Origin of the sequence: Janthinobacterium sp. CG_23.3 (assembly GCF_046115965.1) — a bacterium.
Taxonomy (GTDB): Bacteria; Pseudomonadota; Gammaproteobacteria; order Burkholderiales; family Burkholderiaceae_D; genus Janthinobacterium.
Map to the genome: position 1 here is coordinate 1 of NZ_JBJXIB010000005.1, position 57,671 is coordinate 57,671.

Annotated in this window: 42 protein-coding genes (1 of these 42 running past the window's edge); 21 read left to right on the forward strand and 21 right to left on the reverse strand. The window is 65.7% G+C overall.

What is annotated here, in order from left to right; all coding sequences use genetic code 11:
• Positions 1-35: 35 nt before the first annotated feature.
• The 3 genes from ACFDR9_RS02930 to ACFDR9_RS02940 form a co-directional block, all read right to left on the reverse strand.
• A complete protein-coding gene (locus ACFDR9_RS02930; protein WP_409030009.1) occupies positions 36-1,277 on the reverse strand; it encodes a PAS domain S-box protein in 1,242 nt (413 codons plus the stop codon).
• A gap of 333 nt (positions 1,278-1,610) precedes the next feature.
• On the reverse strand, positions 1,611-2,552 hold the full coding sequence (locus ACFDR9_RS02935; protein WP_409030010.1) for a RimK family alpha-L-glutamate ligase: 942 nt from the start codon (positions 2,550-2,552) through the stop codon (positions 1,611-1,613).
• A gap of 84 nt (positions 2,553-2,636) precedes the next feature.
• Positions 2,637-2,825: a hypothetical protein gene (locus tag ACFDR9_RS02940; protein ID WP_017875384.1), complete on the reverse strand. Its 189-nt coding sequence runs from the start codon at positions 2,823-2,825 to the stop codon at positions 2,637-2,639.
• A 391-nt stretch (positions 2,826-3,216) separates the two neighbouring features.
• Here ACFDR9_RS02940 and ACFDR9_RS02945 point away from each other — a divergent pair, with 391 nt between their 5' ends.
• From ACFDR9_RS02945 to ACFDR9_RS02955, 3 genes are all read left to right on the forward strand, one after another.
• Positions 3,217-5,913 carry a polysaccharide deacetylase family protein gene (locus tag ACFDR9_RS02945; protein WP_409030011.1) on the forward strand — a complete coding sequence of 899 codons (2,697 nt, stop codon included), beginning with the start codon at positions 3,217-3,219 and terminating at the stop codon, positions 5,911-5,913.
• Positions 5,914-6,162: 249 nt separating this feature from the next.
• The gene (locus ACFDR9_RS02950) at positions 6,163-7,752 is read left to right on the forward strand and encodes a diguanylate cyclase (protein WP_409030012.1); all 1,590 of its coding nucleotides are present in this window, start codon (positions 6,163-6,165) and stop codon (positions 7,750-7,752) included.
• A gap of 63 nt (positions 7,753-7,815) precedes the next feature.
• Entirely contained in the window at positions 7,816-8,607 is a 792-nt protein-coding gene (locus tag ACFDR9_RS02955) for a hypothetical protein (protein WP_409030013.1), read from the forward strand.
• A 391-nt stretch (positions 8,608-8,998) separates the two neighbouring features.
• On the opposite strand, the gene ACFDR9_RS02960 is transcribed toward ACFDR9_RS02955, so the two are convergent.
• The 8 genes from ACFDR9_RS02960 to ACFDR9_RS02995 all read right to left on the reverse strand — a co-directional run bounded on the left by ACFDR9_RS02960 (position 8,999) and on the right by ACFDR9_RS02995 (position 16,054).
• On the reverse strand, positions 8,999-9,439 hold the full coding sequence (locus ACFDR9_RS02960) for a cytochrome c-type biogenesis protein (protein WP_409030014.1): 441 nt from the start codon (positions 9,437-9,439) through the stop codon (positions 8,999-9,001).
• Positions 9,436-9,978 carry a DsbE family thiol:disulfide interchange protein gene (locus ACFDR9_RS02965; protein ID WP_409030065.1) on the reverse strand — a complete coding sequence of 181 codons (543 nt, stop codon included), beginning with the start codon at positions 9,976-9,978 and terminating at the stop codon, positions 9,436-9,438. Before ACFDR9_RS02965 ends, ACFDR9_RS02960 begins: the two co-directional genes overlap by 4 nt.
• Positions 9,978-12,002: a heme lyase CcmF/NrfE family subunit gene (locus ACFDR9_RS02970; protein WP_409030015.1), complete on the reverse strand. Its 2,025-nt coding sequence runs from the start codon at positions 12,000-12,002 to the stop codon at positions 9,978-9,980. The genes ACFDR9_RS02965 and ACFDR9_RS02970 overlap by 1 nt, the downstream gene beginning before the upstream one ends.
• On the reverse strand, positions 11,999-12,400 hold the full coding sequence (gene ccmE / locus ACFDR9_RS02975; protein ID WP_026132570.1) for a cytochrome c maturation protein CcmE: 402 nt from the start codon (positions 12,398-12,400) through the stop codon (positions 11,999-12,001). The genes ACFDR9_RS02970 and ccmE overlap by 4 nt, the downstream gene beginning before the upstream one ends.
• Positions 12,401-12,429: 29 nt before the next feature.
• Positions 12,430-12,558 (reverse strand): heme exporter protein CcmD, encoded by a 129-nt coding sequence (locus tag ACFDR9_RS02980; RefSeq protein ID WP_017875392.1) that lies wholly within the window; start codon positions 12,556-12,558, stop codon positions 12,430-12,432.
• Positions 12,555-13,292, reverse strand: coding sequence for a heme ABC transporter permease CcmC (ccmC, locus tag ACFDR9_RS02985; RefSeq protein WP_017875393.1), 738 nt, complete (start codon positions 13,290-13,292; stop codon positions 12,555-12,557). The genes ACFDR9_RS02980 and ccmC overlap by 4 nt, the downstream gene beginning before the upstream one ends.
• Before the next feature lie 159 nt (positions 13,293-13,451).
• Positions 13,452-14,852, reverse strand: coding sequence for a heme ABC exporter ATP-binding protein CcmA (gene ccmA, locus ACFDR9_RS02990; RefSeq protein ID WP_409030016.1), 1,401 nt, complete (start codon positions 14,850-14,852; stop codon positions 13,452-13,454).
• Positions 14,849-16,054, reverse strand: a complete 1,206-nt coding sequence (locus ACFDR9_RS02995) for a tetratricopeptide repeat protein (protein ID WP_409030017.1) — start codon at positions 16,052-16,054, stop codon at positions 14,849-14,851. Before ACFDR9_RS02995 ends, ccmA begins: the two co-directional genes overlap by 4 nt.
• Before the next feature lie 338 nt (positions 16,055-16,392).
• Between ACFDR9_RS02995 and ACFDR9_RS03000 the strand changes: the two genes are divergently transcribed.
• Genes ACFDR9_RS03000 through ACFDR9_RS03030 form a run of 7 tightly spaced genes read left to right on the forward strand, consistent with a single transcriptional unit; the run spans position 16,393 to position 30,461 of the window.
• Entirely contained in the window at positions 16,393-17,151 is a 759-nt protein-coding gene (locus ACFDR9_RS03000; RefSeq protein ID WP_409030018.1) for a hypothetical protein, read from the forward strand.
• 6 nt (positions 17,152-17,157) lie between these two features.
• A complete protein-coding gene (locus tag ACFDR9_RS03005; RefSeq protein ID WP_409030019.1) occupies positions 17,158-18,711 on the forward strand; it encodes a cytochrome c3 family protein in 1,554 nt (517 codons plus the stop codon).
• Complete coding sequence (locus tag ACFDR9_RS03010; RefSeq protein ID WP_409030020.1) at positions 18,708-20,720, forward strand: heme-binding protein; 2,013 nt, start codon at positions 18,708-18,710, stop codon at positions 20,718-20,720. Before ACFDR9_RS03005 ends, ACFDR9_RS03010 begins: the two co-directional genes overlap by 4 nt.
• 1 nt (position 20,721) lies before the next feature.
• Positions 20,722-22,770 (forward strand): SH3 domain-containing protein, encoded by a 2,049-nt coding sequence (locus ACFDR9_RS03015; RefSeq protein WP_409030021.1) that lies wholly within the window; start codon positions 20,722-20,724, stop codon positions 22,768-22,770.
• 6 nt (positions 22,771-22,776) lie between these two features.
• A complete protein-coding gene (locus tag ACFDR9_RS03020) occupies positions 22,777-26,616 on the forward strand; it encodes a hypothetical protein (protein ID WP_409030022.1) in 3,840 nt (1,279 codons plus the stop codon).
• Complete coding sequence (locus ACFDR9_RS03025; RefSeq protein WP_409030023.1) at positions 26,613-27,980, forward strand: multiheme c-type cytochrome; 1,368 nt, start codon at positions 26,613-26,615, stop codon at positions 27,978-27,980. Before ACFDR9_RS03020 ends, ACFDR9_RS03025 begins: the two co-directional genes overlap by 4 nt.
• Before the next feature lie 9 nt (positions 27,981-27,989).
• Complete coding sequence (locus ACFDR9_RS03030) at positions 27,990-30,461, forward strand: cyclic nucleotide-binding domain-containing protein (protein ID WP_409030024.1); 2,472 nt, start codon at positions 27,990-27,992, stop codon at positions 30,459-30,461.
• A gap of 97 nt (positions 30,462-30,558) precedes the next feature.
• On the opposite strand, the gene phnE (ACFDR9_RS03035) is transcribed toward ACFDR9_RS03030, so the two are convergent.
• The 4 genes from phnE (ACFDR9_RS03035) to phnD form a co-directional block, all read right to left on the reverse strand.
• Positions 30,559-31,395: a phosphonate ABC transporter, permease protein PhnE gene (gene phnE, locus ACFDR9_RS03035; protein ID WP_017875403.1), complete on the reverse strand. Its 837-nt coding sequence runs from the start codon at positions 31,393-31,395 to the stop codon at positions 30,559-30,561.
• On the reverse strand, positions 31,388-32,194 hold the full coding sequence (gene phnE / locus ACFDR9_RS03040) for a phosphonate ABC transporter, permease protein PhnE (protein ID WP_409030025.1): 807 nt from the start codon (positions 32,192-32,194) through the stop codon (positions 31,388-31,390). Before phnE (ACFDR9_RS03040) ends, phnE (ACFDR9_RS03035) begins: the two co-directional genes overlap by 8 nt.
• On the reverse strand, positions 32,191-32,958 hold the full coding sequence (gene phnC / locus ACFDR9_RS03045) for a phosphonate ABC transporter ATP-binding protein (protein ID WP_409030026.1): 768 nt from the start codon (positions 32,956-32,958) through the stop codon (positions 32,191-32,193). The genes phnE (ACFDR9_RS03040) and phnC overlap by 4 nt, the downstream gene beginning before the upstream one ends.
• A gap of 82 nt (positions 32,959-33,040) precedes the next feature.
• Positions 33,041-34,021 carry a phosphate/phosphite/phosphonate ABC transporter substrate-binding protein gene (phnD, locus tag ACFDR9_RS03050; RefSeq protein WP_026132577.1) on the reverse strand — a complete coding sequence of 327 codons (981 nt, stop codon included), beginning with the start codon at positions 34,019-34,021 and terminating at the stop codon, positions 33,041-33,043.
• 291 nt (positions 34,022-34,312) lie between these two features.
• On the opposite strand from phnD, the gene ACFDR9_RS03055 reads away from it, so the two are divergent.
• The 3 genes from ACFDR9_RS03055 (at position 34,313) to ACFDR9_RS03065 (ending at position 38,016) form a co-directional block, all read left to right on the forward strand.
• Complete coding sequence (locus ACFDR9_RS03055) at positions 34,313-34,996, forward strand: response regulator transcription factor (RefSeq protein ID WP_017875407.1); 684 nt, start codon at positions 34,313-34,315, stop codon at positions 34,994-34,996.
• Positions 34,993-36,405 carry a sensor histidine kinase gene (locus ACFDR9_RS03060; RefSeq protein WP_409030027.1) on the forward strand — a complete coding sequence of 471 codons (1,413 nt, stop codon included), beginning with the start codon at positions 34,993-34,995 and terminating at the stop codon, positions 36,403-36,405. Before ACFDR9_RS03055 ends, ACFDR9_RS03060 begins: the two co-directional genes overlap by 4 nt.
• A gap of 285 nt (positions 36,406-36,690) precedes the next feature.
• The gene (locus ACFDR9_RS03065) at positions 36,691-38,016 is read left to right on the forward strand and encodes a diguanylate cyclase (RefSeq protein WP_409030028.1); all 1,326 of its coding nucleotides are present in this window, start codon (positions 36,691-36,693) and stop codon (positions 38,014-38,016) included.
• A gap of 86 nt (positions 38,017-38,102) precedes the next feature.
• Here the strand turns inward: ACFDR9_RS03065 and ACFDR9_RS03070 are convergent, their stop codons facing one another.
• The 3 genes from ACFDR9_RS03070 to ACFDR9_RS03080 form a co-directional block, all read right to left on the reverse strand.
• Complete coding sequence (locus ACFDR9_RS03070; protein ID WP_409030029.1) at positions 38,103-39,761, reverse strand: methyl-accepting chemotaxis protein; 1,659 nt, start codon at positions 39,759-39,761, stop codon at positions 38,103-38,105.
• Between the two features lie 193 nt (positions 39,762-39,954).
• Entirely contained in the window at positions 39,955-41,826 is a 1,872-nt protein-coding gene (locus ACFDR9_RS03075; RefSeq protein ID WP_409030030.1) for a phytase, read from the reverse strand.
• 24 nt (positions 41,827-41,850) lie between these two features.
• Positions 41,851-44,406 (reverse strand): TonB-dependent receptor, encoded by a 2,556-nt coding sequence (locus ACFDR9_RS03080; protein WP_409030031.1) that lies wholly within the window; start codon positions 44,404-44,406, stop codon positions 41,851-41,853.
• A 279-nt stretch (positions 44,407-44,685) separates the two neighbouring features.
• Between ACFDR9_RS03080 and ACFDR9_RS03085 the strand changes: the two genes are divergently transcribed.
• The 7 genes from ACFDR9_RS03085 (at position 44,686) to ACFDR9_RS03115 (ending at position 51,974) form a co-directional block, all read left to right on the forward strand.
• The gene (locus ACFDR9_RS03085; RefSeq protein ID WP_409030032.1) at positions 44,686-45,579 is read left to right on the forward strand and encodes a GGDEF domain-containing protein; all 894 of its coding nucleotides are present in this window, start codon (positions 44,686-44,688) and stop codon (positions 45,577-45,579) included.
• Positions 45,576-46,613, forward strand: coding sequence for an AraC family transcriptional regulator ligand-binding domain-containing protein (locus tag ACFDR9_RS03090; RefSeq protein WP_409030033.1), 1,038 nt, complete (start codon positions 45,576-45,578; stop codon positions 46,611-46,613). Before ACFDR9_RS03085 ends, ACFDR9_RS03090 begins: the two co-directional genes overlap by 4 nt.
• A gap of 286 nt (positions 46,614-46,899) precedes the next feature.
• Positions 46,900-48,300: a class I SAM-dependent methyltransferase gene (locus tag ACFDR9_RS03095; RefSeq protein ID WP_409030034.1), complete on the forward strand. Its 1,401-nt coding sequence runs from the start codon at positions 46,900-46,902 to the stop codon at positions 48,298-48,300.
• Positions 48,294-49,706 (forward strand): sensor histidine kinase, encoded by a 1,413-nt coding sequence (locus ACFDR9_RS03100; protein ID WP_017875416.1) that lies wholly within the window; start codon positions 48,294-48,296, stop codon positions 49,704-49,706. Before ACFDR9_RS03095 ends, ACFDR9_RS03100 begins: the two co-directional genes overlap by 7 nt.
• Positions 49,699-50,679 carry a response regulator gene (locus tag ACFDR9_RS03105; protein ID WP_017875417.1) on the forward strand — a complete coding sequence of 327 codons (981 nt, stop codon included), beginning with the start codon at positions 49,699-49,701 and terminating at the stop codon, positions 50,677-50,679. Before ACFDR9_RS03100 ends, ACFDR9_RS03105 begins: the two co-directional genes overlap by 8 nt.
• A 207-nt stretch (positions 50,680-50,886) precedes the next feature.
• The gene (locus tag ACFDR9_RS03110) at positions 50,887-51,663 is read left to right on the forward strand and encodes a DNA/RNA non-specific endonuclease (RefSeq protein ID WP_409030035.1); all 777 of its coding nucleotides are present in this window, start codon (positions 50,887-50,889) and stop codon (positions 51,661-51,663) included.
• Positions 51,664-51,719: 56 nt separating this feature from the next.
• Positions 51,720-51,974, forward strand: a complete 255-nt coding sequence (locus ACFDR9_RS03115; protein ID WP_409030036.1) for a hypothetical protein — start codon at positions 51,720-51,722, stop codon at positions 51,972-51,974.
• Between the two features lie 90 nt (positions 51,975-52,064).
• On the opposite strand, the gene ACFDR9_RS03120 is transcribed toward ACFDR9_RS03115, so the two are convergent.
• On the reverse strand, positions 52,065-54,908 hold the full coding sequence (locus tag ACFDR9_RS03120) for a M16 family metallopeptidase (RefSeq protein WP_409030037.1): 2,844 nt from the start codon (positions 54,906-54,908) through the stop codon (positions 52,065-52,067).
• 114 nt (positions 54,909-55,022) lie between these two features.
• Between ACFDR9_RS03120 and ACFDR9_RS03125 the strand changes: the two genes are divergently transcribed.
• On the forward strand, positions 55,023-55,667 hold the full coding sequence (locus ACFDR9_RS03125; protein WP_409030038.1) for a VOC family protein: 645 nt from the start codon (positions 55,023-55,025) through the stop codon (positions 55,665-55,667).
• Between the two features lie 28 nt (positions 55,668-55,695).
• On the opposite strand, the gene ACFDR9_RS03130 is transcribed toward ACFDR9_RS03125, so the two are convergent.
• Positions 55,696-56,691, reverse strand: coding sequence for a diguanylate cyclase (locus ACFDR9_RS03130; RefSeq protein ID WP_017875422.1), 996 nt, complete (start codon positions 56,689-56,691; stop codon positions 55,696-55,698).
• Positions 56,692-56,917: 226 nt separating this feature from the next.
• Positions 56,918-57,671 carry the 3' portion of a sensor histidine kinase gene (locus tag ACFDR9_RS03135; RefSeq protein ID WP_409030039.1) on the reverse strand. It continues 149 nt past the right edge of the window, so only the last 754 of its 903 coding nucleotides appear in the window; the start codon falls outside the window, past its right edge; the stop codon is at positions 56,918-56,920.

Sequence of the window (57,671 nt, forward strand, 5' to 3'; positions counted from 1 at the left end):
TGCATCCGCGCAAGTGGCGGTGTGGAGTTTTGGGTTTATGCAAGGTGGGTCAGCGGGGTGAGGAGTGTCGTGTAGCCGGTGTGGGCAGTGGTTTCGCCGTCGCGCAGCGCCGACTTCAGCCGCTGCGCGACGGCGATCAGCAGTTCGTCGCCGACCTCGTGGCCGTGCTGGTCGTTGACCGCCTTGAAGCCGTCAAGGTCGAGGTAGACCACCGCCAGCGACTGGTTGTGGCGCTCGCTGTGGGCGATCGCCTGTTGCAGGCGGTCGGCCAGCAGCGCCCGGTTGGGCAGGCCGGTGAGGGCGTCGAAGTGGCTGATGCGGTCGAGCTGTTGCAACTGCCGTTTGCTCTGCGTGACGTCGGTGAACAGGGCCACGTAGTGTTGGGTGGCGCCGTCGGCGTCGCGCACCGCGCTCACCGTGATCATCTCGGCGTAGACCGCGCCGTCCTTGTGCCGGTTCCAGGCCTCACCGTGCCAGTGGCCCTGGTCGACCAGCGCGCGCCACATCTGCGCGTAGAACTCGGCCGACTGGCGGCCCGACTTGAGCATGCGCGGATTGCGTCCCAGCGCCTCGGCGCGGCTGTAACCGGTGATGCGGGTGAAGGCGTCGTTGACCTCGACGATGGTGCCGGCCGGGTCGGTGACCATGATGCCCTCGCGGGCCCCGGTAAAGACGCTGGCGGCCAGGCGCAGGCGCGTTTCGGCTTGCTTGCGCTCGGTGATGTCCTGGCGCGCGATGACGACGTTGCCGCTGTCGCCGTGGAAGCGGGTGACGTTGACGCCGAGCCAGCGCGGCGCGCCGGCGGCGTGGCACGGGTACTCGGCCGAGAAGCTGTCGCTCTGGCGCCCGAGTACGGCGCGGATGCCGTCGGCCAGTTGCGGCGACTCGAGCGCGTCGGGCGCGGCGCTGTCGCACAGGTGCAGGTAGTTGGCGCCGACGTCGAGGCGCGCCTGCTCGGCGCGGAACGCGCGCCAGGCCTGGTTGGTGGTGAGGACGACGCCGCCGCGGTCGAGCACGCAAATGTGCGTCGCCACCGCGTCGATGGTGGCCCTGGCGAACGATTCGGCGGCCTGCAGCGCCTGCTTCGCCTGCATGCGCTCGGTGAAGTCGAACACGTGGGCGTGGGCGCGCCGCAGTTCGTCGTTTTGCGCCTCCAGTTCCAGCTGGAAGATCAGCAGTTCGTCGAGCTGGCGGCGGGCCTCGTGCTCGCCGGCGGCACTGGGCAGCCGGGCTGGCGGTGTCGCCGCGCCGGGCGAGGAGCGTTGGTCCTGTGTCATGTGCGGTTCCCGCATCGGTTGCGCGCGCGGTGGTGGAAGGCGCGCCGCGGCGAAACGGATGGGTTGATTTTACTGATGGCCATGGTGCTGTTGTGGGTAAATGGCGCCGTGCGACGCCCGTAGCTTTACTTTAACGCATGAGGCGGTTAACAGAAAGTGTATCTTGCGAGATAAATATGCGAAAAATGCATTTCGCCACCGCTCATCGGCAAAATATTTCCGGTATTGGCGGGCAGGGGGAAGTCGCGGGCGGGCCGGGCACCGCGCCAGGTAGCCGCGACGCCTTGCTCCGGCCCCTAAAAACGCCCGTGTGCGGAAGCCTTTATCGAGGCCTCAGGCGGCGTGTTTCCATCGCGATTCGCTGTTGACCATCGCCTCGATGAGCGTATCGGTCAGCGGGTAACCGGTGGCGTTCTCGATACCGAGAAACATCGGGCTGGGATTGGCTTCGAGAAAGAAGTAGTTGCCGTCCTTGTCGCGACGCCAGTCGATCGCGGTCCAGTTCAGCGACAGCAAGGCCATAATCGTCGGCACCTGCTGGCGTATCGCCGCCGGCAGGTCGATATTCTTGATGCTCAGCGCCGCGTCGGTGCGGAAATCGACGTCGTCGCTTTCCAGCTCCAGCGAAAACATGTGCCGGCCGATCGCATAGGTGCGGATATTGGTGCCGTCCACATATTGTTGCAGCGTGATCGGGGCGCGGCTCAGGGCGCCGGCCAAATGCTCGCCGGCCAGATGCCGTTCGGTGATGCGCTCGGTATGGGCGCCGCCATATACCGGCTTGAAAATAGCCTGCGGTTCGGCTTTGCAGAACGCCAGCACTTGTTGCGCGTTGTTGCCGATATACGTGCGCGGGATGCTGACGCCGGCCTGCGCCACCAATTGCAACTGGTGCGGCTTTTCCTGGTGCGACTGGTATGCCTGCCAGCTATTGAGCCAATGCGTCTGGTTGCGGCACTGGAACCACGAACGCAGGCTGGCCATGCTGTCGTAAAACGCGATGTCCTCGACCGAGCCGCGGGTCGCCTTGGTCGACTCCGGGGTGACGCCGCAGAAATTGCGCCAGTAGACCGAGCCGATTTCGGCGAAACGCATGGCGCTGCCGTCGGGCAGCGTCAGCTCGCCGCCGCCGTCGGCCGGCGTCAGGCTTATTTGTATAGTCGAGGGGAATTTATGGGTTTCAAGCAGGTGCGCTTCGTGGCCGCGCCGCGCCAGTTGCGCCAGCATGTGCTGGGCGTGCTGGTCGCCGGCGTGCGCCAAAATAAGATGTTTCATGAATTTTCCACTACCGTTGCAACGATATGGGGCCGGTCGCCGTACGGCGCGCCGTCCGGCGACCGGCTGCTTACGCTCAGTCGATTACTTCAGGTCTACCGGTGGCAGGCCGCCTTCTTCGCCCAGGGCCAGCGTGGTTTGCTGACCTGTGCCGCCGGTCAGATTGCCAGGATCGCCGCCTTCTTCGCCAATGGCCATCGTCGTCATGATCGGGTCCGAAACGCCGCCGCTAACTTGTTTGATTTGTTCTTCGTTCAGTGAAAATGGATGCATGATAGTGTCCTAATTTCTAAATAAACTTCGATTGATTGCGAGCAAGGGCAGCGCTTGCGTTGGACGCAGGCAGTTGTCCCACGATCACACCTGGCGCATGCAAGATTCCGTATCGTCGGCGGCTTGCAATGCCCGGCTATCTTAGCAATTATTTCCTTTATGTCAAACTGTTTAAAGTGTAAAACTTTATGATCTTGCAACATCAAAACTTTGTTGCCGATATGGTCATCGCGCCACCCCGCCTGCGCTTCGCGCGACGCGGCCGGCGCAAACACCGCGCCGCGCGGCCGGTCCCGTTACGCCGCGCTGGCACAGATGCAAGGCCTACCTTACAATCACGCCAGCCAATATTTACTATTTAATACATGACCTTTTACCGGACCTATTTACCGTGACCTCCAAGCCGCTCAAGATCGCCGTTTCGCTCGCCGTTGTCGTGGCCGCCGGGGCCGGCGCCTACTTCGCCACGCGTCCGGCGTCCGCGCCCGTTGCCGCCGCGGCGGCGGCCAGCGGCGACGTTGCCGCGATCGGCGCGCAATTGCGCGACGTGCTGGCGGCGCACCGCAAGATCATCGTGCTGCTGGCCGACGAGCAGGCGCTGGCGGCCCCGGCCCGCGCGGAGAGCCGGCGCGTCGGCCAGGCGCTGTTCCACGAGAACCAGGCCCGCACCGGCAAGCTCGAGGAGGCTTTCGGGGTGTTGACGGCGCCGGGCAATCCGGCCCGCTTCGAGGCGCTCGAGCGCTTGCTGACCTATGTCGAGTCGGACCCCGACCTGTACGACGCCGACCGCCTGGCCTTCCGCGAGCTGCTGCAGTCGCTGCTGGCCGACGTGGCCAAGGATTCGTCGCTGCCGGCGATTAAGCTGCACAAGCGCGTGTCGGAAGACCTCGACGCGCTGGCCGAGATCGAGCGCAATTATGAGAAGGAAATCCGGCAAATCTTCGGCCGCTTCGAGTCGCGCGCCATCGAACTCAAGCGCGAACGCTGGGAGGACTACGTCGCGCACTTGAAAAAACGTTACACGCGCGAGCAGATCCTGAAGGAATACGGCGTGGTGCTGCCGTATCCGCCGCCGCCGCCGGGCGCCGCCGGCGTCGAGGAGGGCAAGCCGGACGGGGCGGAAATCTTCGGCACCGCGCTGCCCAAGAAAACCGTGGTGCTGACCTTCGACGACGGCCCGCACAAACGCTACAGCGAGGAAATCGCGGCGATCCTGAAGCAGTACGGCGTGCCGGCGGTGTTTTTCAGCGTCGGGCGCAACCTGGGCAGCCTGGACGCCGCCGGCAAGGCCAAGTTGTCGGCCGGCGCCGAGGTCAGCCGCAAGTTGATGGCGGCCGGCTACGCGCTGGGCAACCACAGCTTCAGCCACGCGCAGCTGTCGAAGCAGACCGGCGACAGCCTGAAGGGCGAGATCTTGCACACCGACGTGCTGCTCAAGGCCATCAGCAGCGAGCGCGCGCCGCTGTTCCGCTTTCCCTACGGCGCCCGCAACAGCGAGGGCATGGCGGCGCTGGCCAACGCGCATCTGACATCGGTGATGTGGAACATCGACTCGCTCGACTGGGCCGATCCGGTGCCCAGCTCGATCGCCGACCGGGTCCTGCGCTCGGTCGACAAGGAGGGCCGCGGCATCATTCTGTTCCACGACATCCACGAGCGTACCGTCAAGGCCCTGCCGGCCGTGCTGGAGCGGCTGGTGGCGGACGGCTACCAGTTCGCCGGCTGGGACGGCGCCGCCTTCAAGGTCGCCAAGGGCGCCGCGCCGGCGGCCGAGAAGAGCCCCGTGACCACCGGCTACGGCAACTCCTGGGCGGTGGTGATCGGCATCGACGACTACGCCAAATGGCCCAAGCTGCAGTACGCGGTGCGCGACGCGCAGGGCGTGCGCCAGAGCCTGGTCGAGAAGTTCGGCTTCGCGCCGGAGCGGGTGGTGTCGCTGAAGAACGCCGAGGCGACCCGCACCAACATCCTGGCCGCCTTCCACGACAAGCTGGCGCACGGCGGGGTGCAGAAGAACGACCGCATCTTCGTCTTTTTCGCCGGCCACGGCGCAACCCGCAAGCTCAGCTCCGGGCGCGACCTCGGCTACATCGTGCCGGTCGACTCGGACCCGAACCAGTTCGCCACCGACGCCATTCCGATGACGGAAATCCAGAACATCGCCGAAAGCCTGACCGCCAAGCATGCGCTGTTCGTCATGGACGCCTGTTACAGCGGCCTGGGGCTGACGCGCGGCGTTGGCTCCAGCTCCTTCCTGCGCGACAACGCCAAGCGTATCGGCCGGCAAATGCTCACGGCCGGCGGCGGCGACCAGTTGGTCGCCGACGGCGGGCCGAACGGCCATTCGGTGTTTACCTGGACGCTGCTGCAGGGGCTGGCCGGCAAGGCCGACCTGAACGGCGACGGCCTGATCACCGCCACCGAACTGGCCGCCTACGTCGCGCCGGCGGTGGCCAGCGTGTCGAACCAGACGCCGGCCTTTGGCAGCCTGCCCGGCTCGGAGGGCGGCGACTTCGTCTTTGAACTGCCGGCCGAGACCGAGTTCCTCAGCCCCACCACGGCGCAACTGTCGAGCGCGGCGATCGCGCTGAACTCGAAGCTGGACGCGTCGCGCCCGGCCGGCGCGGACGAGCGCAAGGTGGCCGGCGCCCCCCCCGCCACGGTGACGGTGAAGGATTTGCAGGGCGTCGAGCAAAAGATCGCCACGCCGCCGACGGTGCCGACCTCGGCGCGCCAGCTGGCGCAGCGGGCCAACGACCGCGGCCTGCAACTGTACAAGGAAAAACAATACGCGGCGGCCGAGGCGCAGTTCACCGAGGCGCTGAAACTGCGCGCCGACTTCGCGCTGGCCGCCAACAACCTCGGCTTCGTCTTCTACAAGCAGGAAAGGTACGCCGAGGCGGCACGCTGGTTTGAAAACACCGTCAAAATGGACCCGTCGCGGGCGATTGCCTACCTGAACCTGGGTGACGCCCACGCCCGCGCGGGCGACGGCGTCAAGGCCAAAGGCGCGTACAAGACTTACCTGGAGCTGGCGCCAAACGCCTCGGCGGCCGGCTACGCCAGGCAGCAGCTGGACAAGCTCTAGGGCGCGCCCAGGGCGCCGCGAACGCCGGCAAAAACCACAGGCGACGAGCCGGGGTCAGCCCCCCAGGGTCCGGCCCCGGGGGCGCGCCTGTGGTGTTAATACGGTTGCGCCGCAAGCACGATGGTTGCGGTACGACAGTATTGCTCGTGTAAAAACTGCATAGACTGGCAACACAATCCTATGGCGCGGTCAGCGGCGCGCGCTTGCTACGCCCGTCGTTTCCGCAGCGACGCAACGGAGGTGTGCCCAATGGCCAGTCTGCGCAGTTTTGTCGTCCGTCTTGCCAACAAGGAGGACGATTTCTCGCCGATCAAGTGGCGCGCGACGTCGTTCGTGGTGTTGGTGTGTGTCTCGCTGGTCGTGCTGCAAAGCTGGATCAGCTGGCGCGGCCGTGAAAGCCAGCTGAAGGCCGGCACCGTGGTCGCGGCCAACCTGGCGCGCGCGGTGGCCCAGCACGCCTACGACACCGTCAAGGAGGCCGACACGGTGCTGGTCGGCCTGGTCGAGCGGCTGGAAACCGATCCGCCGACCGCGGCGCAATTGGCGCGCGTGCAGCAACTGCTGGTCAAGCGGGTCGCCGAACTGCCCCAGTTGCACGGCGTCTTCGTCTACCGAAGCGACGGCGGCTGGCTGGTCAACTCGCTGGGCCGCACGCCGAAGAACGCCAGCAACGCCGAGCGTGAATACTTCATTTATCACCGCACGCACCTGGACCGCGGGCCGCACATCGGGCCGCTGATCCGCAGCAAATCAACCGGCGACCTGGTCATCACCGTGTCGCGCCGCCTCAACCGGCCCGACAGCAGCTTTGGCGGCGTGGCGCTGGCGACGATCCGCATGGAATATTTCCAATCCTTTTACGAGCGCTTCGAGATTGGCCGCTCCGGCGCGATTTTCGTCGCGCTCGACAACGGCACGCTGCTGGTGCGACGCCCGTTCGAACGGAAAAGCCTGGGCCGCAACATTGCGGGCTTGCCGCTGTTCGGCCAGTATTTACCGCGCGCGCCGGTCGGCACGGCCATCATCACCTCGGGCCAGGACGGCATCACCCGCATCAACAGCTACCGCCGGCTGGAGCAATATCCGCTGGTGGTCTCGGCCGCGCTGGCGCAGGACGAGGTGCTGGGCGAATGGCGCGCCGACGCGCATGTGTATGGCGTCGGCGTCGGCGTTCTGGTGCTGGTGCTGGGTTTGCTGGGTGTGCGCCTGGTGCGGCAGATCGAGCTACGCGGCCGGACCGAGGCCGAGCTGGTGCTGGCGCGCAACTCGCTGGAATCCTTGAACGTCACCTTGCAGCGCTTGGCCATGCAGGACGGCCTGACCGGGCTGGCCAACCGGCGCCAGTTCGACGTTTCCTTGCAGGATGAGTTCAGCCGGGCGATGCGCAACGCCAGTTCTTTGGCCCTGATCATGATCGACGTCGATTGCTTCAAGCAATACAACGACCTCTTCGGCCACCCGGCCGGCGACGAGTGCCTGCGGGCGATCGGCCAGGTGATCAACGCCGGCAAGCGCCGCGCCGGCGACGTGGTGGCGCGCTACGGCGGCGAGGAGATCGCGGTGTTGTTGCCGGCAACGGAGATGGCGGGGGCGATGCAGGTCGCCGAGAGTATCCGCAAGGCCATCCACGCGCTGCAGTTGCGCCACCCGGGCAACGGCAGCGGCGTCGTCACCGTCAGCGCCGGGGTGCAGGCGCTGGTGCCGGTGCGCAACGACAGCCGGCCGCTCGATCTGGTCGAGGCGGCCGATCGCGCCATGTACCGGGCCAAACAGAGCGGACGCAACCAGGTGTGCGGACAAGCCTCGCGGCTCTGCCCGGCGCTGGCGGCGGGCGGCTAGCGCCGTCAACCCCTTACGCTTATACTTGCTGGAGCGCTAACGCCCTACAATCAGAAAGAATAGATGAGCAAGTTGACACAAGGTTCGCCAAGATTGAAGCAAGCCGTACAAATTCGCCATGCATTGCCCATCCGAGCCAGACTTGTCCTAAGCGCCGCGCTGTTTGCCGTGCCACTGGCGCCTGTGTGGGCCCAGGCAACGGAGGAGGAGGCGCCGCTGCAGATCGTCCAAGTGACCGGCGTGAGGGACCCGGCGATATTGCCCTATAAAATAGCCTACGAGATGCTGAGCAAGATCGCCGGCGCCAGCAACGACCGGGTGCGGCTATTAATCAAGGTGGTGTCCAGCGAGACTGGCAAGCCGATTCCCGACCTGGAGATCATCCTGCGCGGCGACAAGACGTTTGAAAAAGTGCGCATGTCGCCCGCCGGCTTCCTGACGATTCCGCTCAGCCAGGAAGCCTATGACGAGAACGCCGAGTTCTTAAGCAACAAGAAAAAGGGGGCGCTGCGGGTCCAGTTCTATCTGGAGCCGAAGCTGCCCGCCGAAAATTTCAGCTATGGTGACATCGCCGACGGCATCGACGCGGCGCGCGCCGCGCTCACCCATATTGTCCCCTGGTATTGGCGCATGTTGATGCCTTCGCTCAAAGGCATCGGCATCTGCTATCCCGATAACAAGCAGAGCGTACTTATTTCAAACAGCGCGGAGACGGCGCGTCCGGCGGCCAGCGAAGAGAGCCATAACGTGACGGAGGCCAAGGTCTATTGCGCGAATTTCTCATCGAAGGAGCGCGGCATCGCCAGGGACAGCGTGATTTCGCCGGCAAGCGGTTGGGACCCCATCTTCCGCTAGTCTTACTGTGTCATAGAAAAATTATATGCGCACGGTGTGGGCGCCGGGCACGCATCTCAAGGACCCAGGAGTTAAAAAACACCTCGGAATCAGATACGCTGGCTTACCCGGCGATTACGTCGCTCGAGGTAGCCGGGCGAGCGCAGCGTCATGTGTCTGACTCTATTACAACGCCGCGCGCGCACATGCCGGCGCCATCGCAGCGCAATTACAGCGCTGTCCTTGCTGTCGTCGCATCCCAAGAAACGACGACCACGACACGCCCTGGAAAGATGTGCTGAACCGGTATTTTCCGGGTTTCATGGCGTTCTATTTCCCGCGGGCCCAAGCCGAGATCGAGTGTCGACGCCGCCACGTTGGACGAGGTTTTTCAATCCATTGAGAAATAGTGCTAGGCGTCCTTGCGGTAGCGCTCCTCCAGCGCCGCCGCCGTGGCCGCGTCTATTGTTCTCTCGGCCGTTGCGGTCGATGCCGTCGCGCTGCTGCGCATCGCCCGCCACGCCATGGCCACGCCGATCAGCAGCAGCAAGAAGGGGCCGATCCACAGCGCCGCGTTGGCGGCGGTGAACGGCGGGTTGTACAGCACGAACTGGCCGTAGCGCTCCGCCATGTACTCCTTGATGGCGAGGTCGCTCTTGCCGGCGCGGATCTGCTCGGTAATCTGACCGCGCAGATCGATGGCCAATCCCGAATTGGAATCGGCGATGGTCTGGTTTTGGCACACCAGGCAGCGCAGCTCGGCGGCCAGGTGTTGCATGCGCTCGTACTCGGCCTGCGATGGCGATGCCGCTTCGGACGGTATGGCCGCCAGTTTTTCAGCTACTTTGCTCACGGTTTTTTCGCCATGGTGGAGGTTTCGGAAAGCAGCGGGGCGACATGGACGGCGAAGAAATCGTCGCCGATCGGGCCGACCTGGCGGTAGCGGACCACGCCGGCGGCGTCAATGACATAGGTTTCCGGCACGCCATAGACGCCGTAGTCGATGCCGACCCGGCCGTCCAAATCCAGCGCGACCCGGCTGAACGGGTTGCCGTTTTGCTGTAGCCAGCGCCGGGTGTCTTCGGCCCGGTCCTTGTAGGCCAGTCCGACCAGCGGCACCTGGTGGGCGGCCGCCAGTTGCAGCAGGCGCGGGTGCTCGACCACGCAGGCCGAGCACCACGAGGCGAACACGTTCATGACCCATACCTTGCCGCGCATGCCGGCGGGCGAAAACGGCGCGCCGACCTCCAGCGAGGCGACCGTGAAGGCCGGCGCCGGCTTGCCCACCTGGACCGAGGGCAGGTGGCGCGGGTCCAGTTGCAGGCCGCGCGCCAGCAGCGCCGCCAGTAGCAGCAACACGGCCAGCGGCAGCCCCAGGCGCAGCCAGCGCATCACGCCGTCACTCCGACGCCGTTCTTGGCGGCGTTCCTGGCGGCGACGCGCCGGTAGCGGCGGTCGAACAGCGTGAAGATACCGCCCAGCGCCATCAGCGCGCAGCCCCACCAGATCCAGCTGATAAACGGTTTTACGTACATGCGCACCGTCCACGCCTGCTCGGCCGGCTTGGCGGCGGTGTCGCCGCTGGCGTTCGGCTCGCCGAGCGAGACGTAGACGTCGCCGAAGAAGCCGTAGTCGATGGCGGCCTGGGTGATCACCTGGCCGCCGACGGTAAAGCGGCGCTTCTCCGGTTCCATCAAATGGATGACCTTGCCTTCGCCGCGGGTCAGTTCGAACACGCCGTGGGCCGCCACGTAGTTCGGCCCCGGCACGTCGTCGACGCCGATAAAGGTCAGGCGCCAGACGCCGACGCTTTCGGTCTGCCCCGGCAGCATCACCAGGTCGCGTTCGACTTCATAGGTTTTTACCATGGTGACGCCGGCAACGAAGACGGCGACGCCGATATGCGCGACGATCATGCCCCAGTACGACATGCCAAGCAGGCGGGCGCGGTCGAACAGCGCGCGCGAGGCGCCGTTTTCCTTGAGGCGGCGCAACTGGCGCCGCGCCTGCCCGGCCGTGGCGGTGGCCAGCGTGACGGCGGCGGCCAGGCCCAGCACCATCATCAGGCTGGCTTTGCCGAGCAGGTAGATGGTGGCGGAGGTGACCACGACCGACGCCAGCAGTGGCAATAGCATCGGCTTCAGCGCGTCGCTCAGCTTCATCGACTTCCACTGGCTGTACGGCGCCAGCGCCATCAGCCAAACCGCCGGCAGCAACAAGGGCGCGAACACGGCGTTGAAGTACGGCGGGCCGACCGACATTTTCTGGCCGGTGAAGACTTCGACGATCAAGGGATACAGGGTGCCCAGCAGCACGGCGGCCAGCGCCGACACCATCAACAGGTTATTGATCAGCAGCATGGACTCGCGCGAAACCAGGCTGAATTGCCCGCCCAGGCCCACCTTGCGGGTGCGCGCGCCGTACAGCACGAAGGAAAAGCCGATCACCAGGATCAGCAGGCCGAGGATCAGGATGCCGCGGCGCGGGTCGGTGGCGAAGGCGTGCACCGAGGTCAGCACGCCGGAGCGCACCAGGAAGGTGCCCAGCAGCGACAGCGCGAAGGCCACCATCGCCAGCAGCACGGTCCAGCTTTTCAGCGCGTCGCGCTTGTCCGTTACCGCCAGCGAGTGGATCAACGCGGTGCCGGCCAGCCACGGCAGCAGCGACGCGTTTTCGACCGGGTCCCAGAACCACCAGCCGCCCCAGCCAAGCACGGTGTACGCCCACCAGCTGCCGAGCAGGATGCCGACCGTGAGGAAGGCCCAGGCCGCGTTGGCCCACGGCCGCGACCAGCGCGCCCAGGTCGGGTCGAGCCGGCCTTCCATCAGCGCGGCGATGGCGAAGGCGAAGCTGACCGAGAAGCCGACGTAACCCATGTACAGCAGCGGCGGGTGGCTGACCATGACCGGGTCTTGCAGCAGCGGGTTCAGGTCGCGCCCGTTGAGCGCCGCCGGCAGGATGCGCAGGAAGGGGTTCGAACTCGACAGCAGGAAGGCGATGAAGGTCACTTGCAGGATCAGCAGCACGCCCAGCACGCGCACGCGGAAGCCCGGCGCCAACCGGCTCGAGCACAACGCGACGGCGGCGGTCCAGCCCGACAGCATGAGTATCCACAGCAGCATCGACCCCTCGTGCGAGCCCCAGGTGGCGGCGATCTTGTATTGCACCGGCAGCAGGATATTGGAATTTTCGGCGACGTTGCGCACCGAGAAGTCGCTCGACAGGAAGCTGGCCATCAGCGCCGCGAACGACGCCAGCACCAGCGCGAAGATCAGCACCGACGAGCCGGCCAACGCCTGCGACAAATATTGCTCGGGCTGGCTGCGGCGGCTTACGTGCCACAGGCCGTAGCCGCCGGTGAGCAGGGCCAGCGCCAGCGCCAGCGATAATGCGAGTTGTCCGAGTTCAGGTATCATTTCTTCAATGCCGGTGGGGCGTAGTTTTCATCGTGCTTGGCCAGGATTTCGGTCGATATAAAGGTGCCGTCCTTCATGCTGCCTTCGGCGATCACGCCTTTGCCTTCCTTGAACAGGTCGGGCGTGATGCCGCTGAAGCGCACCGGCACGACGTGCGCCAGGTCGGTGACGCGAAAGCTGATGTTGGTGGTGCCCGGCTCGCGCCGCAGGCTGCCTTGCTCGACCATGCCGCCCAGGCGGTAGCTGCGCCCGGCCGGGGTTTCACCCTTTAGCAGCTGGGTCGGGGTGTAGAAGAACACCAGGTTGTCGTTGAACACGCGCAGCACGCCGTAGACGGTGGCGCCGACGGCCAGCAGCACGGCCAGCAGCCACAGCAGGCGCACCGTGCGCGGTTTCATCGGCGTCTTCGTTGTCGATTCGATCGGCATTATTTCTCGTCTTCCCATTCAAGTTTTTTAAGCGCGGCGCGTTTGGCGCGGATCACGCTGACGCTGTCGAGCGCGAACACCAACGCCGCCAGCGCCACGCACAGCCAAATGGACGTCTGCGCGTTCATGGCAGCGCCTTGCGGACCCAGGCCGCGGCGCTTTCGCGCCCCAGCAATTGCCAGCGCGCGCGCGTCATCGCCAGCGCCGCGCAGGCGCACCACATCGCCAGCGTGCACAGGATTAAGGTCATTTTCATGTCGGACGCCATGCGCGGGGCGCCGGACGCGCCAATCGACGCGCCCTGGTGCAGGGTGTTCCAGTAGACCACGGAAAAATAGATCAACGGAATGTTGAACAGGCCGACCAGCGTGAACCAGGCAAGCAGGCGGTCGGTCTTGCTGTCGTCCTCGACCAGCGAGGCGATCGCCATCAGGCCGAAATAGATGAATAGCAGCAGCAGTTCCGAGGTGAGCCGCGCGTCCCAGATCCAGTAGGTGCCCCAGGTCGGCTTGCCCCACAGCGAGCCGGTGGCCAGGGCCAGCGCCGTCATCCAGGCGCCGGTGGGCAGCAGCGCGCGCAGCATCACGGCCGAGACGGCGCTGCGGTAGACGCAGTGCAGCGCCGCGTAGGCGCACGCCACCACATAGATCAGCATCGACATCCAGGCGGCCGGGACGTGCAGGTAGAGAATGCGGTAGACCTCGCCTTGTTGTGCGTCGGTGGGCGCCACGCATAGCGCCATCCACAGGCCGACGCCGCCCAACAGCAGCGCCGCCGGCACCAGGGCCCGCAGCAGCAGGCCGCTGGCGCGGAAAAAAACCGGTGGCGAACTGAGTCGCCGGAGTTGCTGGGATAAATACATGTCACTCAATCCGTCCAACAGGGGTCTGGCCTTGCATCTTACCGAAGAGGGTGGCTATCCCGTTCCGCTAACAGCGCTGGAAAAGCGGTATTTTAATGGATACGCCACGGCATTTACAGGTCGATATTGCGTAACGACAAAAAACGTTCCGGCTTGTCTCTATTCGAGCGCCAGCGCCAGAACGCGCGCCGTCACCATTGGCAAGGCGACGACGCTGAGCATGGCCAGGCTGGCCAGTACCATCAGCGGCGCCAGCGCGCCGATGCCGCTTTGCGCGCCGGCAATGGCGGCGGTGCCGAAGACCACCAGCGGCACGAACACCGGAAACGCCAGCAGGCAGATGACAATTTGCGCCTGGCGCGCCATCAGGCCCAGCGCGGCAAACAGGCAACTGAAGGCGGCCAGGCTGACCGAACCCAGCGCCAGCGAGGCGAACAGGATCAGCAGCACGTCGCCGGACAAGCCGTACAGCAAGCCCAGCGGCAGGCTGGCCAGCGACAGCGGCAGCCCGACGAACAGCCAGCCGGCGACGACCTTGCCGAACACCAGCAGGGGCAGCGACACGTTCGCCGTTTTGACGTCGTTCAAGACGCCATGCTCGAAGTCGGCCTCGAAGTAGCGGGCGGCGCCGATCAGGCTCGCCAGCAGGGCGCTGACCCAGAACACGCCGCCGGCCGCGCGCGCCAGCAACGCGTTTTCCGAGCCCAGGCCGAAGGGGAACAGCGTCACCACCATCCAATGGAAAATCGACGGCCAGACAATGTCCTGCGGCCGCGCCGCCATCAGCGCCAGCTCGCGCCGCAATCCCCAGTGCAGCGCCGCCCAGCCTTGCACGGCGGCGCGGTCGGCGCGCGGCGTCGCTAGTCTTGCCGACTCGGGCTGGTCCTTTCCGGCGGACGGCGGCAACAGGCGCGCTTGTTGCGCTTCGATACGCAGCGTCCCCATCGAATAGGGCGCCAGCTCGGGAATCGCCTCGTCGAGCGCGCGGTGGGTGGCCACCACCGCCGCGCCGCCGCCGCCGAAATGCTCCAGCAGCAACTCCTTGAACAGCGCGATGGCTTGCACGTCGAGGGCGTTGAGCGGTTCGTCGATCAGCCAGACGGTGCGGCCGCTGGCGGCCATGACGGCGAGCATCAGGCGCCGCAGTTGGCCGTGGGACAGCTGGCCGACCCGCGCCTGCGCTTGGTGGCCCAGGCCGACCCGCTTCAGCAGCTTGATGGCGCCGCTGCCGGGCCGCACGTCGTGCATTTCCAGCGACAACGCCAGTTGCTCGGCCACCCGCAGTTCGGCGCGAAAGCCGCTCTGGTGGCTGAAGTAGAAGGTGGTGTGCGCGCCGGCCTGGCGCCGTTCGCCTTGCGGATGGTCGGGCGGGGCGCTTTGCAGCGCCGCCAGCGTGCGCAGCAAGCTGGTCTTGCCGCTGCCGTTTTGCCCCTGCAACTCAAGATATTGGCCGCCCGGCAGGGCGAACGAGACCTCCGTCACCAACATTTTACCGCCGCGGAAGACCGGCACAGCCAGCAGCTCCAGCACCGTCGCTACCTCAGCGCCGTGCACCGTCATGGCACGACGGCCTGGATCAGCAATCTTACGTTGCTACTACCCGTGGCGACGTCGGGCATGGCGACGAACAGGTCGCCCGGCTGCTTGCCGGCGGTGCCGGACAGCGAAATGCGCGCTTCCAGGTTGACGCGGGCGTTGCCCGACAGTTTAGTCGCCGGCGTCATGGCTTGGCTGTCGTCAAGCTTGAACGCGACCGCTTTACCCTGCAGCAGTTGCTGGACCGGCAGGCGCACCACCGCCAACGGCATCGGCGGGCCGGCCGGCGCCTTGGCCACCACGAACAGGATGGCGCTGGCCGGCAGCGCTTGCTTCTTCAGCGCGGCGATCAAGGCCGGGCTCAACTCGACCACACCGTCGATGGCGGCCGCCGCCGCGCCGTTGACGGCGGACGGGGCCGCTTGCGCTTGCGCTTGCGCGGGCGCGGCCGGCGGCGTGGCCGGCGTGCCCAGGCTGGCCAGGATGGTGTCGACCTGGGCAATATCGGGCGCGCCGGCGGGGAAGGTGGCGCGCAGACGCTGCCAGTACTCGGTCGCCAGCTTGATATCCTTGTCTTGCATCGCGGCGGTGGCGGCCAGCGACAGCGCCTTGCGGTGTCCCGGCGCGCTGTCCAGCGCTTGCTGGATCAGCGTCAAGGGACGGCCAACCAGCGACTTGTTGTTGGTCATCGCCATCACGTCGGCCAGGTCGGCCAGGATGTCGGGATGCCCGGGCGCCAACGCCAGGGCCTTTTCCAGCGCCGCGGTGGCGCCGGCGAAGTCGCGCTGGATGCCGCGCGAGCGCGACAGCAATACCCAACCCTCCAGGTCGTCCGGCGCGCCCTGCAATTTCTTCTCCAGCTTGGCGATGCGGTCTTCGATGGTTTCCGTGCCGCCGGGGTGGCGCGCGCCGTCGGCCATCGGCAAGTCTTGCTGCGCGGCGGGCGACTGCGCCAATTCCGGCGCAACGCCTTGCAAGGCGTCGCCGTCCCAGCGCCCCAGCAGCGCGTACAGCGTCAATCCGATCAAACCGCAGCCGGCAACCAGCCACCAGTGGTGCCGCTGCGCCGGGTTCGGCGGGCGGTCCGCGCCGGCGGCATCGGCGGGGTTGCCGCCATTGCGCGCCAGCACGGCGTCGGCCATTGACGTCCATTCCTGGCGCAAGGCGTCCTGCGTCTGGCGCGGCAACAAGAGATCGTCTTCAATCTCTTGGCGCTTGGCGAGCAAAACTTGCCATTCTGCATTAATTGTTTTTTCTGAAATGTTTCGGCTGCGTTTCCAAATATTAAGCAGAGTCCATAGTGTAAAACAAGTAAAAAGCGTTGCAATTGCAGAAAATATTAGCATGGACGGGGAACTTTTTTGGCCGAAGTATAGGGGCTCTAGTGTAATCTAGCGGAAAAAATTGATACAGTAGCAAGTAATGACATAAGTAATGCGACAAACGCCCGAGGGCTGCGGGTTTTGCTCCGCAGTATGGGCGCTAACTTAGAGCAAGTTGGACTATGATACAAGACAATATTTTGTCCTTTAGGAGGTCGAAGTACCTCAAATGGGCGGCAGCCGTGGTCCTGGGCTGCGTTCTGCTCTATGCGCTGGACCAGCCGCCGATCAGACCGGGCGGCGGCACGTGGCTGGGCTATGGCCTGGGTACGCTGGGCGCCGCGCTGATCCTATGGCTGTTGGCGTTCGGCATGCGCAAGCGCGCCTACAGTTCCACCCTCGGCACCGTGCGCGGTTGGCTGTCGGCGCACGTCTATCTGGGGCTGGCGTTGGCCGTCGTCGCCACGCTGCATACCGGTTTCCAATTCGGCTGGAACGTGCATACCCTGGCGTACGCGATGACCATCTCGGTCATCGTCAGCGGCATCTGGGGCGTCGTACTGTACCTGCGCCAACCTGCGTTGATGGGTAATTTGCTGAACGGGCAGACGCTGCAACAATACGGCCAACTGTTGCGCGATAGCGACGACCAAAGCCGCATACTGGCCGCGAGCATGACGCCGGAAATTCAATCGCTGATGGCCGCCTCGGCCAACGGCAAGATTTTTTCCCATTACTGGCAGCGCTTTACCGGCAAAAACGCCAAGTGCATCACGCAGAAAGTCGTCGATTGGCTCGGGCAGCAATCCTACGACGTTCCCACCAGCTTGCAAGAGTTGTATACGTTGCAATTTCGCCGCTTACAGCAACTGAACCGCATTCGTGAATATGTTCGCCTGAGAACCTGGACCGAAATCTGGCTGGTTTTCCACGTGCCCATGTCGTTCGCCTTATTGGGCAGCCTGATCGCGCACATCGTGTCGGTCTTTTTTTACTGGTAAGCCAAGATGCAGAGTGTTCCTGACGATCCGATTTCAACTGAAATAGCGGGCCTGCAACAGCCGTTGAAGGGCCGACGGCTCTTTTCCTGGCTGTTCCTCATCATGTTCCTGCTGGCTTTCCTGGTCGCGCCGGTGCTCGCCACCATCTGGCCCGCGGAATTCGGCAGCGTTGTTGCGGGTAACTATTTCAAGCCCCACGCGGCGGCGGTCCAGCCCTTGGCCATCGCCGGCACCAGCAGCGCCGTTATCAACGCCAAGACCGGCAAAGCCATGTCGGCCCATCCGACCTACATGCAACTCGACGCGACCTGGAACCCCGGCCACCTGTCCAGTTCCCACCAGCCCTGGGCGAATGATTGCAAGGTCTGCCATAGCAAACCGTTCGAACGGGTGCAGGACAAGGATTGCCTCGCTTGCCACGCCGCCACCGGCGACCATGTCAGCGTGCAGACCGCCAAAGTCGAGGGTTTGCACGAGGTGCGCTGCGCCAGCTGCCACCGCGACCACCAGGACGAGTTTGGCCTGACCGAGCAAAACAAGCGCTTTACAGGCACCAATTGCGCCTCCTGCCATACCGACATCAAGGCCAGTTATCCGAAATCGCAGGCCGAGAACGTCAAGGACTTCGCCGGCGACCACCCGGACTTCCGTATCCAGGTGAATATCGGCGCCGGGCCGGACATGCTGGCGCGCATGCGCCGCAGCGCGCAAAAGAAGCTGACCGAACCGACCGCGCTGAAATTTCCGCATGACGTGCACCTGACCGCCGGCGGCGTGCGCAGCCCGAAGGGCAAGGTCAAGATGGCCTGCGATACCTGCCACAAGCCCAATTCCGACGGCAGCACCTTCCAGCCGGTGACGATGAAGGACAATTGCCAGAGTTGCCACGCGCTCAAGTTCGAGCCGGCCGGGTCGAACCGCGAAGTGCCGCACGGTTCGGTCAGCCAGGTGCTGACCACCTTGCGCGAGTTCTATAGTTATGTTAGTACCAACAAGGTGGCGCTCGACCGGCGCGCCGAGGACGGCCCGATCTTCAGCATCCGTCCGGGCAAGGAGGAGGCCATGAGCAGCTTCGTGCGCACGCCGGGCGACGCGCGCAACCGCGCCGCGGCGGCCGCCACCGAACTGTTCGAGAAAACCGCCTGCGTTACCTGCCATGAAGTGACGCGCAAAAAAGGCCCGGGCGAGAAGGGTACGCCGGGCCAGGACATGCCGCAATGGAACATCGCGCCGATCACGCCGCGGCACGCGTGGATGCCGAAGGCGCATTTCAGCCATATCCGCCACCAGTCCGCCAAATGCGCCGACTGCCACGACTCGGCCAAGTCGAACGAGGCCAGCGACGTCAGCATGCCGGCCATCGCGCAGTGCCAGGATTGCCACGCCGGCAAGAAGCCGGTGGTCAACAAAGTCACGTCCGACTGCGGCCTGTGCCACGGCTTCCATCTGCCGTCGACCGCGTCGGCGGACAGGCCCGGCGGCGCGCACATGACGCCGGCGCACGCGTCCGCGCTGGCGCCAGCCGCCACGCCGATCTCGCCCGCGGTGGTGAAGCCATGAGAGCAAGCGTCATGAACTACAACAGTTTAGCTTCCACGGCGCGCCCGGCCGGCCTCGCCTTGTCGATAATGGCGGCCTTGCTGCTGGCAGCCTGCAGCGGCGGTGGCGGTAGCGCCGACGGCAGCGGCAACGGCAGCTCGGGGGCCTGCGACTTCAAGGTCGCCAGCGAGCCGCAGGCGCTCAGCGCCGCCGATGTCGAACAAATCGTCGCGCAGGGCGTGCAGGCAGCCAGCGCGCTCGGCGCCAAGGCGACCTTTTCCGTGGTAGACCGCTCCGGCAACGTGCTGGCCGTCTACAAGATGAACGGCGCCGTCGCCACCGTCAGCATCGGCTCCCTGCGCGACCAGCCGGCGCAGGGACTGGACGGCTTGAACGGCATCGTCACGGCCGAACTCGCGGCGATCGCCAAGGCCGTCACCGGCGCCTATCTGTCGTCGTCCGGCAACGCCTTCAGCACCCGCACCGCCAGTTACATCGTGCAGAACCATTTCGCGCCCGGCATTTTGCAAACCGCCGGCGGTCCCTTGTTCGGCGTGCAGTTTAGCCAGTTGCCTTGCGGCGACCTGGTGTCGCGCGGCGACGCGGTCGGCCCCGGCCCGAAACGCTCGCCTCTGGGCCTGTCCGCCGATCCGGGCGGCTTCCCTCTATATAAGAACGGCCGCGTGGTCGGTGGCATCGGCGTCATGGCCGACGGCGTGTATGCGCTCGACAAGGAGCCGAGCCGCGGCGACGCCGACCTCGACGAGCGGATCGCCCAATCGGCCTTGAAGGGTTTCGCCGCGCCAAGCTGTATCCGCGCCGAGCGGATTAGCGCCGGCGGCCTGGCTTTGCCGTACACCACGTCGGACAATGCCGTGGTGGCGGTGTCGGCGACCTCGCTGAGCGATCCCCTGGTGGGCGCAATGGGCGCGCTGACGTCGGTGCCGACGTATTACGACAAGTCGGGGATACGCGCCGGCGTCGCGCACGGCAGCGCCGCGTCCGGCTTCATCGCCGACAACGCCAGCTTCAAGGCGCTCGGCGGCTACGTGCTGGTCAACGCCGCCCATCCGGCCAACCGCTACGCGCCCAGCGCGTCGCAGTCGCCGGCGCCAAGCGACCCGGCGGGCGCAGGCATGTCGGCGGCGGAGGTGACGGAGATCCTGGCGCAGGCGCTGGGCGTGGCCAACCAAGCCCGGGCGCAGATCCGCAGCCCGCAAGGTTCGGCCGCGCAGGTGACGATTGCGGTCGTCGACGGCGCCGGCAATGTGCTGGGGCTGGTGCGCACCCCCGACGCGCCGGTGTTCGGCACCGACGTATCGCTGCAAAAAGCCCGCACGGCGGCGTTTTTCTCGTCCACGCGGGCCGGTGCGGAACTGGCGGCGCAGGCCGCGATTGCCTATGTCAACGAGGGCGGCAAGAGCACCGGCGCGCCGTTCACATTGGACTCGGCCTACCTGTCGGGCGCGGCCAAGAATTTCTTCGGCAATCCGGGGATATTTGCCGACGGCACCGCTGTCACCGCGCGCGCCATCGGCAATATTTCCCGGCCAAATTTCCCGGACGGCATCGACGGCAACCTTAACGGCCCGTTTTCGAAGCCCGCGGCAAGCTGGAGCGTGTTCAACGACGGCCTGCAACTGGACTTGGTCTACAACGGCCTGGTCCAGGCGATCGTCGATGGCGCCAGCAACAACGCCAATTGCACCGGCACCGGCGCGCCGGGCAATCCCGGCATTGCCGCGCTGAAAAACGGCATGCAGATCTTCCCCGGCAGCGTGCCCGTGTATCGCGGCAAGACCTTGATTGGCGCCGTCGGCGTCTCCGGCGACGGCGTCGACCAGGACGACATGATTGCCTTCCTCGGACTGGCGCGCGCCGGCAAGGCGCTCGGCAACGGTATTGGCCACGCGCCCGCGGCCAGCCGCGTCGACACGTTGCTGCTCCAGGGCAAGCGGCTGCGTTATGTGCAGTGTCCGCAGACGCCGTTCAACAACAGCGGCGAGCAGAACGTCTGCGATGGGATCTGATATGCGTAAGATCCGATCCGTCTCCGGCGCCTTGTTGTGTGCGACCTTGCTGGCGTCCGGCGCCGCCAAGGCGCAGACGGCGCCGCTGAAGCCGGGGCCGGCCATGGCCGTCGTGCCCTTGCTGGAACTGCAAGTATTGTCGGCTTCGGTGCCGTTGCGCGAGGCGCCCGACGGCGGCGCCGCCGTGCTGGCGCAGGCCGAGCGCGGCCAGTTGTTAAGCGTGCTGGAGCAGCGCGGCGAATGGTATCGGGTCGGCCTGTCGGCGCGGCAAAGCGGCTGGGTGCTGCGCGCCCCCGGCGAGTACGGCGATATGACGGTGGCGCTGTTCCCGGCCAAGGGAAGCACGCTGTATGCGGCCGACGCCGCCGCCGACGCCGCCATTTTGCAAGCGCGTCCCGGAACGCGCGCGCGCACGCTGTTGACGCTGCCGCCTATCGATCCGCAACAGGTGGCGCCGCCGCAAGCCAATTTGCCGCGCGAGTCGATTGCCGTGCCGGACCGCTGGCGCCTGATGCAGACGCTGGGCTTCAAGTTCCCGCTGTACGACCCGTACAACCAAAATCCGCTGAAGGGCGACTTGCCGGTGTTGAAAAACCTCGGCGAAGAGTTGTTTTTCAACCTAGGCGTCATCTCGGACTCGCTGCTGGAGTCGCGCCGCCTGCCGACGCCGGTGTCGGGGCAGACCGGTATCGCGCCGGGCGCCAACGATATCTTCGGCGGGGGCCGGCAAAACGTGCTGGCGCACAACCTGATTGTCAGCCTGGGCCTGATCAAGGGCGACACCACGTTCCGGCCGCCCGACTATGAATTGCGTTTCGTGCCGGTGTTTAACTTCAACCGCGCCCACGTGCAGGAAGCCGGCGCGCTGAACATCAACCCGTCGACGGGAACGCGGCGGGTCGACAACTTCGTCGGCGTGCAGGAACTGTTTGCCGACGTCCACTTGCGCAACGTCTCCGAACGCTACGACTTCGACAGCCTGCGGGTCGGCGTGCAACCGTTCACCAACGACTTCCGCGGCTTCCTGTTCCAGGATTCGCCGTTCGGCGTGCGCCTGTTCGGCAACCGCGGCAACAACCAGTTCCAGTACAACCTGGCCTGGTTCCGCCGCTTCGAGAAAGACAGTAACAGCGGCCTGAACGATATTGCCAAGGGCTTGCGCAAGGACGACTTGTTCCTCGCCAACTTGTTCCGGCAAGACTTCCCAGTGCTTGGTTTCACCTCGCAGCTCAGCTTCGTCCACAACCGCAACAACGAAAAACAGCGCGCCTACGACAGCAACGGCTTCCTGGTGCGGCCGGCTTTCGTCGGCGACGTGCGCCCGCACAGCTACCGGGTCAACTACCTCGGCTACAGCGGCGACGGCCATTTCGGCGTGTGGAACCTGAGCACCTCGGCCTACGCCGCCATCGGCAGCGACGAGCACAATCCGATCGCCCAGAAGCCGCAGCGGATACGCGCCGGTTTCTTCGCCGGCGAATTGTCGCGCGACTACAGTTGGCTGCGCTTGCGCGGCAACGTCATGCTGGCGTCCGGCGACAAGGACCCGTTCGACGACGTCGCCGGCGGTTACGACGCCATCTTCGAAAACCCGCAATTCGCCGGTTCCGATACCAGCTTCTATATCCGCCAGGCGATGCCCTTGATCGGCGGCGGCGGCGTGGCGCTGGCCGGGCGCAACAGCCTGTTGCCGTCGCTGCGCTCGTCCAAGGACGAGGGCCAGTCGAATTTCGTCAACCCCGGCCTGAGCCTGCTGGGCGTCGGCGCCGACGCCGACCTGTCGCCGCAACTGCGGCTGTTCGGCAACGTGTCCTCGCTGCGCTTTATGGAAACCAGCTCGCTGGCCCTGCTGCGCAACCAGGCGCCGCCGTCGCGCGCCATCGGCACCGATTACTCGGTCGGCTTCCATTGGCGGCCGTTTTTCACCCAGAACATGATCGTCAACGGCTCGGCCGCCGCGCTGAAGCCGGGCGCGGGATTGAAGGCGCTGTACGGCGCCAAACAGGGCACCTTCTATTCGCTGGCATTCAACGCAGTACTTACATTTTAAACAGACATGCATATTCGTTTTACATGGCGTCGCCACACGCGCTCGATAGCAGCGGCCATCGTCCTGACCCTGGTCGTGGCGCTGGGGCTGGCCGGCCTGTTGCCGTCGAGGCCGGCGAGCGCCTCCGAGGCGGCCAAGTTGTCCAGCCGCAGCTATACGACGGCGCCCGCCGCGCCGAAGGCGCAGTCGGCGGCGCAGGCGCTGGCCAAGTCGGACGGCTGCATCAGCTGCCATAGCGCCAGCGACCGCCACACCATGCACGCCAACCCGGCCGTGGTGCTGGGTTGCACCGATTGCCACGGCGGCAACCCGGCCGTCACGCACGCCCGCCCCAAGGTCGAGGCCAACGCCAAGAATCCGGCCTACCGGCGCGACATGGAGCGCGCCCACATTTTGCCGCGCGATGAAAAATTCTGGAACTATCCGTCGTCGGCCAACCCGGAGCGCTCGTTCGCCAAGCTCAACAAAGAGCACCCGGCCTATGTGCGCTTCATCAATCCGGGCGACTTGCGGGTTGCCCGCGACGCTTGCGGCAGTTGCCATCTGCCGATTATCCAGGCGCAGGAACGCAGCCTGATGTCGACCTCGGCCATGCTGTGGGGCGGCGCCACCTACAACAACGGCATCCTGCCGTACAAGCGCTACGTCATCGGCGAGTCCTACACCGCCGACGGCAAGGCCGCCACCATCGTCAACCCGGTCAAGGTCGACCAGGATTTGTTCATCTCCAAAGGCATCCTCGACCGCCTGTATCCCTTGCCGGCCTGGGAATCGATGCCGCCGGGCGATATTTTCCGCGTCTTCGAGCGCGGCGGCCGCGTGATTTCCAGCCAGTTCCCGGAAATCGGCCTGCCCAACCTGTCGGGCACGCTGCAAAAGCTCGACGAGCCGGGCCGTCCCGACATCCGCCAGTCGAACCGCGGCCCCGGCACCGGCAGCCGCATCGCCGTGCCCGCCATTAACATCACCAAGACCCGCTTGAACGATCCGCACCTGTGGTTCCTGGGCACCAACGAACAGCCGGGCGACTACCGTTCCTCCGGCTGCACCGCCTGCCATGCGATCTACGCCAACGACCGCGACCCGAAGCATTCCGGGCCGTACGCCAAGTTCGGCAACACCGGCACCAGCCAGAGCGTCGACCCGACCATTCCAAAAGGCGAGCCGGGCCACCCGCTCAAGCACGAGTTCACCCGCGCCATTCCTTCGTCCCAGTGCATGGTGTGCCATATGCACCAGCCGAATATTTTCGTCAATTCCTTCTACGGCTACACGATGTGGGATTACGAGTCGGACGCGCCGCACATGTGGCCGGAAAAGCAGAAATACCCGACCGACAAGGAAGCGCGCGAAAGCCTGGACCGCAATCCCGAAGAGGCCGCCATCCGCGGCAAATGGAGCGAGCCGGCCTTCCTGAAGGACGTGGCGAGCTTAAATTCCAAGCTGAAGGACACCCAGTTCGCCGATTACCACGGCCACGGCTGGAACTTCCGCGCCGTCTTCAAGCGCAACCGCAAGGGCGCCTTGCTCGACGCCAAGGGCGGCATCGTCTCCGACGACGACCCGGAAAAATTCAAAAAGACCGTCCACCTGTCGTCGATCCACCTGGACGTCGGCATGCATTGCGTCGACTGCCATTTCGCCCAGGACATGCACGGCAACGGCCACATTTACGGCGAAGCGGCCGCGGCAATTGAAATCGACTGCGCCGACTGCCACGGCACGGCCAAGAAATATCCGACGCTGCACACCAGCGGCCCGGCGGCCCAGCCCGGCGGCATGGACATGAGCCTGCTCAAGACCCAGGACGGCCGGCGCCGCTTCGAGTGGCGCGACGGCAAGCTGTACCAGCGCGCCGCGCTCGATCCGAACAAGGAATGGGAGATGAGCCTGGTCAAGGACACGGTCAATCCGAACCATCCGAAGTACAACATCAAGGCCGCGCGCGCCAAGCTGATGGCCGCCGGCGACGCCGGCAAGGCCGGGCAGTGGGGCGCCGGCGTGGAGAAGTTCGCCCACGACGACGAGAAGATGACGTGCTTCACCTGCCATCTGTCGTGGACCACCAGTTGCGCCGGCTGCCATTTGCCGATCCAGGCCAACTGGAAGACCGAACGCAACCATTATGAAGGCGGCGAAAGCCGCAACTACGCCTCGTACAACCCGCAGGTGGCGCGCGACGACATGTTCCAGCTCGGGGTCAGCGGCGCGGTGAAGGGCGGCAAGATCACGCCGGTGCGCTCCAGCTCCGGGCTGGTGCTGTCGTCGACGAATATCAACCGCGAAAAGATTTACATCCAGCAGCCGCCGATTTCCTCCAGCGGCTTCTCGTCGCAGGCGTTCGCGCCGCATTACCCGCACACCGAGCGCAAGGAAGAGACCAAGACCTGCACCGATTGCCATATTTCGAAGAACAACGACAACAACGCCATCATGGCGCAGCTGCTGCTGCAAGGCACCAACTTCGTCAACTTCGTCGGCTTCAACGCCTGGACCGGCGAGGCCGGCCACGTCGAGGCGACCACGGTGACGGAATGGGACGAGCCGCAGGCGGTCATCGGCAGTTACCTGCAGCGCTACGCCTACCCGGACTATTTCCGCAAGCACCAGGAACGCAGCCTGGAGTTGGCCGAGTCGCAACACCAGGCCAGCGATGGCAACGTGCGCTGCCTGCAACTGCGCGGCGAGTATCTGTTCGCCGCCGAGGGCAAGGGCGGCTTCCGGGTCTACGACACGGCCAACATCGTCAACAAGGGCGTGTCGCAGCGCATCGTCACGGCGCCGTTCTCGCCGCTGGGTCAAAACACGCATATCGCGTCGAAAAACGCCACCTGCATGGCGCTGCCGACCAACCAGCCCATCGCGCCGACCCGCAACCAGGGCGACTTGATGCGCGTGACCAACCAGGAACAGCCCTTCCACCCGATCTACCACTACGCCTTCATTACCGACGCGGAAGAGGGCCTGATCTTGAGTAACGTCGATACCCTGGCCGACGGCGAGCCGCGCAACAACTTCCTGTCGCGCGCGCTGACCTGGAATCCGGGCGGCTTGCTCAACGGCGCCCGCCATATCGTGCTGGGCGGCCACTTCGCCTATGTCTCGACGCCGACCGGCGTGGTCATCCTCGACCTGGACAATCCGCTCAAGCCGCGCCACGTGGCGACGTTGGCGCTGGACGACGTGCGCGCCTCGGCCTTGCAGTTCCGCTATTTGTTCGTGACCGACAAGACCGGCTTGCGCGTCGTCGACGTGACCAATCCGGCCAAGCCGGTGTTGCAGGCAGGCAGGGTGGCGCTGGGCGATGCCCGCAAACTGTATCTGGCGCGCACCTACGCTTACGTCGCCGGCGGCGGTCAAGGTCTGGCCATTATTGATATAGAGAAACCGGAGCAGCCGCAGCTGTATCAAATGTTCAATGCCGGTGGCAAACTGAGCGATACGCAGGACGTGGTTGTCGGCAGCACCAACGCCTCGCTGTTCGCCTATGTCGCGGACGGCAAGAATGGCTTGAAAGTGTTGCAACTGACGGCGCCCGACACCCAGCCGCGCTTTTACGGCTTCTCGCCGGAGCCGAAGCCGCAACTGATCGCCTGGCGCAAGACCGCCTCGGCCGCCTTGTCGGTCTCGAAAGGGCTGGACCGCGACCGCGCCGTCGACGAGACCGGCAACCAGATCGCGGTGTTTGGCCGCATCGGCGCGCGGCCTTTCGTGGCCAGGGAAATGGACAAGCTCTACAAGCAGCCCGACGGGCAAATATGGAAGGTTACTGACGAAGCCAGTGCCAGGGATTACGTGGCACGCAAGCCAACTGTTGCGGCGCCTACACAGAAGGGTGCAAAGTGAAGAATCGTTATCTGGTAGATATGCTGTGCCGAAACGGGCTGGTGTTTGGTTTGCTGTTCGGTTCCTTGTTCGGCGCGCTGGCGCAGGCCGCGCCGGCCGGCGCCGCCTTGCCCAACGTGGCCGCGCACCAGAGCGTGGGCACGGTCAATTGCGCCAATAGCGGTTGCCATGGCGCCGTCACGCCGTGGACCGACTCGCACGTGCTGCAAAACGAGTACACCACCTGGTTGCGGCTGGACAAGCACGCCAAGGCCTATTCGGTGCTGCTGAACCAACAGTCGCGCAAGATCGCCAAGAACCTCGGCTTGAAGCAGCCGGCGCACGAGTCGCAAGCCTGCCTGGACTGCCACGCCCACAACCCGGCGCCGAAGCTGGCGGGTGAGCGCCATGTCGTTGCCGAAGGCGTCGGCTGCGAGGCTTGCCACGGCCCGGCCGAAAAATGGATCGCCTCGCACGTGGTGGCGGGCGCCACCCACGCCGACAACGTGAAAAACGGCATGTATCCGACCAATAACCCGGTCGAGCAGGCCAAGCTGTGCCTGTCCTGCCACTTCGGCGACGAGAACCGCTTCGTCACGCACCGCGTCATGGCCGCCGGCCATCCGCGCATATCCTTCGAGCTGGGCACCTTCGCCACCATCGCGCCGGCGCATTACCAAATCGACGACGACTGGCGCAAGCGCAAGGGCGACTACCAGGGTGTCAAGATCTGGGCCATCGGCCAGGCGCTCGCTTCCAAGCAATTGCTGGACGCGCTGGCCGACCCGCAGCGCGGCCGCGACGGCCTGTTTCCCGAGCTGGTGCTGTTCGACTGCCACGCCTGCCACCATCCGATGAGCGAGCAAAAATCGTCGCCGCGCCTGAGTGTCGGCCCCGGCAAGGTACACTTGAACGATAGCAACCTGTTGATGTTGCGCGCCCTGGTGCGTGTCGTCGATCCGGCCAACGCCAACGCCTTCAACCAGCAGGTGTCGCAAGTGCACCAAGCCATCGCCGGCAACGGCGCGCAGGCCGATCCCTTGGCGCTGGCCAAGAAGTTGTCCGCCACGATAGGCCAGTACATCGTCCAGTTCGAGAAGAGGAGTTTCGACGTGACCACGCTGCGCGACGTGCTGAAGGCGCTGCTCAACGAATCGAGCGTCGCCTATTATTCCGATTACGCCGGCGCCGAGCAGGCGTATATGTCGATTTCCAGCCTGGCCTCGACCTTGGCCAAGCAGAACGCGCTGGCCTCGGCCGGCGAGGTCAACCGCCGCCTCGGCGCGATGCGCAAGGCGCTGGCCAACGACGAGAAGTACCGCGCCGAGTTGTTTGGCGCAGAACTGGCGGGTTTGCGCCAGTTGATATCCTCCCAAGTTAAGTAGGTGATACAGATGATTGACTCCGGCAACACACCCCAGGCCCAGGACGGCGCCGCCCCTATCGATGACGCGTGTTTCGATATCGTCATCGTCGGTTCCGGCCCGGCCGGCCTGTCGGCGGCCGCGCGCGCCAAGGCGCTGGGCACCCGCCACGTGCTGCTGGAGGCCGACGCGCAGCACGCGTCGGATACCATCTTCAAGTACCAGAAGGGTAAGCATGTGATGGCCGAGCCCGGCATCCTGCCCTTGCGCAGCGATATGAGTTTTACCGCCGGCAAGCGCGAAATGTTGCTCGACACCTGGAACCGCGAACTGGGCAAACTCGACGTCAATATCGCCTACGGCAAGCGGGTCAGCTCGATTGCGCGCGACGGGCAGAGCGGCATCTTCACGCTCGGTTGCGAGGACGGCAGCCAGTACCTGAGCCGCGCGGTGATCCTCGGCATCGGCTTGCAGGGCAATATCCGCAAGACCGGCACGCCCGGCCAGGACCATCCGCGGGTGCAGTACACGCTGGCCGACCCGGACGAGTTTTCCGGCGAGACCATCATCGTCATCGGCGCCGGCGACGCCGGCATCGAGAACGCGCTCGGCCTGGCGAACCAGAACACCGTCTACATGGTCAACCGCGGCGAGGAATTCCTTTACTGCAAGGACGGCAACCGCACGCTGATCACCAACGCCGAGAAGACCGGCAAGATCACCATTTGCTACAGCGCCACCACCTTGCGCATCGAGGAGAGCGGCGAAGCGATTCCGCTCAATTTCGTCTACAGCGGCAAGGGCGGCGAAACCGTCATTCCTTGCCACCGCGTCATCGCGCGGCTGGGCGCGACGCCGCCGCGCAAACTGATCGAGAGCTTCGGCATCGAGTTCCCGAACGCCAACCCGACCTCGGTGCCGGTGTTGTCCGAGTCCTACGAATCGAACGTGCCGGGCCTGTACATCGTCGGCGCGCTGGGCGGCTATCCGCTGATCAAGCAAGCCATGAACCAGGGCTACGAGGTGGTCCATACCATCGTCGGGCAGCCGGTCGAACCGGTCGACGAACCGCTGCTGCGCAACAAGTTCAAGCCGTGGAAGCCGGACGTGGCGGTGTCCGGCGTGATCGACCTGATCATGGAAACGGTGCCGCTGTTCAAGGGCATGTCGAAGTTGCAGTTGCGCGAGTTCATGCTCGACTCGAACCTGCAAACGCCCAAGGCCGGCAGCGTGGTGTTTAAGAAACTCGATTACACCAACACCTTTTATTCGATCCTGGACGGCGACGTCGACGTCGAGATCGGCAACGAGGACGGCAGCCTGAAGGTCATCAAGTTGACCAAGGGCCGGTATTTCGGCGAGATGGGCCTGATCTCCGGTCGGCGCCGCACCGCGACTATTCGCGCCGGCAAGGGTTGCGTGTTGCTGGAAACGCCGCGCCGCTCGATGCTCAAGCTAATCGCCGCCGTCGACGACGTGCGCCGGCAAATGGACGCCGTCTTCGTGCGTTACGCGATTACCAACTTCATCGGCCCGATGCTCAGCGCCGAGGCGATCAACGCGCTGGTCGAGGCCAGCGTCGACATCCGCCGCTACCAGGCCAACGACGTGCTGTGCCGCGAGGGCGACGCCGCCGACGGCCTGTACCTGATACGCCGCGGCTCGGTGACGGTGTCGAAAACCGCCGCCGACGGGCGCGAGCGCATCCTGTCCTACGTTTCGGCCGGTAACTATGTCGGCGAGATGGCGCTGGTCAACGACGCGCCGCGTTCGGCGACCATTACCGCCACCGTCTTCACCGAGGCGCTGGTGTTGAACGGCGCGGTGTTCAAGCAGCAACTGGACGCCAATCCCCTGCTGCGCAAGTCGATCGAAGCGAAAATGCTCACGCGCACCCGCACCAACGTCGCGCTGGAACGCAGCACCGGACGCGAGAGCGACTTGATGCGTTTCCTGTTGGGGCAGGGTGTCGGCGAAGCCTCGGACGTGCTGCTGATCGATGAATCGCTGTGTATCCAGTGCAACAATTGCGAAACCGCCTGCGCCGAAACGCACGACGGCACTTCGCGGCTGAAGCGCGAGGCCGGGCCGACCTTCGCCAACATCCATCTGCCGACCGCCTGCCGCCACTGCGAGCATCCGCATTGCATGAAAGAATGTCCGCCGGACGCGATCAGCCGCAGCGAGGCCGGCGAGGTGTTTATTAGCGACGCCTGCATCGGTTGCGGCAATTGCGAGCGCAACTGCCCGTACGGCGTGATCCAGATGGCGTCGGAAAAGCCGCCGAAAAAGGGTGGCGGACTGCCGTGGTTGCTGTTCGGGCTGGGCAAGGCGCCGGGCCAGCGCCAGGCCGACTACGACGCCAACGCGCCGAAGAAAGCCGTCAAATGCGACCTGTGCAGCGGCCTCAAGGGCGGCGCCGCCTGCGTGCGGGCCTGTCCGACCGGCGCCGCGATCCGCATCTCGCCGGAGGACTTCTTCAAAAGCGGCAGCGGGCGCTAACCCGACAACCTTGGCTCGGCGCGGCGCGCCCCGCTTCGGCCAACGTTGTCGGATTACGCTACGCTCATCCGACCTACGATTGACGCCGGCGGTAAACTTACAACACGCGCTTGCGGATTTGCGTCACGACCAGTTCGGTCACGATGACAATCGCGAATATCGCCACCAGCACGGTCGCCACGCGCGGCCACTGGAACAGATTCAGCGCGGTGTCGAGCGCCATCCCGACGCCACCGGCGCCAACGATGCCCAGCACCGCCGATTCGCGCACGTTGATGTCCCAGCGCAGCAACACGATCGACATAAACGCCGGTTTCAGGTGCGGCAGATAACCGTACCAGATCTGCGCGAAGGTGCCGGCGCCGGCCGCCTGCAAGGCTTCGATCGGCCCGCGCGGCATTTCCTCGATGGTTTCGCCGGCCATCTTGCCGACGAAGCCGATCGAGCGAAAGGCGATCGCCAGCGTTCCGGCCACCGCGCCGGGGCCGAAGATCGCCACGAACAGCAAGGCCCAGACCAGCGAATTGATCGAACGGCTCGCCACTAGCACGATGCGGGCCATCAGGTTCAGGCTTTTGTTGCGCGTCAGGTTGCCGGCCACCAGCAGGCCGAAAGGCACGGCCAGCACCACCGACAGCAAGGTGCCCAGGCTGGCGATGTGGATGGTTTCGACCAGCGCCGCGTGCACCCCTTCGGAGTAGAAGGCCCAGTCCACCGGCCACATGCGTCCAAGCATGTCGCCCATCTGCTGGGGCGCGTCGTAAATGAACTCGGGAATGATTTCAAGGCTGCGCAGCGATTGCACCACGGCCACGGCCATGACCAGCCACACCGCGAAACGCAGCATTTTTTGCCCCAGCGAGTGGCGCTTCCAAGTGCGCGGCGCGGTGGCGCCCGATGCGCCCGGGCCGTAGGGTACGGTTGTGCTAGACATTGAACACCTTTTTGACTGAATTGGCCAACACTTCGCCCACCACGATGATGGCGATGATCGTCAACAGGATCGTCAGCACGAAGTCGTAGTCGAAACGCTGGAACGCGGAGAACAGCACGCCGCCGACGCCGCCGGCGCCGACGATGCCGACCATGGTCGAGTTGCGCAGGTTGGAGTCGAGCTGGTAGGTCGAGAAGCCGACAAAGCGCGACAGCACCTGCGGCAGCACGCCGAACAGGATCACGTTCATGAACGAGGCGCCGCTTGCGCGTACCGCTTCAACCTGCTTGATTGAAATCTCCTCGATGGCCTCGGCGAACAGTTTGCCGATGAAGCCGATCGACGCCACCACCAGCGCCAGGATGCCGGCCAGCGCGCCGAAACCGACCGCCTTGACGAACAGGATCGCCACGATCACCGGGTGCAGCGAGCGGCACACCGATACCACGGCGCGCGCCGACCACGACAGCCATGGCGGCATCAGGTTGCGGGCGCCCATCAGGCCGATGGGCAGGCTCAGCAAGATGCCGATCAGCGACGCCAACACGGCGATTTGCAAACTTTCGGCGATGCCGGTCCAGAGCACGTCGGTCTTGCTCAGGTCCGGGGGGAACATGCGGGCGAGGAACTTGCCGCCGCCGCCCAGGCCGGTGGAGAAACGCTCCCACGAAAAACCCAGCTGGGTCGCCGCGTACACCGCGTATAGAAGAATCAGCACGGTCGCGACCCGGCTCGCCGCGCTGCTCTGGAACGCGGTCGAGACGCGCGCGGCCGGCGCCGTGGTGGCCGGCGCGCTCACAGCCAGTCCTCGCCGCCGTAGATGCGCTTCATGCAATCGTCGTCCAGGCGCTCGGCGCTGCCGTCGTAGACCACATGGCCGCCCGACATGCCGATGATACGGTCGGCGTAGCGCTTGGCCAGCTCGACGTCGTGGATGTTCACGATCACCGGGATGCCGTGCTTGCGTCCCTGTTCCTTGAGCAGCGAAATGATCTCGAACGAGGTTTTCGGGTCGAGCGAGGAGGTTGGCTCGTCGGCCAGCAGCAGCCGCGGCCTTTGCATCAGCGCGCGGGCGATGCCGACGCGCTGGCGCTGCCCGCCGGACAGGGCGTCGGCGCGTTGGTTGGCAAACGACGACAGGCCGACCGTGTCGAGCAGTTCGAACGCGTGCTCGACGTCCTCTTTGGGAAACTTGCGGCGCCACGCCGACCACGCGTTGACGTAGCCCAAGCGTCCGCACAGCAGGTTTTCCATCACGGTCAGGCGTTCCACCAGGTTGTATTCCTGGAACACCATGCCGATCTGGCGCCGGCTGGCGCGCAGCGCGCGGCCCTTCAATTGCGCCAGGTCGCTGCGCCGGCCCTCGGAGGTGAACCAGATCGCGCCGCTGCTCGGGTCGACCAGGCGGTTGATGCAACGGATCAGGGTCGACTTGCCGGTTCCGGACGGGCCGATGATCGCCGTCAGGCCGGCGCCGTCGATATTCAGGTTGATGCCCTTGAGGATGGGATGGCCCGGCTTGTACTCCTTGACCAGGCCTTGTATTTCGAGTGCGTGCGACATGGCGAATCACCTTCAATGGAAAATGTGGACGAAGCTCGCCCGCTCCGGCCCCGCAGGCCGGATCGGCGCGCTGTCGCGGGGCTTATTTTTTAGCGGCCTGTTTGTCGTAGGCGGCGCGGTTGAAGGTTTCGCCGGCGGTGTGCGACACGTAGCGCACCAGCGAGAAGTCTTTCTTGTACTCGATAGGGAAGAAGCGATCCGAGCCGGCGAAGGCTTTTTTCAGCTCGTCGCCGAAGCGGTAGTCGTAGAAACACTTCAACATCTTGTCGCGGAACACAGGTTCCAGGTCGTGGGCGTAGGCAAACGACTGGGTCGGGAATTTTTCGCTGCGGTACAGCACGCGGAAATCGTCCTTCTTGATCTGGCCGCGCTCGACCATGCGGTCGTATACATCGGAGGCCACCGCGGCGGCTTCATAGTCGCCGGAGTTGACACCCATGATCGATTGGTCGTGCTTGCCCGAAAACAGGATCTTGTAATCCTTTTCCGGCACCAGGCCGGCTTTCGGGAAAAGCGCAATCGGCGCCAAGTGACCGGAATTGGACGATGGCGAGGTATGGACGACCTTCTTGCCCTTCAGGTCGGCCATTTTTTGAAACGGGCTGTCTTTTTTGACGATCATGATCAGCGAATAGCCTTGGTACTCCTTCTGGTTGCCGATGACGGCGAAGGGCACGGCGCCGGCGATGTTGACCGCGAACGCGGTCGGTCCGGTCGAGAAGCCGCCCACATGCAGCCGGCCGGAGCGCATCGCCTCGATTTCGGCGGCGTTCGATTGCACCTGGAAGAACACCACTTTCTTGGCCGTGCATTGGGTCAGGTAGTCGGTGAAGGGCTTGAACATCTTGTCGTAGACGGCCGGGTCTTCGACCGGGGTGAACGAGAACACCAGCGTATTCGGGCTTTTCTGTTTTTTCGGGTCGGTCAGCGCGTCGGCCACCAAGTCCTTGTTCTCGTCGCAGTATTGGGCGTCGAGGTCGCCGCGGTTGGCGCATTCACCCTGGGCGAACGCCAGCGCGGGGAAGCTCAGGGCCAGGCTTGCCAGGCATTTAATCAATCGCATGATGATGTCTCTTTATAGTTTTTACGAGGTTGATCCGGAAGGTGAACCGAGTCTACCGCCTCGTGTCATTTTTGACGAATCGGCGAGCGCGGAAAACCCCACTTTTCTTGCGCCTCCCTGTCCGCTTCCTGTCGCCAAGCTGTCAATCCCCGGCATTTTCTTGCGCTGCGTCAGACGCTCTGGCGCGGGCGCCAAATTGGCTGTATAAAGCATGGTCGCCGGCGTGGCCGGCGGCGCCGCCCCCGGAGGCGGATGTCACCTTATTGTTGTCGTGAACCGGCGGGAAAAAAATTGAATATCTTGTTGGTCGAAGACGACCTGGACATGTCGAACGCGCTGCTACGCGCCTTGGAACGGCGCGGATTCTCCGTCGCCACCTGCTTTGACGGCGGTTCCGCCTTGCGCAGCATCAAGGAGGGCCAGCACGACCTGGTCATCCTCGACCTGAACATTCCCGTCATCGACGGCATGCACTTGCTGCAGCGCATACGCGCGCAGGGCATCACCACGCCGGTGATCGTACTGACGGCGCGCGGCGCGGTCGGCGACCGGGTGGCCGGTTTGAACGCCGGCGCCGACGACTACCTGGCCAAGCCCTTCGACCTGCAGGAATTGGACGCCCGCGTGCGCGCCTTGCTGCGGCGCAAAAACGGCGGCGAGGAAACCGTCCAGCGCTGCGGCGAACTCAGTTTCAAGCGCAGCTCCGACACCTTTTACCATGGCGGCGAGCCGCTGATGTTTCCGCCGCGCGAATTCGCGCTGTTGAAGGCGCTGATCGCCATGCCCGGCCACGCCCTCACCAAGGAAAAACTGTTCCGCCTGGTGTTTTCCTTCGAGGAGGACGTGCAGCTCGAAGCCATCGAAGTCATCATCCACCGGCTGCGCAAAAAGCTCGCCGGCACGCGCACCGAAATTCTGACGCTCAGGGGCGTCGGTTATCTGCTGCGCGCCTGCGCGACGGCCTCAAGGCAATGATCTTCTCGCTGTCTTCGCATTCGGCGCGCAGCTACCTGCTGGCGTGGATCATCGCGCCGATCGTGGTGTTTATCGCGGTCGATACCTTCACGCTGTATCGCAACGCGCTCGACTCCGTCAACACCGCGTACGACCGCACCCTGGTGGCGTCGGCGCAGTCGATCGCCGACCTGCTGCGCATCGAAGACGGGCGCTTGAAGGTGACGTTGCCGCACGCCGCGCTGGAAATTTACGAGGCCGGCATTTCCAGCCAAATGGTGTATCGCGTCAGTGGCCTGAACGGCGAGTTCCTGTCCGGCGACCGCGGACTGGCCCAGTACACCGGGCCGCCGCAGTCGCGCGCGTCCTACCCGGCCGTGGTGCGCATCTACGAGGACCTGTACCGGGGCCAGGAGGTGCGGGTGGCGGCGATCTTCCAGCCGGTGGTGTCGAACGAGCCGACCGGGCGCGCGCTGGTGCAGGTGGCGGAGACGGTCGAGCATCGCAAGAACATGGCGCGCAAGATCTTGCACGAAACCCTGTTGCACCAGGCGATACTGGTGGCCGTCCTCAGCTTGGTCACCTGGGTCGTGGTGTCGCGCGCCCAGCGGCCGCTGGAGACCCTGCGCACCCAGCTCGACCAACGGCACGCCGAGGACTTGTCGCCGATCGCCATCCCGTTCGCCTCCAAGGAGGTGCAGCCGGTGGTGCGGGCGCTGAACCAGTTGATGGCGCGGCTGCAACCGCTGCTGGACCATCAGCAGCGCTTCGTGGCCGACGCCTCGCACCAGTTGCGCACCCCGCTGGCGGTACTGAAGACGCAATTGCAATCGGGCTTGCAGGGCGATGCGCCGCCGCTGGTGATCCTGCAGGAGATGGCCGGCACCGTCGAGCGCGCCAGCCAGCTGGCCAACCAGTTGCTGTCGCTGGCGAAGGTGGAGCAGTTACGCGGCAGGGGCCAGCAGGAACCGTGCGACCTGGCCATGCTGGGGCGCGAGGTGGCCGTCAACCTGTCGCCGCTGATCGGCGAAAAAAACCTCGACTATGAATTGGACGCCGAAAAAATCGCGGTAATGAGCCAGCCGTGGATGATCGCCGAACTGATCTCCAACTTGTTGCACAACGCCATACGCCACACGCCGCCGGACACGAAGATCGGCGTGCGCATCACGGCCGAGGGCGAGGCCGCGCTGCTGTGCGTGTGGGACAGCGGGCCGGGCATGGCGGCGGACATGGACAGCCGGGTGTTCCAGCCGTTTACGGCCAGCCACTCGTCGCAAAGCGGCGGCCTCGGCTTGACCATTTGCAGCGAAATCGCCGCCTCGATGGGCGCCGCGATCGCGCTGGAGAACCGTATCGTCGACGGGCGGGTGGCCGGCTTGAACGCGCTGGTGCGCTTCCCGGCGCTGGTGCGGGTGGCCCGAACCTGAGGCGGCGCCGGGCAGCCGATTCGGGCGCCGGCAGACGATGGTCGCGATCGCCGGCGCCGCCTGAGCGCGTCCCTACAACCCTCCGGTCGGGCCTCGATATGGCGGTTTTTTAGGCAAGATCGAGTCTTGCGCCCGCTGAGACCGATACCATCATCGAATTTCCTTCGTGCTCGGGCGCAATAGCCGCCGCATTAAGCCGTCTTTAGTGCTGCGAAGATTTGCATTCTTGTGTATGGTGGCGTAGCGAGCATAGTTATCCACCATGGCAATGAAGGCTGATCAGACATGACAAGCGACGCGCCGCTGTACAGGAACCACGTAATGCTGTTGTCGGAGATATTCTTTATCAAAGACAACCAGGCTGAACTACTCCTGTGCGCGCATAAATACGATTTCGACATCATCTTCTTCAATGAAGTGCAGGATTTCGTTGTGGCCGTCGAGAACGACCACGGCAACAGCCTGTGCGTCATCGACCTTGACGCTTTACACAATATGCAGGCGGACATGCATGAGCGCCGCAAGACCTTGATGCTCAGCGAGTTGTTGCAACGCCTGCCGGGCGAGCACACGTATGTCTACCTGCAGAGCGTACGCCAGGGCGGCCGCTTTTTGCTCCAGCAGCGCCTGGTCGACAGCAATTGCCTGGCCTACGCGGAAAAACCGATCGCCAACGACGTGCTCGTCGACAGGTTGTTCACCTTGTTCGTCCAGAAAAACCGCGGCGACCTGGTGCGACTGATGCACCTCGGCGAGCCGATCGGGCTGGACGAAGCGGCGCTGCTGCAGCGGCGCGTCGAGGTCATCCACCACAGCGACGCCCAGACGCTGCATCTGCGCGTCAAGGAATTGCAGCCCGACATCGTGCTCATTACGGAAGCCGAATACGAGCGCACCGAAGCCATTGTCCGCGTCCTCAAGAAAAACCTGGAAGCCGACCCGGTGCGCGAAATCACGCTGTTGCAGCGCCAGCCCGACGCCGCTTTGACCCGGCGCGCCCTGGCCAGCGGCTTCGACGAGATTTTACTGATGACCGATACCGACGTGCTGGCGGGGCAACTTGTCAACCGCGCCAACAAGATCCGCGTGAACAAGGACTTGATCGGCAAGGACCGGGCGACCGGGCTGCTCAACAAGATCGGTTTGCAGAAGAAGGCCCAGGAACTAATCCGCCAGGCGGCGCGGGAAGGCTGTCCGCTGGCCTTCGGCGTGGTCGATATTGACAAATTCAAGACCGTCAACGACACCTGGGGCCACTATTTCGGCGATATCGTCATCAAGCGCCTGTCGCTGACGCTGGCGCCACACATGGGCGAACGCGATTTGCTCAGCCGCTTCGGCGGCGAGGAATTCGTGGTGGTGTTTTGGGATTGCACGCTCGAGCAGGGATGGCGGCGGCTGGACGCGATGCGCCAGTCTTTCGCCGCGATCCCGTTTGAAGTCAAGGCGGGCGACGTGCGCCACTTTTCCTTCAGCGGCGGCATGGCGGCGTACCCCGAGTACAAGAGCGAAAACGAATTGTTCCTGCGCGCCGACGCCATGCTGTATGTGGCGAAGGAAGGCGGGCGCAATCAGATCTGCGTCAAACCGTCGGCTTCGGCGTTGAAATAGTTAAAACCAGCGGCCTCACCCCGGGGCCAGACCTTCAGGTATGAGCCCGGCTCTGGGCCGATGGTTTTTGCTTGCCTCGGCGGCGTTCAGGCGCCGTTGGCCGCCTTGCCGGTCGGCTCGGACGGCCGCGCCAGCGCCAGTTGCGTCGGTTTGGTCTTGCCTTTCGCGATAGGCAAGCGCGTCACCATGGCCGGCTTGCCGCCGCTGAGTTTAAACACGCCGACCACGCCGGACAGTTGCGCGGCCTGGTCCTGCATCGTCGCGGCCGCCGCCGAGGCCTGCTCGACCAGCGCGGCGTTTTGCTGCGTGACCTGGTCCATTTGCGCGATCGCATGGTTGACTTGTTCGATGCCGGCCATCTGCTCGTGCGTGGCGGCGGAGATGTCGCCCATGATGGCGGTGACGCGGTGCACGCTGGCGACGATCTCGTCCATCGTGCGCCCGGCCTCGTCGACCAGCGCCGAGCCGTTGTCGACCTTGCTCACCGAATCGCCGATCAGCGCCTTGATCTCGCGCGCCGCGCCGGCCGAGCGCTGCGCCAGCGTGCGCACTTCGTTGGCGACGACGGCGAAACCGCGGCCCTGTTCGCCGGCCCGCGCCGCCTCGACCGCCGCGTTCAACGCCAGGATGTTGGTCTGGAAGGCGATGCCGTCGATAACGGCAATGATATCGACGATCTTCTTCGACGAGGCCTTGATCGAGGCCATCGTCTCGACCACCTGCGCCACCACGGCGCCGCCCTTGCCGGCCACCTCGGCCGACGACAGGGCCAGCTGGTTGGCTTGCCGCGCGTGGTCGGCGTTTTGCTTGACGGTGCCGGTCAGCTGCTCCATCGACGCGGCGGTTTCCTCCAGCGAACTGGCCTGCGCCTCGGTGCGCGAGGACAAGTCCAGATTGCCGGCGGCTATCTCGCGCGAGGCCATGGCGATGGTCTCGGTGCCGCCACGCACCTCGCCGACGATCTTGAACAGGCTGGCGTTCATGTCCTGCAGCGCTTGCAGCAATTGGCCGACCTCGTCGCCGGACTCGACCAGGATGGTGCCGGTCAGGTCGCCGCCGGCGACGCTGCGCGCCACCTTCACGGCGTGGCGGATCGGCCGCACGATGCCGCTGCTGATGTACCACGCGGTGATCAAGCTGAGCAAGCCGCCGACTAGGCCCAGGGCGACCATCATCAGGCCGGCGCCGTGGGCGGTGGCGGTGACGTCGGCGCCGGCGCTGCGCATCAGCCCGGCCTGGACGGCGATCAGCTCGTCGATTTGGGCCAGATAGCGCGCGTGGGCCGGGCGCAATTGCTGGAACAGCAGCGCGGCGGCCTCGTCCTTGCTGCCGGTTTTGAGCAGGACCAGCATCCGCTCGCGCGCGGCGGCATACACCAGGCCGGCGTCGCCGAGCGCCTTCAGCACCGGCTGCGCCTGCGGCGAGCGGACGGCGGCGGCCAGCTTGCTCAAATCATCGGATATCGATTTGCTGCCGCTATTGACGCTATCGATTTCGTTTTTAATATCATTTTGATCGCCCATCAGCAAGGCGCTGGGCAGGCTGCGGGCCTGCAGTTCGAGCGCGTTCCTGGCGTGGTTGAGCAGACTGATCTTGTCATAGCCGTCATTCACGGTCGCATCGATAGCCGAGCTGACCGTTTGCAGGCGGCTGGTGCCGATCACCACCACCACGCCCAGCATCAGCGTAGTCAGAAGGAAGGCGATCGTCAGGCGCTGACCTATTTTAATGTTTGCGATATTCATGTGCCGTATGAGTTGTGTTTCCTGCGGCGCCGCGTACGCACGCCAGTGTCAGGATATTGTTGTAAACCCGGTGTCTCCCCCGGGGCAACTTCAGTGTATCAGCGACAATGAAACAGATCGAGAAATATTTCCATTCAGGAATTGTTATGTGCGGTTTTACCAATTTTTGAGAGTTGACGGCCGTCATCGTCGCTTAAGGCAGCTTGAGGGCGCGGGCGATGTCCTCCCAGGCGACGTACTTGAAGTTTTGCGGGCCGTCCGGCAGGCGTTTGTAGCCGTCCTGGATCACCAGCATGCCGCTGGCGTAGGCGCCGCCGAGGTTGGCGGAGCTGGCGTCCAGGCCGTCGGTCTCGGAGGTGCCGTCGATGCCGGCCGCCAGGTTGTAGCCGACGCGGAAGGTGCCGCGCACCCGGTTCGGCGCCGCCGCGTCGAGCACAACGTAGCTGTTGTTGCCCTGGCTGGAGACGATCAGGTAGTCGCCTTTGGCGCCGTGGTAGAGCGCAAGGCCTTCGACGTCGGCGCTCAAGTGGGGGCCGAGCGGGAGGATCAGTTGTAGGCCTGCCTTGGCGGAGGCGTCGGCCGCGCCGGCCCAGACGCCGCGCTTTTCTTCGCCGATGTAGAGGCGGGCGCGGCGGTCGTCGACGACGCAGCCTTCCGGCTGGCTGGCCACGCTGAAGCGCCGCAGCAGGGTGCTGGCGTAGCCTTGCCCGTGTCGTTCGATGCGGTAGTGGCGGTAGCTGCCGTCTTTGTCGTTGACGAAGGCTTCCAGGCCGCCGCCCGCCGGCTGGTACAGGCAGATGCCGTAGATGCGTTCGAGGTCGGTCGGCAGCCGCGCCGCTTCGCTGACGATCCCTTGGGCGTCGATGGTAAATAGCATCATGCTGTTGTCGTCGCGCTGGCTGGCCACGGCCAGGTCGACGCGCTGGCCGTCGAGGGTGACGTTTTGGCGCAGGTCGACGTTGTTCAGGCGGCCGACTTCGAGAAGTTGCCGTTGCTTGCCTTGCAGGTCGTACACCAGCAGGCCCTGCTTTTTGTTGGTGCCGAGTATGCGCGAGGCGGCCGGGTCGTTCGGATGTACCCAGATCGCCGGGTCGTCGGCGGCGTCGCCCGCGCGCGCCATCGGTTCGGTCTGGCCACGCGGTTCGATGACGGCCATCGGCATGGTCGTGGCAACGGGCGCCGGTCTGGCCGCCTGCCAGGACTGAGGCCGGATTTGCCAGTTGCCTGCGGCCTCGTCGCGCAGCAGCAGGTCGATGCCGCCGGCGCCGGCGCGCAGCGCCAGTTGCCCGGCGCCTTTGGCGCTGCGCGTGGGTTGCGGCGGCAGCGCCTGCCATTTGCCGTCGCGACGGCGCAGCAGGTGCAGCCGCTTGCCTTTGGCGTCGAGCACCGCGACGCCGCCCGGCAGCACGGCCAGCGCGCCGGCGCCGCCGTCGAGTTGGCCGAACGGGCGCCGCAGCGCCACCGGTTCGCGCCTGCCGGCGCTTTCGGCGTCGGCTTCATAGGCCCACAGGCCGATGCCGGATTCGCTGACCAGCAGCGTGTGGCTGGCGTCGTCGGCGCGGCAGTGTTTGGCGTGCGGCGGCAGCGCCAGTTTGCGCACCAGTTGGCGTTGGTCGCCGTGCATCAGCCATTGTTCGCTTTGGCCGTCCTTGCCGATCAGGAACAGGTGCGTAACTTGCTGGGCGTCGCGGTACAGACAGGACGCTTCGACGCCGAAGCCGGGGACCGGGAAGGGCGCTTGCGCGCGCAATTCGCCGGCCTTGAGGTCGACCATGACCGCCAGCGGGCGCTGGGTGTCGGCTTCCAGCACGACGGCCAGCGCGCCGTCGGCGTGGCTGCGGGTGTCGAGTTGCTTGGCGCGCATCGGTAGCGTGGCGCGTTCCTTGCCGGCCGCGTCGAGCAGGTGCAGGCCGCGCTTGTCGAGGCTGAGCCAGCCGCCGCCGGGCAGCGCCGCCAGTTCGTCGGCGCGCGCGGTGGCGCCCGGGGTGGCGGCGCCGGCCTGGGCCAGCGTCGTGGCCGCCAGCAGCGCCGCGCCGAGTGCGGCCTTCATTGGTATTGTTTTCATTGTGTTTTTCATGGTGGTGTGTTCTTAGAACATGCTCGCTTTCAGGCCGATTTTATAGGTCCGGCCGTACTGCTCGTATTGCGCGTTGTACTGTTTCGACCCCTGGTAGACGTAGTACTTCTCGTTGTTCAGGTTGGCCGCCTCGAACACCAGTTGCAGGCCCTTGTTGATGTGGTAGGCCAGCGAGAAGTCGACTTGCTTCTGGGCGTAGACGATGCGGTCCTGGTCCGGCTTGAGGATGTCGGCGCCCAGCTCCAGCAGGTAGGGCGATTTGTAGTTCAGCGCGACGCGGGCGCTGAGCGGGCCTTGTTCGTAGCCGAGCATCAGGTTCATGACGCGCTTCGACTGGCCCGGCAGGCGGATATCGCGCGTCAGCGTGCCACCGGCGGCGACGTCGTGGCGGCCGATGCGCGCCTGCGCGCCGGTCAGGCTGCCGTTGGCGCCGAGCAGCAAGTTGTTGAACGGCGCGGGCAGCATGCGCAACGGCTGGGTGTAGGACAGTTCGATGCCTTTCACGCTGGCCGTTTCGCCGTTGGCGTACGAGGTGGCGCTGGTGTAGCCCTGCCATTGCCCGGTGCCGGCCAGGTTGGTGGTGTAGGTGAAGTTTTTGATGTCCTTGTGGAACAGGTAGGCCGACACGGCGCCGTCGGCGCCGAGCACGCGCTCAATTCCCAGGTCGAGGTTGCGCGCCTTCAGCGGCGCCAGGTCCGGGTTGCCGATGACCGCTTCGGTGTTGCTGGCCAGGTTGACGCCGGGCGCCAGTTGGCTGAAGTTGGCGCGCACCACCGCGTGGGTCCAGGCCGCGCGCACGCTGGTCTTGGCGTCCAGCTCGTAGCGCGCCTGAAGGGTCGGCAGCCAGTCGCGGTAGGCGCGCGAGCGCGTCAGCCCGGTCACGCCGGCGCCGGCGACCTGCTTGCCGGCCGCCTCGAAGCGGGTGCGCTCGGTGCGCACGCCGGCCAAAAGGCGCCAGGCGTCGATGTCGACGGTGTTCTGGAGGTAGGCCGAGTCGACGTTTTCGTTCAGCGTGTAGTCGTTGATGCTCGACTCCAGCGCCAGGCGGGCCTTGGCGCGGTCCAGGCCGGCGACGCGGGCGCGCAGCAGCGCCGGGTCGAGCGCGCTGCCGATGTTGCCGAGGGCGTAGTCGAGCGTCCGGTCGCTGACAAAACCGGCCATCGAGGTCGGGCCCGAACCCCAGTAGTTGCCGCTGCCGCTCTTGGCGCTGTTGTATTGCCATTGCTCGGTGTCGTTGGTTTTTTCACGGCGACTGGCCTTGATGCCGAACTTGAAGGTCGACTGCTCGAATGCGCGGCTCAGGTCGACGCGGGCGTGGCGTTCCTTGTCGTTCGAGTCGCGCCGTTGCAGGCTGATCGCGTTCAGGCTGTAACTGGCCGGGTCGAACAGGCTGGCCGGGCCGTTCAGGCGCGGTTGGCGGGTGTCGCTGAAGCCGACGCCGGCGACGTTGGCGTTGCTGCGGAAGCGGCCGTCGTTCAGCGCCTCGGGCGTGTCTTCGCCGGCGCTGCTGGCGCCGGCGCGCGCTTCCAGGGTCCAGTTGGCCAGCGTGTGCGCGGTGCCCAGCACCAGCGAGCGGATGTCCTGGGTGTATTTGCGCTGGCGGATGCGCCGTTCGGCGCGCGCGCCGGCGCTGCTTCCCTCGGCGATGGCGTCGCCTTTGATGTTGCTGATGGTCAGGCGGTCGCGCACTTCGTCGTCGCTGAACCGGCTGAGGAAGGTGCGCAGGAAGTAGCTGCTGTCGGCGTCCGGGCGCAAGTCGAGGTTGACGGCGTAGGCGCGCCGTTCGCGCACCGGCAGGTAGTCGCGCAGCTCGAAGCCGGCCAGTTTGCCGCCGCTCCAGGCGCCGCCGGTTTCCACGTTGTCGGAACCGAACTTGCGTTTTTCCAGGCTCAGGCCGGCGGCCACGCCGAATCTGCCGTCCAGGAAGCGCTGCGCCCACAGCAGGGCGCCGGCCGGGCTGGTCTGGCCGGTGTTGCCGTCGTGGCCGGCGGCGGCGTTGGCCGACAGCAGCGTGCCGGGCAAGTCGAAGGCCGACAGCGTCTTCACTTCGACGGTGGCGCCGAGCGAGTTGGCGTCCATCTCCGGCGTCAGCGTCTTGCTCACTTCGAGCGAGCGGATCAGGCCGGCCGGCAACACGTCCAGCGCCACCGCGCGCCGGCCCGCCTCGGGCGACGGCACCAGCGCGCCGTTGATGGTCACCGCGTTCAAGTCCGGCCCGAGGCCGCGCACCGTCACGTAGCGGCCCTCGCCCTGGTCGCGCTGCACGGCCACGCCCGGCAGGCGGGCCAGCGCCTCGGCGGCGTTTTTGTCGGGCAAGCCGCCGATGTCGTCGCTGCTGACCACGCTGACGATGTTATCGGCCTTTTCTTGCGCGGCGATGGCTTTGCGCAGGCTGGCGCGCTGGCCGGTGACGGTGACGCTGGCGCCGTTCGTGTTGCTCGGCGCCGCTTGGGCTTGGGCGCCGAGCGTCGTCAGCACGCCCAGGGTCAGGATGGACAGGCGGCAGCCGTGGCCTTGGTGCTGTGCTCGCTGGCGCGGCTGGGCGCCGGCTGGTCGTGTGGTTTTCATGGTGTTTGGCGTCGGGTTAGGGGGGAACCCGGCGGATTCTAGGGATCGAATATGTCAATTGCGTGACAGCAGGGCTGCGCCGGCGCCGAAAAGGGGCCGCGGAAGCGTTTTTGGGGCGCCGCTGAGCCGGATTGACCCGCCCCGGCGCCGGGCCGGGGCGCCAATTGCGGGCGCGGCGGCAACGATAGTGAGCCGTTTGCACCTCCCCCGCGTGTCATTGTCTTGTCATGCTGCCCGAATATGCTTACCGGTACACTCCAGTAAAGGTCCACCGCCGCCATGCTGTCCCTGCACCGTTCCAGTCTCCTCGCCGCGGCGCTTGCGCTGCTGCTTATCTGCGCCATTTACGCCGGCGCCGGCGCGGTCAAGGCCGCGCACGCGTGGCACTGGATGGATATCGTCGGCGAGGGCGGCACCGCCGTCATGTCCGGCGTCTGGTTTATGTTGACGCTCAGCAGCCGGCCGCGCGGCCTGGTGACGCGCCTGCTGGCCGGCGGCCTGTGCGCGATCATGCTGGGCTCCTGGGCCGACTGTCTCGACGAGTTTTTCGCCGTCGGCAAGACGCAGCTGTGGGATAACTGGCTGGAGGCGCTGGTGCCGTTTGGCATGCTGGTGCTGACCGTCGGCATGTATTATTGGCGCCAGGAGCAGTTCTGCCTGAACGAACACTTGCAAAAGCGCGAGCGCCTGTTCCGCGACCACCGCGCCTTCGACCGTATTACGCAGCTGGCCGGGGCCGACTACCTGCGCGGCCAGGTCCGCGCCGAGCAGGCGCGCAGCCCTGGCAATGCGTGCGCGCTGGCGCTGCTCGACATCGACCGCTTCCACCTGATCAACCGCGAGTTCGGCCAGCGCGAGGGCGACCGCGTACTGCAGGCGGTCGGCCACATGCTGCTGCTCAATTTGCGCAACGACGACTTGCTGTGCCGCTACGCCGGCGACCGTTTCGCGGTCTTGATGCCCGACACCGGCGCGGCCGAGGCGGAGGCGCTGGCGCGCCACCTGTGTTTCATGGTCGGCCAAATGCTGCACCACGCCAAGGACGCCCCGGTGCGGCTGACCTTGCGCCACGCCAGCGCGGCCGCCGGCGCCGCGCCCGAGGCGCTGCTCGCCGAGCTGGGTCGCCAGTTGTCGGCGCCGGCCGCGGCGGCCGCCGCGAGAGCGGCCGCGTGATCGCCTACCGCCAGGCCGGCGACGCCTGCATTGCGGCCCAGCACCAGCCGGCGCTGGTGCTCGATTACGCGCGCAGCCGCGACGCCGGGGATGCCGTGGTATTGCGCGGCACCGGTCTGGACGCCGGCGCGCTGCCGGCCGCCGCCAGTCTGGTCAGTCCGGACCAGTATGTGCGCCTGCTGGCGAACGTGGCGCGCGCGCTGGGCAGCGCCGACACCAGCTTCATGCTGGGCCAGCAGATGCTGCCTGGCCATTACGGCGCCGTCAGCCACGCCTTGTTGCAGGCGCAAAACCTGCGCCAGGTGCTCGACATCCTGGTGGCGTGCCAGACCCGGCTATGCCCCTTGCTGCGGCCGCGTTGGCGCGACGAGGGCGGCCAGGCGACGCTGTACTGGGTCGATAGTTTCGGCGCGCCCAGCCTGCTGCCGCTGCTGGTCGAGATGCACATGGCGGCGGTGGCGGCGCTGTGCCGCTGGCTCGGCGGCGAGCGCCTGCCGTGGCGCTTTTGCTTCAACCGCGGCGCGCCGCGCCACAGCGAGCAGCACGAGGCGCACCTGGGGCCGTCGCTGAGCTTTAACTGCCACCTGGACGCGATGCTGATCGAGTCGTACTGGCTAGCCCGGCCCTGGCCGCGCGGCAACGCGATGGCGGCCGCGGTGGCGCTGCGCGCGCTGGAACTGGAGGCGGCGGCGCCGCCCAGCCTGCTCGACGCGCTGTACGATTATTTGCTCGAGCATATACGTTGCGCGCCCACGCTGGAGCGCAGCGCGGCCGCGTTCGGCGTCAGCCCGGCGACCCTGAAGCGGCATCTGGCGCGCCACGGCAGCCATTTCCAGGCCGAACTGGACCAGGTGCGCACGCACGCGGCGATTTATTTGTTTCATACGCGGCGGTATGACAACGACGCGGTGGCGCGGCACCTGGGCTTCCACGACGCCACCAATTTCCGCCGCTCGTTCAAGCGCTGGACCGGGATGACGCCGAGCTTGCTAAGGGATGCGCTGGGAAGGGGGCGCCTGGACGCCGCGGCGTGACGCAAAAAATCCAGGGCGCGACCCGGGGGGCGGACCGCGGCGCTTGGCCTTCGCTTGGTTTTTGGCGTTGCCGGCGCGCTAAACGAAGTCGAATCGCCCTATTGTTAGCAGGTCAATAATTGCTCATTGCTCCACATCCATAGTACACTCGACCGTCACGCACGCTCTCGCTCATCGCAGCGGCGGCGTCGCCTGTCGCCCAGCCGTTTCCTCGCCCGCAGTATAGCTTTGCGGTGCCTGTTCGCCATTCCCCGCCGGGTTTCCGGCACTTTCATAGCGCTCAATCGTGTACTCAGAATCGCAAATAGATCCGGTCGTTAATTTTCACAATACCCAAGGCGAGGCGGTGCGGGCCACCATCGTCAACTTGCAGCGCAAGGCGCTGGTCATGGAAGTGTATAACCCGTATTCAATCGTCCAGGTCAGCGAGGTGTTAAGCGAATTGACGATACGGCTGGGCATTAAGAACGCCTATATCGGCAAGGCCGTGGTGATCAGCATGGTCAACACCGGGCTGACGGCGCTGGTGTCGGTGGCGCTGATCGACGACTGGCGCGAGCTGAGCAACGTGGCGCTAACGCCGGGCGCGCTCAAGCGCGAGGCGGACAACTTCGTGCGCGAGTGGGACGGGCGTTTCGCGGTGCGGCGCGATTATCAAATCGTCGTCAACGAAATGCGCGGCTATCTGGCCGAGGTGGCGCGCTGGGTCGAGCAGGTCGACATGTCGAGCACGCTGCCCAAGGAGCAAGGGCGCCTGCGCGAGGACGCGTTTTTTGAACTGGCCGAGCCGCTGATGGACAAAACCCGGGGCTATTTCGACGAACTCAACGGCCAGGCCACGCTGGTCGACGAGGAACAGGCGCCTAGCCACCGCGTCTTCGTGCAGGGCGCGCTGCATCCGCTGATCCTGCGCGCGCCGTTTGTCTTTCGCACCTACACCAAGCCGCTCGGCTACGCCGGCGACTACCAAATGGTCAACCAGATCCTGGACGACCCGCGCCAGGGGCCGAGCACGTATTTCCAGATCGTCAACACGGCCTTCCTGCAAACCGCCGTCGCCCACGCGCACCGCAACCGCATCGGCATCCTGGTGCAGTTCCTGGCGGGGCTGGCCGACGCCGCGCGCCTGACCGGGCGCGTGTTCCGCGTACTCAACGTCGGCTGCGGCCCGGCGGTCGAGATACAGCGCTTCCTGAAGGAATATCCCGAGCCGCACTGGTTGTCGTTCGAGCTGGTTGATTTCAGCGAGGAGACGCTGGCCTACACCCGCGCCACGCTGGCGGCGCTGGCGCCGCGCGGCGGGCGGCCGGTGGCGATCGACTACGTACACGATTCGGTGCACCAGTTGCTCAAGCGCCGCGTCGGCGCGACGCCGGCGCCGACCGGCTTCGGCGAGTTCGACGCGGTCTACTGCGCCGGCCTGTTCGACTATCTGTCCGACAAGGTGTGCGCGCGGCTGGTCGCGCATTTCGCCTCGCGCATGCGCCGCGGCGGGCGCCTGCTGGTCACCAACGTGCATTCCGACAATCCGGAAAAGGCCGGCATGGAACACTTGCTGGAATGGTATCTGATCTACCGCGACGAGGCCAAGATGGCGGCGCTGCTGCCGCCGCTGTCGACCGCGCACCGGCTGTATGTCGACCCGACCGGCGTCAACGTCTTCGCCGAAGCGAGTACCGCGTGCTAGCAGCCGACCCGGGCACCGGCGCCGACCTGCGCCAGCGCTACGACGCCACGCTGAGCGCCTACCGGCTCAAGTTCAGCCGCGGCGGCGCCTTCACGGCGATCGCGCTGGTGCTGCTCGGCGTCGGCCTCGACTATAGCCTGTACCCGCGGCAGCAGGGCCGCTTCGCGCTGGCGCGGCTGCTGATCTCGGCGCTGATCCTGGCGCTCATCTGGATCATGCGCAGCGCCTGGGGCCGGCAACGCGTCGCCGCGCTGACCTTCCTGTGGCTGCTGCTGCCGCAAACCATGATCGCCTGGATGATCTGGTCCACCGAGGGCGCCACGTCGATGTACTACGCCGGCTTGAACCTGGCGGTGTTCGCCTCGGCCATCGCGCTGCCGTTCAGCCTGTGGCAAAACGCCGCGCTGGGCGCGCTCAGCTACCTTTTGTATTTCCTGGCCTGCTACACGCATCCGGGCGGTTTCGAATGGCGCGGCGCGTTCGGCGTGAACTCGCTGTTTCTGATCTTCACCGCCATCGCCAGCGCGGTCTGCACCTACTACAATGAGCAGGCGCGCTTCATGTTGTTCCAGCTGAAGAGCGAGGTGGCCGACAAGAACAGCCAGCTCGAGCAGACCAACCGCAGCCTGGCCGAGATCAAGGGCCAGATGTTGCAGCAGGAAAAAATGGCGGCGCTGGGCACCCTGGCGGCCGGCCTGCTGCACGAGGTCAACAACCCCGTCAATTTTTGCATGATGGCCATCGAGATCGCCAGCGAGGAGCCCGATGTCAAGGCCAACGCGCTGCTGGCCGATTGCCTGAACGACGCCAGGCAGGGTATGCAGCGGGTCCAGTACATCGTCTCGGACTTGAAAACGTTCGCCTACCGCAAACCCGGCGGCGAGGCCGAGGGCGCCAATTTTATGTTCGAGCGGGCGCTCGACGCGGCGGTGCGCCTGGTCGGCCACGAACTCAAGGACGTCGCCGTGGTGCGCGCGCTGCCGGCCGACACGCTGGTGTGCGGCGACGAGGCGGCCATCGTCGGCGTGCTGATCAACTTGCTGGGCAACGCCGCGCTGGCGCTGCGCCAGGGCGGCGCGCAGCCGCGGCGCATCGCCGTCGCCGCCGACTGGGTTGGCGAGCGGCTGCGCGTGCGCGTGCGCGATAACGGTCCCGGCATCGCGCCGCACGACTTGGCGCGGGTGTTCGAGCCGTTTTTCACCACCCGCGAAGTGGGCCAGGGCCTCGGCCTGGGCCTGAGCATCAGTTACGGCGTGATCGAGCGCCACGGCGGCAGGCTACTCGCCGACAGCGTCGCCGGCGAATGGACCGAAATGAGCTTTGACCTGCCGCGCCCGGAGTGGCGCGGCGCGCACGGCGCCACCACGACCAATCCAGAATTCAACGAGGTACCACAGCATGATTGACAAGCAAATTCCGGCGATTCTATACGTCGACGACGAACCCAACGCCCTGAAATATTTCGAACGCGCCATCGGCGCGCTGGCGCCGGTGCTGACCGCCGGCTCGGTCGAGGAGGGCAGGCGCGTGCTCGACGAGAACGCCGGCCGCATCGCGGTGCTGGTGTCGGACCAGCGCATGCCCGGCGCGAACGGCAACGAACTGCTGTCCTACGCGTGGGACAACTACCCGCACATCGTGCGCATCCTGACCACCGCGTACTCCGAGCTGGAGCAGACGGTGGAGGCGGTGAACCGCGGCCAGATCCACCGTTACATACAAAAACCGTGGGAAATCGGCGCGCTCAGGATGGAGCTGCGGCAGGCGCTGGACCTGGCGCGCCTGCGCAAGGAGCACGCGCAACTGCTGCGCGAAAAATTGCTGGTGCGGCAAAAACAGGCGGTGGCCAACCGCATCGGCAGCATTTACACGCTGTGCGCCAGCCTGGCCGGACCGGAGCAGTTGCTGCCGGTCGAGGCCTACCTGGCGGCCGCGCTGACGGCCGGCCTGACGCCGCCCGAGCCGGACTGGCTGCTGATGGACTACTCCGACCTGGTCAGCGCCGAGGCGTTCCGCAGCGCGGCCTTCGGCGCCGCCGTGCGCGAGCATTTCGCCCGCATCGAAGGGGACTACCAGGACCGCGGCGTGCAACCGGCCATTGAAATGCTGGCGGCGGCCTTCGGCGAGCGCCTGACCGCCTTGGGCGCCGGCAGCGCCGTCTTCGCCGAGGGGCGCGATTTGACCGAATTTCTGGAAACGCCGAGCAACGCGCCGGTGTCGGGCCAGCACGCGTTCTGGCTGGCCTGCCTGCTGTGGCTGGCGAAGCGCGGCTGGTCGCTGCAAGTGAGCGAAGCCGGCGGCGCCTTGCAATGCCGGCTGGCCCAGGCCGAACTGCCGCTGACGCCGACGCAGTTGGCGGCGTGGATCGAGCAGTTTTAAGGGGCGGCGGGCGGCGGACGCGCCCGCGCTTTGCTTGACTGGATATTCCCTCAAGGCAATTGGCAAGGCGCGACCTCGCGGCCTGCCCTGCGGGCGCCGCGCATGCGCCTGTCGTCAACGACGCCAGTCCGGTAAAATGCCGGCCTGCAAGCCGAGCCGGCGCGTTCGCGCGTGCGCTCGGCGCCCACCGTTTACAAAGAAGGAAGTATGATTCAGAAGACCATCGCCGGCCTGCTGCTGGCATGCGGCGTGTTGGCCGCCAACCTGGCCTACGCGGGCGGGTGCCCGGCCCACTACGTCGACGGCCGCCTGCCGGAAATCCGCAACCCAAAACTCAACAGCGCCACCAGGGAACTCTGCTACGGCGTATTCGGCATCATGCACAGCGGCGTCACGCGCACGCCGCTGTGGTCGGCGGAACACCTGACGGCCGACAACATCGCCTCGGCGCAGGACCTGTCGCGCGAAAACTCCTTCCACGCCGAGCAGGAATTGCCGCGGGGCCAGCGCGCCGAACTGGCCGATTACGCCCGCAGCGGCTTCGACCGCGGCCACATGGCGCCGAACGGCGACATGCCGGACCGGCGCAGCCAGCACGACAGCTTCACGCTGGCCAATATGGTGCCGCAGAACAGCGACAACAACCGCCACGTCTGGGCCGGCATCGAAGGCATCGTGCGCAAGCTGGCCAAGAAAGAGGGCCAGTTGTACGTCATCACCGGGCCGGCCTTCATCGGCGGCAACCTGCAAAAAATCGGCAACGTGCTGGTGCCGAGCCACCTCTACAAAGTCGTCTACAGCCCGCGCCAGGGCGCCGGCGCCGCCTATTTCATCGAAAACAAGGCGACCGACGACTACGAAATGGTCAGCATCGCCACGCTGGAAAGCACGATCGGCATCAATCTGCTACCGTCGCTGACGGCGCGGCAAAAAGAAACCATGCTGAAACTGCCGGCGGTGCGCAGCAAAAAGCCCAAGCGCTAGATCGCCCGAACGCCGTCCTGCACGCCAGGGTTGTTGGCAAAATATGGAGAAATAATATGAGTGCACGCAAGTTTGTTCCTTACGCCAATGAGAGCGATGTGCTCCATGTGGGTCATTTGATGGTCGAGAACCGGGTCGACCGTATTACGCTTAGCGGCGACATCGATTTGACCGCCGATCAGGCCGGGTTGGCGTATGCCAAGCAGTTGCAGCAGTTGCTGGCGGCCGTGGTGGCGACGTTGGAGGGCCGGGAGTTGCCGGCGACGCTGCCGCCGCCGCCGGTGCAGACGGTCGCCAATCCTTTCGAGTAGCCGGCGCGCGCGCAGGCAATGCCTACGGTCCGACAAAAAGCGCCGGGGCATTGCCGCCGCCAGCGCTTTTTTGCCTGCCGCGCCGCGGGCCTACTCGGCGAACGCTTTCGCCGCCGGGGTGATCGTCACCGCCTCCGGCTTGATGTCGAGCTTCAGCTTGCCGATCCGCTGGTCTTCGTCCAGCAGTTGCTTGGGCTTGTCGCCGTCGTACTTGATCGGCGAGAAGGCGTCGCTGAGCAGCTTTTCCTTCAGGCCGGCGGCGTCCTTGGCGATCATGACGACGGACAGGTTTTTCGCTGACAGGTGCGTGCGGATGGCGCGGTTGACGTCGGCGGCGCTCAGCCTGGCCAGGCCGTCGCGCATCAGGCGGGTGAATTCGGGCGTGCCGTACCATTGCGAGTCGAGCGCGTAACCGAGTTGCTGGTCTTGCGTTGCCGTCATCACGAACACGTTCTTCATCAGGTAGTCGCGGGTGGTCTCGAACTGTTCCGGGGTCAGCCCCTGGCTGACCAGTTTGTCCAGTTCGGTGAGGGCGACGCGCAGCGCGAAGTGGGCGTTCTCCGGCGCGACCGGGCGTATCCACACTTCAAACAGTTGCGCCTTGCGGCCCAGGTTCGGGTTCGGGAAGAACTGGAACATGCCGCGCGGGAAGGCCTCGATGTAGGCGTAGTCGCCATAGTTCATGCCGCGGATTTCGCGGATGCGCTGGTACAGGTGCGAGTTCGACGCGCGGTGTTCGCCCAGCCAGGTCTTGGCCAGCCACAGCGCCGGGAAGTCGGGGTGCGAGCGGGTCACCGCCAGCGGCAGGCCGAACGAGATCGCCGTCGCGCGGGTGTTCTTCTCGATGATTTCCACTTCCAGCCCGGCCGGCTTGCGCCCGACCGGCGCCAGCGTCGCGGGCAGGCCGGCGCCGGCCGGCAGTGTCGCCAGCGCCTGTTTCAGCGAGTCGATCATGGCCTCGCTGGCGGCGCCGGCGACGCCGACCCGCAGCGCGCCCTGGGTATAGGCGCTGCGCCAGAATTGCTTGACGTCGGCCAGCGTGATGGCGTCGAGTCCCTTGACCGTACCCAGCACCGGATGGCCGTACGGCGTGCCGGCATAAACGTTGGTTTGCAGGCGCTCCTTGGCGAATTCCTCCTCGTTGTTGTCCTTCAGGTCGAGCAGCAGCGCGTTCTTTTGCGCGTCCTTCAGGCGGCGCAAGTCGTCCTCGCGAAAGCCGGGTTCGAGCAGCATCGGCAGGGCGATGGCGCCGAACTCGGTCCAGTTGTCCTGGTGGATGGCGCCGGTGAAGGTGGTCATTTCCTTGTCGGTTTGCTCGCTGAAGCTGCCGGCCAGCGGAAACAGGGCCTTGCTGATGTCGTCGATGCGCCGCTCGGATGAGCCGGCCGAGGCGACCATCGCCGCGGTCAGCGCGGCCAAGCCTTCCTTGCCGGCCGGGTCGTGCGCGGAGCCGGCCGCGAAGACCAGCTTGAAGCGGATCAGCGGCAGCGCCGAGGCTTGCACCAGCACGTCGAACTTGGCGGCGCCGGCCGCAGGGGCGAAGCCGGCCAGCGGCGGCAGCGTCGCCATCGCCTGCGGCATGGCGTCGTGCGACAGCGTGGTCACGACCATGCCGGCGTCGACCAGGTAGGTGCGCGCGGCCGCTTGCAAGTCGGCTGGGGTCAGCGTGTCGAGCAGGCGGTAGTACTGGTTGATGGTGCCGTAGGAGCGCTCGAAGTGGGCGTAGGAGGCCAGCGTGCCGGCGATTTGCTCGGTGTTGTCGAGCGAGCGGATCAGGCCGTATTTCTGCGCCGACTTGGCGTCGGCCAGGTCCTTTTCGCTGACCGGCGTGCTGCGCAGCCTGGCCACCGTCCGCAGGATGGCGTCGCGTACATAGACGGCGTCGTCGAGCTTCTTGACGCGCGCGCCGATGGTCGCCAGGGTCGGGTCGACACGGCCCGGTGTCGAGTCGAACAACTGGTCGACCTTTTGCTCGTCTTGCACCAGGCGCTTGTACAGCGCCGAGGTGCGGCCGAACGACAGCCCCAGCAACGTGTTCAGCGCGACCTGGTCCTTGGCCGTGGTCGAGAACGCCGGCGCGTGGAACGCCACCGCGACCCACGGCAGGGTCGGGCTTGGCCAGGGTACGTGGCGGTAGACCGGGCCTTGCGGCGCCGGTTCGGCCGGCACGGCGGCCTGGGCGCTGCCGCGCTGCCACTTGCTCCAGTATTTCTCGACCAGCGCGATGGCTTGCCGCGGCTTGACGTCGCCGGCGATGATGACGGTGGTGCGTTCCGGGCGGTACCAGCGGTCGAAGAACACCTTCGAGTAGGCGTACTGGTTCGGCATGTCCTCGATGTCCTTGAGGAAGCCCATGGTGGTGTGTTTGTAGGTGTGGGTCTGGAAGGCGCCGTCGCGCATGACCTCGTACAGTTTCGAGACCGGGTTGGCGCTGTTCTTGTTGTATTCGCCGAGCACCGCGCGCGACTCGGTCTTGAACGCGTCTTCGCCGTAGGACAGGTTTTGAAAGCGGTCGGCCTCGACCTTGAGCACCGTTTCCAGGTCGTCCTTGGCGAAGGTGGTGTGGTAGTTGGTCAAGTCGTCGCTGGTGTAGGCGTTCTGGCGCGCGCCGGCCTTGGTGATGATTTCCTGGTATTTCTCGGGCGGATAGGTCTTGGTGCCGCGGAACATCATGTGCTCGAAGAAGTGGGCGAAGCCCGACTTGCCCGGCTCGACCTCGTTGCGCGAGCCGGTCTGCACCGGGATCTGCAGCGAGACCAGGTTCGGCAAGCCGGTCGGCACAATGATGATCTTCAAGCCGTTCGGCAGTGTTTTTTCGGTGGCCTTGAAGGGCAGCGGATCGGCTTTGGCCGGCGCGGCGGGGGCGCAGTGGGCCGGCGCCGACGCGGCCAGCCAGGGCAGGGCCAGGACGATAAGGGGGAGGAATTTTGACACGACAGCTCCTTCGTTTTAGTTGTTAGAAAGTGCAAGGAGCGCAGCTTAAAATAATCGGCGGCGAAAGCAAAGGGAAATTCGCCGGCCGGCCCAGCCGATGGCCTATCATGGCGTATGAACACCACTTATATCGACCATATCACCGTGACCGCGCCGACGCTGGCTGCCGGCGTCGACTATGTGCGCCAGGCGCTGGGCGTGACGCCGCTGCGCGGCGGCGAACATCCGCGCATGGGCACGCATAATTGCCTGCTCAGACTGGGGGCGGAGCTGTTCCTGGAAGTGATCGCGGTCGATCCGGCCGCCGCGCCGCCCGGCCGGCCGCGCTGGTTCCGTCTCGACGACGCGGCCTTCAATTGCCGGCCGCGGCTGGCGGCGTGGGTGGCGCGCAGCGACGACATCGAGGCCGCCGTGGCGGCGTGCGCGTGGACCCCCGGCGCGATCGAACCGATGACGCGCGGCGCGCTGAGCTGGCGCATCACCATTCCGGCCGACGGCGGCATGGCGCTGGACGGCGCCGCGCCCGGCTTGATTCAGTGGGACGCGGCGGCGCACCCGGCCGGCGCCATGGCCGAGCTGGGTTGCTCGTTGCTGCGCCTGGAGATCCGCCACCCGGACGCCGGCCGGGTGCGCGCCGCGCTGGCGGGTATCGACTGCGCGGGGCCGTTGCTGGTGGCGCCGCCCGGCGCCGGCGCGGCGCCCTATCTTGTTGCCCACGTTCAAACCCCGACCGGGGCGCGCCGGCTCGGCGGCCCGTAGGGCGGCGCCGCGGCGCCCGCGATCCAGCTTAAATAATGTCGGTGTCGGGCAGGTTGATGCGGTTGCGGCCCATGTGTTTGGCGCGGTACAGCGCGGCGTCGGCGGTGGCCACCAGTTGGCTCGCCTCGGAGTCGCCCGAGGGCAGGGCGGTGGCGGCGCCGATGCTGACGGTGACGTAGTCGCGCGCGCCCTTGCGCTTGGGTAGTTGCAGTTGCTCGACGCGGCTGCGGATGCGTTCGGCCACGATGGCCGCGCCCTTGAGCGACTGGTTCGGCAAAATGACGGCGAATTCCTCGCCGCCGTAGCGCGCCACCAGGTCGTTGGCGCGCATTTCGCTGGCGACCGCGCCGGCGATGCGCTGCAGGCATTCGTCGCCGCCGAGGTGGCCGTGGGCGTCGTTGTAGTCCTTGAAGTTGTCGACGTCGACCATTAGCAGCGACAGCGCCTGTTGCTGGCGCAGCGCGCGCTGCCATTCGGCGCCGAGGGTGTCGTCGAAGCAGCGCCGGTTGGCCAGGCTGGTCAGACCGTCGCGCGTGGCCAGTTGTTCCAGCGCGATCTGGGCGCGCTTTTCATCGGTCATGTCGCGCAGCGTCTCGACCACCGCCATGATGCGCCCGTCGTTGCCGTAGATCGGGCTGGCGTCGACGGCCAGGTAGCGCCGCCGCCCCACGCGCGGCATGTCGCACCAGTTCTCCGCGCACAGGTTGTTGCCGGCGTCGCCGCGGGCGCTTTGCTGGCTGTAGAGGGAGTGGATTTCCGAGGTGCGGCCCAGGATCACCAGGTCGGCCAGCGTCGGCCGCGCCTCGCTGTAGAAGCTGCGCCAATGGTCCGAGGTGCCCAGCACCTCGTAGGCAGAGACCCCCGTCAGGCGCTCGCAGGCGCGGTTCCAGATCATCACTTTGCAATTGCTGTCCAGCACGAACGTCGGGATCACCAGCAGTTCCATCATCTTGACCGCGAAGCCATGCTGCTGCTCAGGCTGCGGACATTCCATCAGCTGCTGGACGTTTGGGTGGCTGGTCATGAACAGTTCCTTATCTTGTGGACATGGCGTTTCGCGCGGCTGTCGTTTCTGTGGGGACGCTCGCGACTTGCAGGACGGCGCGCCAGGTCGAAGTTTCCTGTTGTAGATGGTAAATAATTACCAGCGACAAGTTTTGATTTTGCTACCTCGGTCCGACCATCTACTTGATAAATCGCAAAACTGCCGTCGATTTTTGCGGCATCGCAGCAAAGCGTATTGACAGGCCTTAGCAGGCCGGCAGCGCCTCGGCCAGCGGCACCGACAGCGACAGCGCGGTGCCCTGGCCCGGCAGGCTGTCGATGGCCAAGCGGCCGCCCGCCGCCGCGACCCGGTCCTTGATGCCGAGCAAGCCGCAGCCGCGCGGGGCGTGGCCGCCCGGCATGCCGACGCCGTTGTCGCGCACCGTCATGGTCAGTCCGGCGCCGTCGCGCAGCAGCGCGACAGTGACCGCGCTGGCCTTGGCGTGGCGGGCGATATTCGACAGCGCCTCCTGCAGCACGCGCAATACCATCGCGTCGAGCGCGGCGCCGGCGGCGCCGTCGAAGACGCCGTCGTGCGCGTCGAGCCGGCAGGCGATGCCGCTGATGCGCGAGAACTCGCAAAGTTGGCGGTCTACCGCCGTCTTCAGGCCGGCTTCCAGCGCGGTCGGGCGCAGGTCGTTAATGATGCAGCGCAGCGAACGGATGGTCAGATCGATGTTGGTGGCGATCGCCCCGAGTTTCTGGTGCAACTGCGGATGCAGGCCGGCGCTGCCTACGTGCAGCATCGAGATGTCGATTTTCAGCGCCAGCAAATTCTGGCCGAGGTCGTCGTGGATGTCGCGGCCGATGCGCCGCCGTTCATCCTCCTTGACGCGGTGATGCCTCGCTTCCAGTTGCGTCAGCCGGGCCTGCGACGCGCGCAGCGCCTGTTCGGCACCGGTGCGCAGCGCGCGCTCGCGGGCCAGTTGCCGGCGCAGGCCGGGTGGGGCGTCGTCGCGG

Bases quoted from the DNA above. Each gene is read 5' to 3' on its own strand.
- ACFDR9_RS03110 (WP_409030035.1), top strand. From the start codon at position 50,887: ATGATTCAGAAGACCATCGCCGGCCTGCTGCTGGCATGCGGCGTGTTG.
- ACFDR9_RS03125 (WP_409030038.1), top strand. From the start codon at position 55,023: ATGAACACCACTTATATCGACCATATCACCGTGACCGCGCCGACGCTG.
- ACFDR9_RS03015 (WP_409030021.1), top strand. From the start codon at position 20,722: ATGCGTAAGATCCGATCCGTCTCCGGCGCCTTGTTGTGTGCGACCTTG.
- ACFDR9_RS02950 (WP_409030012.1), top strand. From the start codon at position 6,163: ATGGCCAGTCTGCGCAGTTTTGTCGTCCGTCTTGCCAACAAGGAGGAC.
- ACFDR9_RS03010 (WP_409030020.1), top strand. From the start codon at position 18,708: ATGAGAGCAAGCGTCATGAACTACAACAGTTTAGCTTCCACGGCGCGC.
- ACFDR9_RS03005 (WP_409030019.1), top strand. From the start codon at position 17,158: ATGCAGAGTGTTCCTGACGATCCGATTTCAACTGAAATAGCGGGCCTG.
- ACFDR9_RS03075 (WP_409030030.1), bottom strand. From the start codon at position 41,826: ATGAAAACAATACCAATGAAGGCCGCACTCGGCGCGGCGCTGCTGGCG.
- ACFDR9_RS02965 (WP_409030065.1), bottom strand. From the start codon at position 9,978: ATGCGCTGGCTGCGCCTGGGGCTGCCGCTGGCCGTGTTGCTGCTACTG.
- ACFDR9_RS02955 (WP_409030013.1), top strand. From the start codon at position 7,816: ATGAGCAAGTTGACACAAGGTTCGCCAAGATTGAAGCAAGCCGTACAA.
- ACFDR9_RS02970 (WP_409030015.1), bottom strand. From the start codon at position 12,002: ATGATACCTGAACTCGGACAACTCGCATTATCGCTGGCGCTGGCGCTG.
- ACFDR9_RS02935 (WP_409030010.1), bottom strand. From the start codon at position 2,552: ATGAAACATCTTATTTTGGCGCACGCCGGCGACCAGCACGCCCAGCAC.
- ACFDR9_RS02940 (WP_017875384.1), bottom strand. From the start codon at position 2,825: ATGCATCCATTTTCACTGAACGAAGAACAAATCAAACAAGTTAGCGGC.
- ccmA (WP_409030016.1), bottom strand. From the start codon at position 14,852: ATGACGGTGCACGGCGCTGAGGTAGCGACGGTGCTGGAGCTGCTGGCT.
- ACFDR9_RS03080 (WP_409030031.1), bottom strand. From the start codon at position 44,406: ATGAAAACCACACGACCAGCCGGCGCCCAGCCGCGCCAGCGAGCACAG.
- ACFDR9_RS02930 (WP_409030009.1), bottom strand. From the start codon at position 1,277: ATGACACAGGACCAACGCTCCTCGCCCGGCGCGGCGACACCGCCAGCC.
- phnC (WP_409030026.1), bottom strand. From the start codon at position 32,958: ATGTCGCACGCACTCGAAATACAAGGCCTGGTCAAGGAGTACAAGCCG.
- ACFDR9_RS03070 (WP_409030029.1), bottom strand. From the start codon at position 39,761: ATGAATATCGCAAACATTAAAATAGGTCAGCGCCTGACGATCGCCTTC.
- ACFDR9_RS03060 (WP_409030027.1), top strand. From the start codon at position 34,993: ATGATCTTCTCGCTGTCTTCGCATTCGGCGCGCAGCTACCTGCTGGCG.
- ACFDR9_RS03085 (WP_409030032.1), top strand. From the start codon at position 44,686: ATGCTGTCCCTGCACCGTTCCAGTCTCCTCGCCGCGGCGCTTGCGCTG.
- phnD (WP_026132577.1), bottom strand. From the start codon at position 34,021: ATGCGATTGATTAAATGCCTGGCAAGCCTGGCCCTGAGCTTCCCCGCG.
- ACFDR9_RS03020 (WP_409030022.1), top strand. From the start codon at position 22,777: ATGCATATTCGTTTTACATGGCGTCGCCACACGCGCTCGATAGCAGCG.
- ACFDR9_RS03030 (WP_409030024.1), top strand. From the start codon at position 27,990: ATGATTGACTCCGGCAACACACCCCAGGCCCAGGACGGCGCCGCCCCT.
- phnE (WP_017875403.1), bottom strand. From the start codon at position 31,395: ATGTCTAGCACAACCGTACCCTACGGCCCGGGCGCATCGGGCGCCACC.
- ACFDR9_RS03115 (WP_409030036.1), top strand. From the start codon at position 51,720: ATGAGTGCACGCAAGTTTGTTCCTTACGCCAATGAGAGCGATGTGCTC.
- ACFDR9_RS03130 (WP_017875422.1), bottom strand. From the start codon at position 56,691: ATGACCAGCCACCCAAACGTCCAGCAGCTGATGGAATGTCCGCAGCCT.
- ccmE (WP_026132570.1), bottom strand. From the start codon at position 12,400: ATGAAACCGCGCACGGTGCGCCTGCTGTGGCTGCTGGCCGTGCTGCTG.
- ACFDR9_RS03105 (WP_017875417.1), top strand. From the start codon at position 49,699: ATGATTGACAAGCAAATTCCGGCGATTCTATACGTCGACGACGAACCC.
- ACFDR9_RS03065 (WP_409030028.1), top strand. From the start codon at position 36,691: ATGACAAGCGACGCGCCGCTGTACAGGAACCACGTAATGCTGTTGTCG.
- ccmC (WP_017875393.1), bottom strand. From the start codon at position 13,292: ATGTATTTATCCCAGCAACTCCGGCGACTCAGTTCGCCACCGGTTTTT.
- ACFDR9_RS02980 (WP_017875392.1), bottom strand. From the start codon at position 12,558: ATGAACGCGCAGACGTCCATTTGGCTGTGCGTGGCGCTGGCGGCGTTG.